Consider the following 57,671-nt stretch of genomic DNA (forward strand, 5'->3'; position numbering starts at 1 on the left):
GTCGCCCTGCCCGTCCTCACCGTGCCGGAACTGCCCAAGGACGTCACGCCGGTGCCGCCCGGCGCGCTGAACCGGATTTTCGGCCTCGTGCACAAGCTCAAGCTGGCGAAGGCCTACACGAAAACCATCGGGCTGGATTTGGGCGTGGAGACGCCGGGAAATTTCGCCGCGCATCCGGTCCCCACCCTGAAGCTCACCGTGGTGGCCGGCATCAAAAAACAAGCCGCCCGCCTCGCGTTCGTCAAGTTTGGCCATCAGGGGGTGTTGATCGAGTCCCGCACGAACGGCGGGCCGTGGCAAAAGCTGGGCACGTACACCCGTTCGCCGTTTCTGGATACACGCCCGCTGCTGGTCCCCGGCGTGGCGGAAGTCCGCGAGTATCGGATCCGGTTCATTGACATGGACGCACCCACCGGCGACTGGTCAGGGGTGGCCAAGATCGCCATTGGCCCCGGATAGGACGGCGCGGGGAATTTTGCAGGAAACCAGGCGGCAGGAAACTGAAGACCGTTGTTTGGGAAGCGCGGCGGCAAGGCGGGGGGACGAAGACCGCGCCGCCACTTTGATCAGCGGCTGTTACGCGCCGGTTGACGCGAACCGCGCCGGATTAAGAACCCGACCCCGGCAAACACGCCGATCAATAAGACTGGCCCCGGTTCAGGCACCAACTGGTAGCCGAGGACATCCATGGCCCGCAAATCGTTGGTGCTGATGTTCATGGTGTCTCCGTAATTGAGGGTGGGATTCATGATCCCCACTCCGGCATTGTTCTTCCAATGGCTAGCTTGATCCCCATCGCCATAGGTGATCCCGTTGGCGAACGCGGCGATGGCATTGGTGCCGCCATCCACGGAAAAATACTTGGGAAAATCATCCGCCGTGTAGTCTGTGATGCCCGGACCAAAGGACAGACTGCGGGTGGAATAACGAAACAGGTCAAGCAGGTTCGAACTAAACGTATCGCCGGAATAAGCGCCAGCCAAAGTATCTATATCATCCACGCCGCTGACAAATCCAAGGGAATGCCCGATTTCATGCGCGGCGGCTCCCACAAAATCCATCATCCCCGGCGTAATGGTCGAGCCGTGGTTGAAATCAAAGGCATACAAAGAATTAAACTGGATGACGGCATCCAGACTCGAACTGGGGGCCAGCAATCCAAGCGCCTTGGCGTTGACCGTGGTCATGCCCACCCGATTCATCGTGTCCAAGTAGGGCGTGGCACTGTTGAGGCCGTTTGGATTATTGCTGGTGTGATTAATCAAGCGACTGTAGCTGTCGCCCGGTTGCAGAGCGGCATACGCGGAAACATCATCCGCCGAGGTGCGATGCGCCATCAGCGCGCCCACCACATCCGAATACGCATATTCACGAAAATCCGAGCCGGAGGAACCGATAATGCGAGGGTCGCTAAAATCGGTAAAGCCGATCTGAATATTCACGGTAATATTGTCGGCGATTTGATCGGACCATAGCTTGCCGGCGGCGGTAAAGCCATCAATCGCCTGCTGGGAAGTACCGGCCTGGGGAATCAAGTTAAACACCAAATTGGCCCGGGTCGCACTGACCAGGCCAAAAAACAACACTGCCACCAATCCGTGCCGAACCTGCCGCAACAACTTTAATTGCATGGTGGAAAATCCATAGCACACAGATTAGGCCATGGCAAACATATCTTCAATGCTCGCGGCCACACGGGGACAGGCCGGAACTGGAAAAGAATTTCTGGACAACAAAATCGGCGGATGGCAGATTGTCAACCATGTCAGGACAACAGATTGACGGCACACAAGCACAACTTTCGGCGTTAGGACGCCGCGTATTAAACGGCGGGCAAATCAACCGCGCCGAAGCCTTGTTTTTAATCAACCTGGAATCCACAGCGGACATGATTGATTTGATGTCGTGGGCCAACCGGATTCGGGAACACTTCCGGGGCAACCAGATTCATTTATGCTCGATTGTGAATGCCAAAGCCGGCGGTTGCCCGGAAAACTGCAAATTCTGCGCGCAATCCGCCTTCTACCAGACGGAATCGCCGCGCCACGGCTTTGTGGAACCCGAACCCGTGGCGCAGGCAGCCAGCGAGGCGCACGAACACCAGGTAACCGCCTTGGGCCTGGTAGCCGCGTGGAAAGGTCTGACCGAGGGTGCGATGTTGGACGAAGTCTGCGACCGGGTACGCGAACTGGCCCAAGGCGGCAAGGTGCGCGCCGATGCTTCGCTGGGCATGATCAACAGCCAGCGTGTAGCGGATCGTTTAAAAGCGGCTGGTCTCGAATGTTACGGACATAACCTGGAGAGTTCGCGTCGCTTTTACCCCAACATCTGTACCACCCATACCTATGACGACCGGTTGACCACGCTCCGTCATTTGAAACAGGTGGGCATCAAACTTTGTTCGGGCGGCATCATCGGCATGGGCGAAACCCGGGAAGATCGCTGTGACATGGCGCTGGATCTGCGCGAGGCAGGCGTTGACTATATCCCGGTCAATATTTTGAATCCCATTCCCGGCACGCCATTTGAAAAACTACCGCCCATCACCCCCATGGAAGCACTGAAAACCATTGCGTGTTTCCGCTTTATTTTGCCGGACAAGGAAATCTCGGTGGCCGGCGGACGCACGGTCAATTTACGGGACCTGCAAAGCATGGTATTCATGGCTGGAGCCAGCGGTTTGATGGTGGGCAACTACCTGACGACACTGAACCAATCGGTGGAAAAAGATTTGCAGATGTTGAAAGACCTGGGATTGAAGCCTACGGGGTATCACACGAATGAAGCAGGGGACGCTGCCGAGACGACCATCAGCGGATGCACCTCGCAAACCGTGGCCACCACTCGTCCGTGACCTCCGTCCAACGGTCACCAGCGAAACAAACGGTTTCCAAGGTGAATCGGTCTATCGGAATGGATCGGGTATAAAATTTGATACGTAAACTCATCTAAAAACCTTGCGCTTTTAGCCGGACTAACGCACTCTTCGGCCATGGGCTTACCATGCCAGCCAGTAACATTGACGCCGGAACAGGTCGCCGACCTGAGCCAGAAGCTTTCCACGTTGCGTCATAACGTTAATAACAATCTATCCCTAATCGTCGCGGCCTCTGAACTGATTCGCTTCAAACCGGAGATGGCCCGACAGATGGCAGGCACATTAGGCGAGCAACCGCCCAAAATCATGGAGGAGCTGCGTGCCTTCTCTGCCACCTTGGAGAAGTCCTTGAACATCACTCGGGAATAGCCCTGCAACCGCTCCTTACCCATCCCCGCGTTCAAACTCGATTGCAACCCGCAATCGCCATTATGTTTTCGGATTCCATGCTCCCCGGTGCCACAAGACCTCCCCGGATTTTGTTTCATTGGCTTGACGATTGGGTTACAATAAGTTCCACTTAGCACAGACATGTGCTCGAAACAACCACTGCGGCAGGCAATCTTGCTGGTGCTGGGAGCCAGTTTGGCAGCGTCCGCCGGAGCGGAGAAACTGTTCAAGCTGGCGGAGTGCATTGACCTCGGCATCAAGCGCAACCTCGATGTTCAGATCGCCGCCTGCCAAAATGAGGTCACCCGTAGCTTGTTGCAGAGTTCCCAAGGCGCGTACAACCCGCAGTTGCGAGTCGGGTTCCTGAGTGAACTGGAGAATATTCCAGATGATTTTAGCCCACGCAAAGACGGCTCGCAGGCTGCTTATGAATGGCAATCACGCGGTGTGGATGCCGGTCTCGGCGGCTTGTTGCCAACCGGAACACGGTATGACTTGACCGCCAGCACGCGCCGGGTGGACGGGATTACTTGGTTTCCGTTCCTGACCACCTTTCCTGGCAATGTCCGCAACAGCAGCTATTATACGTCGGTGGCGGCACTTACTCTGCGGCAGCCGCTGCTCCGGAATTTCGCCATTGATCCAATCCGGCGCGCCATCCAAGTTAACCGCAAAACCTTGCAAATGAGCGAAACGGCCTTGCAGCAGCAGATCATGCGGTCGGTGGCCGAAGTGGAACGGTCGTTTGTCGAATTATTGTACCTGCATGAGCGGTTGCGAATCGCCGAGGAAAGTACCGAGCGAGCGCGCACCCTCGCCAAGCTGGCGCGCAGCCGCCTGGATGCCGGCAAGGCAACCATAAACGACGTGGAAATGGCCGAAGCACAAGCGGCCACGACCGAAGCCGAGGTGTTTCTGTTTCAGCAACGTGCCGTCACTAACAGTGAATCGTTTAAACTGTTGCTCACGGACGACTTATCCTCGATGGCAGGGATTCGAATAAAACCTGTGAACAGCATTCCCGAAGAAGCCCTGCCGCCGGATCGAGACGCAAGTTGGCAACGTGCCCTACGGTTGCGCCCCGATTTGCAGCATAGTTACTTGCGTGAGCAACGCCAGGACATTGAGGTGCGATACCGCCGGAATCAAACGTACCCGGACTTGGAATTATCCGGCGGTTTGGGCTCCCGCACGGTCGCGGATAAATTGGGCCAGAGTCTGGCAGACCATGCGCGCCATAATGAACCGACGTTTGGTTTCGGCGTTTCGCTTTCGCTCACCCTCGATAATCGTGCCGCAAAAAACCGCTACCATGAGAGCTTGGAACTTTCCGAGCAGGCCCGCCGGCAGAGCAAACGGTTGGAGCAGCAAATTCTAGCCCAAATCAGCGAAGATGCCGCCCGGGTGCAGCGGGAATGGCACCATATGGAAACGGTGCGGCAGGCGCGACAATACGCTGAAAGGGCGCTGAAAATGGAGCAATTCAAATACGAAAATGGAGCCAGCACCATGTTCTTTCTGATCCAGGCTGAACGGGACCTGGCTGCTGCCCAAGCCGCAGTGGCACGCTCCCGGCGCGAATATCGGGAATCGCAATCCCGGCTGGCTTATCATGAAGGCAGCATTCTGGAACGCCATTCCCTGAAGATAGACCTTAAATGAAACTGCTTATGAAATATTCACCACTGTTTTTCTTTGGCTGGTTTCTGGGCGTGTTATCCGCGCTCGCGTCGCCACCCGCGCCACGCGCCATCACGATGGCCGAGTGTCTGAAAATGGCCTTGCAAAATAATTGGGATGTGCGCATTCAACGGCTGGCCCCCAGTATCGCTTACTGGCAATCCGAGGCCGCGCTGGGAGCGTATGATCCAGTGCTCGGATTTAAAGCCGGTCAGAATCATGTTACCATGCCTCAGGAAACGGACCCTAATAAAATCGGGCCGAATGAAGAATACAAACAAACGAGCGATTCGCTCGCGCTGGGGCTGACTGGAGCTTTGCCGTATGGCACACGCTATGAACTGGCGCACGTTTTCAGTCATTATCGGTACCAAACCGATTTCACCCCCCCTTCCCGTTTCCCGAACAACCAGCGCACCACAAATGACTATGAGAGTACCTTAAGCTTGAACCTGACCCAACCCCTGCTGCGCAATTTTCTCATGGACCAGGCGCGCCAAGTCATTCTGGTCAGCCGAAAGAACTTAAAAATCTCGGAACTCGCGCTGCAAATGCAATTACTCAACACCGCCACCCAAGTGGAATTGGCGTATTATGATCTGGCCGGAGCGCAGGACTTGGCCCGGGTGCAGGAACACGCCCTGGCCTTGGCCAAAACCATGCTGGACCTTGGCCGGAAACAACTGGACGCCGGCAAGGCGACGCCACTGGATGTGGCCCGGGCGGAAGCGCATGTGGCCACCATCGAGGGCGACTTGATCTTGGCGCAACAAACCTTGGCAAGCGCGCAAAACCGGCTCAAGACGTTGATCACCGACGACTTTAAATCGCTGGCAGATGTGGCGCTGACTGCTGCGGATTCCATGCTGGTGGTGCCGCACCAGTACGACCGGGAATTTAGCTGGCAACAGGCGATGACCACGCGTCCTGACCTATTGCAACTACGGTTGGAGTCCGAAAAAAAAGATATTCTGGTACGCTTCCAAAAGAATCAACTCTTGCCGGCAGCCGATCTGATTGGTGGAGTCGGCGCGCGCGGCAAAACTTCCGAAGCCGATCGCGCATATGGCGATTTGTGGGAGATTAAATACCCCGCGTACCATTACGGGCTCGTGGTCAGCCTGCCGATTGGAAACCGAGCCGGGCGCGGTAATTATCAGGCGGCCCAAGCCGCGCGGAAGCTGGCGGCACTGGAAATCAAGAAAGCCGAACAAGTCATCCTCGCCGAAGTGGACATTGCCGGCAGCTTGATACAAACCACGCTCAAACGCATTCCCGCGACCCGCAAGGCGCGCGAATACGCGCAATCCGCCTTGGAAATGGAGAACAAGAAACTCGAAGTCGGCGCCTCCACCCAATATGTCATCCAGAAATTGCAACAAGACCTGACGCTGGCGCGCCAGGTGGAAGTCCAAACCGCCACCGACTACAATAAAGCCCTGGTGCAATTAGCCTACGGTGAAGGTTCTCTGCTGACAAAAAATGGGCTGGGCCTGATGTTCAAGTAATCCACACTCCAGTCGCCAGCGCACTTCACGGTTTGCTTTGCAATACCTGCCAGGCTAGACGCGAAAATGGTCCGTTTACCCCCGTGACAAAATGTTCCAGTTTGCGGCGCGCCAATCCATCCTGATCACCACAACGGTAAAGGGCGCACACGGCCATCAACTCGCCGGTATCTCCGGAGTTATTGCGGGATTTCACCATACTCGCAAGCGTTGGCGCAGCGGCTGGATCGCCGATCTTCCCCAACGAAACGGCAATTGCCCGGAACCGCGGGAAACTCATCCGGGCCGCCTCTTTTGAGAAGGCAGCAAGCACAGGGATGCTCCGCCGATCACCGGTTCCGCCCAACGCCCACAGCAACTGGACCACAGGTTCCAGATTATCCTTGGCCCCGTGCTTGGAAAAGTCCCTCTCGGTAAGACAGCGGTTTGCCTCCTTGAGCAGTGTTTCCACGCCATACGCGTCACCCATCACTCCCAGAGTTTGGGCATACGTCAACTTGTCCGCACCTAACGCCGTGTCATGAGCCCGCCGTAACTGGGGGAGCGACTCCTGTGGCTGGGCCATGAGGATTTCAAGGCCTTGATAATCCTTGGTCACCAGTTTGACCGCCTCAGCAATTTCTCGGGCGGGAATCGGAAAAGAATCATGTTCATTGAGAACACTAGCAGAAAGATTGCCCACCTCCACCAGATGCCGTTGCAAGGCTTTCACATCCACCAAACGGGGCGTGATATTCTTTCTGGCAGCCATGGCGGCGGCCACCCCGGCAGCGTAACCGAGATTTTGCTGGTCCGGTTGCATTCGCACAATGGGCAGGGCATCCCGATGCACACTCAGGGCAATCCCCACCACCAGCATTCCCTCCACCCCTTTTGGCAACAGACACCGGTACGGCACATAGCTGTGATACTGATAGCGGCTATCACCCGGCGGACGGGCGGGGCGAAGCATGAAAAACGGATGAATCTGGTAACCATGACTGTCGTAATCGCTTTGCGCATAAACAATGCTGTCCGGAAACGTACGCTGATTAATTTGATCCACCCAATCCAGCGTGAAGTCACCCACAATGCGACGGCGCTCGCGTGAATCCACCAGTTGCCCACGATCAAAAAAGTTCTCCTTGCGCTGCGCCAAGGCCTGCCGCACATCAAGCGGATCGGCCACATCCACCGGCAACAGTTCACCATTAATGTAATAAGCACCGACTTCCCGCGGTGGCATATGGGAATTCTGCAAAGCAAAGTGATCTTCCACAAAGCGGGTTTGCGCACCCGCCGGAGCAGCAATGTCGGCATTACCGGTACCGTCAATCACGGTTTTGGCAAGTACCAACCCACGCCCATACGGTGTCACCACCGCCACACCCGTAACGCGGTTCCCCTCCACCAACGCGCCTTCGCCCATTGTGCCAAACCAGATATCCGCCCCGGCTTTGCGTAATTCCTGGCGGAGGAATTCCATGCGGATCTCCGTGGGGTATTGCGGTACACTAGCGGTGAAACCGACGCGGTTGCCATACCAGAATTTTCCAATCATGCCCAAGGTGCCCACCCCGCCCAAGCCGTGCAGATACTCGACAACCAGCGTCTTGGCGCCTTGCCGTGCCGCGCCAATCCCGGCGGCTGCCCCAGCCGTGCCGCCACCAATAACCACCACGTCATACCGTCCAAACACAGGTAATGACCGAGCCGCTTCGAACACATGCGGGACTAATGGTAACGGGCGCAACCCATCCAACACCTCTTTGACATCGCCTCCATCATGGTCGGGACTGGCAGCCGTTAGTACTTTCACGTCAGTTGGCGCAGCCAGATTTTTAGCCTCGTGCGCCGCCGCCACGCCCACGCGCGCGCCCAGTTCCATCATGGCCGCCGGGCGCAACAGTTTCGTCACGACACTCCGGGCAGCATCCAGGCACCCACCCAGCACCCATACCCGTTCCACATTTGCAGGCCGGCACGCTTCCAACGGCACGGTGCCCGCCACCGCATTATCCAGAGCCGCTTTCACGGATTTAATTCCACAAGACGGCACCAGAAACGGCACGTCAGCAGCGTAGAGTTGAGTTGAATCAAAGGTTTGATCACGGACGAGTTGTTCCAGCCTGGCACGACTGTTCCAGGTTTCATCAGGCAAATCCAAGTGCAGGGTATATTCAATCCAAGCGGCTGTCCCCCCCGTATTTTTATCCCCCTTCATGTCTCGAATCGTCACCGGGAAAGGCATCCGGCGCGCTGCTATTCCTTTGTGCAAGTTGGTTTTATCAGCGATGACGACCCATTGGAGCGTTTGTTTTCCGGGGGTAAATTCGCCGAACGCGCTTCCGGCCATTCGCGCCACCATCGCCTGTTCCGAAGCATCAATGATCACCTTGGCGAGCACCGCTTGACGTCCGGCGCGATTAGCCATGACGATGCCAGCCGGTTTATTATCCTTATCCACGATTAAATCCGTGGCAAAACAGCCGTACAGATAATCCACCTTGGCGTCGCGCAGCGCATTTTCGAGCGTTTTTTTCACGTGCATGGGAGCAAGCACCCCATTGGTATCGCCTGCCACAGGGGCTGGTTGGGCTGACAAAAAACGAATCGCGCCAATCAAGAGGCGCTCCGCGCTGGGCGCGCGTTTGATGTTGAAACGAACATAGCGGGCTTTGGCATGGATGGGGATAGGAACAGAAACCAAGTCACCCAAATTATGCGGACGCACCAACTCCAGTTCTTTCCATTGTTTGCCGTCGTCGCTGATTGCCGTGGCAATGCTGAACGCCTGAAAAACCATTGCCCGGTTAAAAATCAAAACCTCCGCCGCCTTGATCTCCACGGCGTTTTTCAGATCAGCAGTAATGACGACGTTAGTATCATACTGCACACAATCGGTGACGGCACTTTGAACCGGGCACCCGCTGTTTAGTTTTGAGGGTGGCGAGGTATCCTTGTGCCTGCTATTGAAGGGTTGATCGGCCTGATAGGTGAACGGCAAGCTCGGTTTGGCGGCTAAATCCGGATTGGCATAAATTTCCCGTGCCAAATCCGTGGCAGGTATTTCTCCAGGTTCCAACCACAAACGCATGGTGCCTGCCATGTCTTCACCCAAGTAGGTTCTGGGCGCAACCAGGAAAACGGATGCCCCGTTGCGGCTCGCCTCAACTGCGGCAGACACTGCCCCAACGCCCCCGCCCACAATGACTATATCTTTCTGAACAGCCACGGGAATTTGCCGAGCCGTGGCGGCATGGACCTGTATTCCCAGAAGTGCGATCATCGCCAGGAGGCATAACCTAAAACACCGCGACAACATGTTATTGGCCATGCCAATTATGGGACACGAAAACCGCGTGTCATCAAGGTTATTCTAGCCAAAAAGACGCGCCCTCGGGGAAAATCAATATTAGGGCAGTGTGCCGCGCATTGTTGAGAAAAATGCAAAATGGCTAGCATTCACACAGTCAAAAATTTCGTTTGATCTTTGTGCGAACCAGCCCCACAGTTAGTCCATTCAGCTTATGAAAACGAATACCTTGTTCTCGCGCCGGAGTTTTCTGAAAACCACTTCCGTGGTCGCCACCATGTCTGCGCTGTCGCCACGTTCCTGGGCCCAGGTGAATGGCGCCAATGAGGATGTCCGCGTGGCGGTCATCGGCGTGCATGGCCGCGGGGTGGGCCATATCAGCGAATATAAAAAACTCAAAGGGGTGCGCTTGGCCGCGTTGTGCGATGTGGACCTCGATGTGTTGGCGGGACGGGCCAAAACCTTGCCGGGTGTGCAGCAGTTCCAGGATTACCGGAAATTGCTGGAAAGCAAGGAGGTGGATGCCGTGTCCATCGCCACCACGAATCACACCCATTCGCTGATCACCATCAACGCCTGCCAGGCCGGCAAGGATGTGTATGTCGAGAAACCGTGCAGCCATAATGTGTTTGAGGGCCGCAAATGCGTCGAGGCCGCCCGCAAATACAATCGCATCGTCCAGCACGGAACCCAGAAACGCGCCAGCAGCGCCAGCCAACTGGCGGTGATTGTTAAGAGCGGCAAGTACGGGCGTCTGCTCGTCTCCAAAGGATATTGCTGCAAGCCCCGCTGGTCCATCGGTTTCAAGCCGATTGAAGAACCCCCGGCCAGCCTGGACTTTGACCTGTGGCTGGGCCCGGCTCCGAAACAGCCGTTCCATAAAAACATCGTCCATTATAATTGGCATTGGTTCTGGGACTTTGGCTGCGGCGACATCGGCAACCAGGGCGTGCATGAGATGGATGTGGCCCGCTGGGCGGCCGGCGTGACGCTGCCGAAGAGCGTCGTCAGCCTGGGCGGGCGCTATGTGAACACGCCTGATTTCAAGGACCAGGGCCAGACGCCGAACATGCTCGTTTCCATCCATGATTTTGGCGGCGTGCTGGTGTTGTTCGAGACCCGCGGCCTCGTCGGCAAGGCGCCCAAGGGCGAGTCGGAAGCCAAGGCGCCCGACATCGGCGGTGACGCGCAAGCGAAGGACGTCACCTATAAGGCCACCGTAAAGAACGAGCTCTACTTCGAGGAAGGTGTGCTCAAGGACGGCAAGTTCTTCCTGAAGGGGAAGGGCGAAGGCGAGAAACTCGACAAGGTTGATTCCGATGAAGGCTCGGAGGACGGCATCTTTGGCAACTTCCTGAAATGCATCCGCAGCCGCAAACGCGAGGAGCAGGTGGCGGACATCCTGCAAGGCCACCTCTCGAGCGCGCTCTGCCACCTGGGCAATATTTCCTATCGCCTGGCCAAAGAGCGTCCGTTTGAAAAGCCGAAAGATTTCAGCGATAACGCCATCGTGGGCGACAGCGTCATGACCCTGCTGGAAAACACCAAAGCCATCGGCGTGGATCCGGAAAAAGCAACTCTCTGGGTGGGCCCCAAACTGGCCTTCGACGCGGAGAAAGAAAAGTTTGTGAATAATCCGGACGCCGACCGCCTGCTCACGCGGGAATATCGCAAACCGTTTGTGGTGCCGGAAAACGTGTGATCCCAACCGCCACGCTGAATTTCACCCTATGAAACGACAGCAGATACTGGACCTCTACTTCCTGGAGGCCCGCAGTAAATTGATTGATCTGGCCGCGTTCCTCGATCGCGTGGATCGTGCGGAAGGCACGGCAGACTTCCGGCTGCGTTCCCTGCAACGCGCCATGAAGATTCTCCATGAACGAAAACCGCAACGGGCCAAACGCGTGTTGCTGGCCTTGAGCGATCCCACGGCTGCCCCCAATCCCAAGGCGACCATCAAGTCGGCCTGCGGTGCATACGACAGAAAATCACGCGTATGAAATACATCGAACCACACGCCCACATGGTCAGCCGGACCACGGATGATTATCGTGATCTTGCCGCCGCCGGATGCGTCGCTGTGTGCGAACCGGCGTTCTGGGCCGGTTTTGACCGCAGTTCGGCACAAGGATTTTATGATTACTTTTGTCAGTTGACCGATTACGAGCCGAAGCGCGCCGCCAAGTTTGGTCTGACGCATTATTCCTGGCTCTGCATCAACCCCAAGGAATCCGAGGATACGAAACTGGCGGAGGAAGTGCTGGGCATCATTCCACAGTTTCTCGACCGCCCCAATGTGTTGGGCATTGGCGAGATCGGACTCAACAAGAATTCCCGTAATGAACTCAAGGTGCTGGAACAGCATGTGGACTTGGCCGCCCGCCATCAGCAACTGATCCTCGTGCATACCCCCCATCTGGAGGATAAACTCAAAGGCACCCGACTCATTCTGGATGTCCTCAAGAACGACCGCCGCATTCAACCGGAACGGGTCATCATTGACCACGTGGAAGAGCATACGGTGCAATTGGTTTTGGACGTCGGATTCTGGGCTGGCATGACCTTGTACCCGGAGTCGAAATGCACAGCCGCGCGCGCCGCCGACATTATAGAGATGCACGGCACGGAACGTCTGTGGATGAATAGTGCCTGCGACTGGGGCGTGAGCGTCCCGCTGGCGGTACCCTATGCCGCCTTGGAAATGCGCCGGCGCGGTCACTCATCCGAATTGATCGAACAAATCCTCTACAAAAATCCAAAGCAGTTCTTGGGACAATGCAAGAAATTCAAGGCAGACGCCTGATTGTGGGAAACTGATGCCTATGGTAGGCAGGAACGAATGGCCAGATAGCTCAAGCCGTCGTGTAAATGTGGCCAGCAGATTCACGGTAAATCTGCTGGCGGTCTATACAAATCTACAAAAAAGCCGCCCCGTTTCCAGGGCGGCTTTTGAATTCAGATAAACGCGTCAGTAGCGCTTACTTCTTTTTGGCCGGTTTGGCGGCATTCTTGCGCTTCTCTTCGATCGCGGCTTGCGCAGCAGCCAAACGGGCCACCGGCACACGGTAGGGTGAGCAACTCACATAGGTAAGGCCGACCTTGTGGCAGAACTTGACAGAGTCAGGGTCGCCACCGTGTTCGCCGCAGATGCCCAGCTTGATGCCAGGGCGGGTCGCATTGCCCTTGGCAATGGCAATCTGGACGAGTTGTCCCACACCGGTCTGATCGAGCGTGGCAAACGGGTTCTTTTTGAAGATCTCGTTTTCCGTGTACGCTCCGAGGAACGAGCCCATGTCGTCACGGCTGATGCCGAGCGTGGTCTGGGTGAGGTCGTTCGTGCCGAAGCTGAAGAACTCGGCGGTCTGGGCGATTTCATCGGCGGTCAGCGCGCCGCGCGGAATCTCAATCATCGTGCCCACCATGTAGCTGAATTTTGTCTTCTTCTCAGCCATGACTTCCTTGGCGACGCGATGAACAATTTCGACCTGAAGGTCGAGTTCCTTCTTGAATCCGACCAGCGGAATCATGACTTCGGGTTTCACCTTGATGCCGGCCTTCTGCACATCCGCAGCGGCCTCGAATACGGCACGCGCCTGCATTTCGGTGATTTCCGGATACGCGATACCAAGGCGGCAACCGCGATGTCCGAGCATGGGATTAAACTCATGCAACTGGGAGACGCGCTTGGCGATCTTCTCAGGGGAGACCCCGAGCTTGGCAGCGAGATCGGCCTGCGCCTTTTCTTCGTGCGGCACGAACTCATGCAAGGGCGGGTCGAGGAAACGGATGGTCGCCGGGAAGCCTTTGAGGGCTTTGAAGATGCCGGTGAAGTCATCGCGCTGATACGGGAGCAGCTTGGCCAGGGCCTTCTTGCGGTCGGCCAGATTTTCCGCGAGGATCATCTCGCGCATGGCGTCGATGCGATCCCCTTCAAAGAACATGTGCTCCGTGCGGGTGAGGCCGATGCCCGTCGCGCCGAACGCGATGGCGTTGGCAGTTTGTTCCGGGGTATCGGCGTTGGTACGAACCTGGAGGCGCGTGGCCTTGTCACACCACTTCATCAACTGGAGGAAGTTCTTGAACTTCTCCGTGGCCTGCGCGACTTTGTCGCCATGCAACAGACCGGTGATGATTTCGGATGGCGCGGTCTTGATGGCCCCGCCATAAACAATACCGCTGGTGCCGTCAATGGAGAGGAAGTCCCCTTCGTTGAAGGTCTGACCAGAGGCTTTGATGGTCTTGGCTGCGTAATCAATTTCCAGCGCGCTGGCGCCACAGATGCAGACTTTGCCCATTTGGCGGGCCACAAGGGCCGCGTGTGAACTGACACCGCCTTTAGCGGTCAGAATGCCTTCGGCAGCAATCATGCCACGAAGATCTTCCGGAGAGGTTTCGCTGCGCACGAGCAGAACTTTCTCGCCCTTTTCCGCAGCCGCAACCGCGCGATCGGCATTGAGATAAACTTTGCCGGAGGCGGCGCCGGGGCCAGCCGGAAGACCGGTGGCAATTTGGGTGGCCTTCTTGACTTCCGCGAGGTCAAACACGGGCGCGAGCAACTGATCGAGCTGATCGGCCGGGTTGCGCAGGATTGCGGTTTCCCAATCAATGAGCTTCTCCTTGACCATGTCCATGGAGAACTTGAGCGCAGCCATGGCGGTGCGCTTGCCGTTGCGCGTCTGGAGCATGAACAGCTTGCCTTCCTGAATGGTGAATTCCACGTCCTGGACGTCCTTGAAATGCTTTTCAAGGATGGCGCGGACCTTCATCAATTCAGCGAATGACTTCGGCATCTCAGCCTTCAGCTTGGCCACTGGTTCCGGGGTGCGCACGCCGGCGACGACGTCTTCGCCCTGGGCGTTGATCAGGAACTCGCCATAAAATTCATTGGCGCCGTTAGCCGGGTTGCGGGTGAACGCCACGCCGGAGCCAGAGGTTTCACCGGTGTTACCGAACACCATCGCCTGCACGTTGACAGCAGTTCCCCATTCAGCGGGGATGTTATATTTGCGGCGATAAACAATCGCGCGGTCATTCATCCAGGAACTGAACACCGCACCGGCGGCACCGCGGAGTTGATCCCACGGATTGTTCGGGAAGCTCTTGCCCGTGCGTTCCTTGACCAAAGCCTTGAAGCGCTTCACCAGCTCCTGCTGGTCTTCCGCCGTCAGCTTGGCGTCTTCAACGTCAGCATGATAGCGTTCGTGCTTGAGAGTGTGAATGGCCACTTCAAAGGGTTCGTGATCTTCGCCTTCGCGCTTCTGCACGCCCATGACGACGTCGCCGTACATCTGGACAAAGCGGCGATAGCAATCCCACGCAAAACGCTCGTTGTTGGTGGCCTTGGCCAAGGCGACGACGGCTTCGTCGTTCAAACCGAGGTTCAAGATGGTATCCATCATGCCGGGCATGGAATCGCGCGCGCCGGAGCGGACGGCAACCAGCAACGGCATGCCGCTGGTGGCGCCGAACTTCGTGCCCATGATCTTCTCCATGTTGACAATGCCGGCTTCCATTTGGACCTGCAGTTCCTTGGGATAAGTCCGCTTGTTCGCATAATAATAGGTACAGACCTCGGTGGTGATGGTGAAGCCGGGAGGCACAGGCAAACCAATGCGGGTCATTTCGGCCAGATTGGCGCCTTTGCCACCGAGGAGAGGCTTCATCGAGCCATCGCCATCGGCCTTCTTGTTACCAAAAAGGTAAACGTATTTAGGTGTTTTTGCCATAAGCTAATTCGATTATTCCATGGTTAAAAGTTAGTCAAACCCAAGTGGGAAGCATCTTAAAAAAACGGCGGGGTGTCAATCGTGGAATCAAATATTTTTGCCCCCCTGAGGCGCAGGGCTGAAATGGCAAACCCTAATGCCGATACTCGAACTCAGCGCTGTTAACCAACGCCCAAGCCACGTCAATCGCGACCTCACGTTGGGTGGCATGGCCCATCTGGCTATACTCGGCAATGGATCGAGACTCCGCCTCGGTCGGCCACCGGGAAAGAATCATCAGATAAAGCCCGTTGGCAATATCCCGAATGGAATTCTTGGATTGCAACAGGTATTGCAGGTTTTTCCCCTGCTCAATCTTGCGCTGCACATGGCTGGAATTGAGCATGTGCAGGTTTTGTCCCGTCGTTGACTTGTTATTGCGTTCGTTCTCCAAACCGGTATCGCGGGGCGGACGGCCAAACATTTCCATAAACGGGCTGGTGATGCTGGCATCCGACAAGGCGATAGAGCGTTGATCATCGGGAATAAACGTGAATGGCTCAGGAATGGGACTGAAATACTTTTCGGTGGTGCCCGTGACCTGGTTCAGGGCGTCAATCATCACCTCCGCCTCCAATCGGCGCAACGTGTAGCAGGCAAAATACGCTTCAACGTCCGGATTCTTGGTCTTGGGCAGGCAGGTGCGCTGGTAGGTTTGCGAGTTAACAATAACGCGGAACAATTGCTTGATATCATAGTTGGCGGCAATGAGTTCCTTCTCCAGGTAATCAAGCAACTCCGGGTTGACCGGCGGATTATCTGAACGAACATCATCCGGCTCGTGAATGATGCCACGTCCCAAGAGCCACGACCAGGCGCGATTGGCGATATTACGGGTGAACCATGGATTTTTGGGATTGATCAGCCAGTCGGCAAATATCGCACGCGGGTCCCGCCCCGCTGGGAATTTTACTTGGGTGCCATCCGGAAACACGCCCGTCATTACCGCATTGGTGTTACTGGCATCATAATAAACAATTTCCTCCTTCCATTCGGTGGTGGATTTGAAGGTAATTTGCGAAAAGAAGGCCGCCATGCCCTTGAGTTTGTCTTTGGGCCAGTTTTCGGCGCGCGTACCCATAAAGGTTAACGCCACCACTTGCGCCACACCTTGGGGATTCTTGTTTTGCGTGGCCCGGAAAAAATTCACCTGGGGAACACGAAAATTGCTACCGTTGCCGGTCAGCAGTTCCCGCGCAAACTTATCATAAGTCATGTTCTGCCTCAGGCTGGCGCGAATCCAATAGTGATAGGCCTGCACCGCGTTGGGCCACAAATTGATGGGGAACTCAGCCTTGACCCGCAAGAGGTCACACCACTTCATTGACCAGTAATCCGCATACTCATCCCGTTGCAACAAGCGGTCCACCAACAGACGCCGCTTGTCCGGGTTGCCATCCAAAAGATAATCTGCCGCTTCCTTGCCGGTCGGTACGGTGCCAATGAGGTCCAGATAAACCCGCCGGAGAAAGACCGCTTCCGAACAAGGGGCGGATGGCTGGATGCCCTTCTGCTGCAACTTTTTCATCACCAATTCGTCCAGTCGGCTTTGCCGGGTGGGACTGGCGCTTACTTCATAAGGGTTTGCTTTTACCAGCCCGCCTTGCGGCTTGTAATACACTCCCATGGACGGCGTTACGTTTTTATTCTCCGAGAGCGTTCCCGGTGCCGCCGCACTCGCAGGGGCGGCATCCCCCCTCATGGCGGCCAGCACCAGTAGCGATAAAATCAAATACGTCTTCATGGTGTTCTTTCGTGGCACATATACCTTAGACTGCGCCAACCGCAAAGAATATTCAGCAAGATTTTTCAAACAAGCGTCTGCCACCCCTGACAAGATCAGCACAGGCTTATTGATAGCGATACTCCAACGGGATCGGCGAAGCAATCAGGCCAACATTGAATTGTTTTCTTTTTCCCGCCAAACAGGTTCCTGTCGGCAGGAACCTGTCTTATTCCCATTCAATCGTCGCCGGGGGTTTGGAGGAGATATCGAACACCACGCGGTTTACCCCTTTGACTTCGTTGATGATGCGGGTGGACAACGTCTCCAGCAGGTCATACGGCAGCTTCACCCAATCGGCGGTCATGCCGTCCTGGGAATCCACCGCGCGCACCGCCACGGTGTAATCATAGGTGCGCTCGTCGCCCATGACACCCACGCTGCGGATCGGCAGCAACACGGCGAAGCTCTGCCAGATTTTATAATACCAACCAGTCTTTTTCATTTCTTCGATGACGATGTAATCCGCCTCGCGCAGCATCTTCAAACGATCGGCGCTGACCGCGCCCAGGATGCGCACCGCCAGGCCGGGCCCCGGGAATGGCTGGCGATAGACGATCTCCTTCGGCAAACCGAGTTCCAAGCCAAGCTGGCGCACCTCGTCCTTGAATAGGCAGCGCAACGGTTCCACGAGCTGGAACTTCATCTTCTTGGGCAGCCCGCCCACGTTATGATGGCTCTTGATGAGCGCCGCCGGGTTACCGGCGATTGGCACGGATTCAATGACGTCCGGATACAGTGTGCCTTGGGCCAAGAACTTGGCCTTGCCCGCCCGTTTGGTGGCCGCTTGGAACACGTCAATGAACGTACCGCCAATGATCTTGCGTTTGCGCTCGGGATCAGTGACCCCTTTGAGCTTGCGCAGAAACAGAGCGGTGGTTTCCTCATACTGCAATTTAATGTGGAAGTTGCGGGCAAATACTTCCTGCACGGTTTCCGCCTCTTTGGCGCGCAACATGCCGTTGTTGACGAAGATGCAGGTCAACTGGTCACCAATGGCTTTGTGCAGCAAGGCCGCCGCCACGCTGGAATCCACACCGCCGCTCAGCCCGAGAATCACGCGTTCCTTGCCCACTTGGGCGCGGATTTCCTCGACCGCCTGGTCCAGGTAACTGCGCATGGTCCAATTCTTGCCGCAACCGCAGACGCCATGCACATAGTTGCTGATCACTTCTTTGCCCAGCGGGGTGTGCACGACCTCGGGATGGAATTGCAGCCCAAACATCTTGCGCGCCCGGTTTTCAATCGCGGCGTAATTGGAGTTCTCCGTGACGGCGACGCTGCTGAAGCCCTTGGGCAGCCGCGTCAGTTTGTCGCCGTGCGAGTTCCAGACCTGCAACTCGGCCGGCAAGCCGGTAAACAACGCGCAGTCGCTGTCCTTCACCGTCAATGTGCCCTTGCCGTATTCGCGCTTCTGGCCTGGCTCGACCTTGCCATCGAGGAAGTGGGCCATCAACTGGATGCCGTAGCAGATGCCCAGTACGGGGATGCACATGTCGAAGATGGCCGGGTCCGGCAGCGGCGCCTTCTTGGCATAGACGCTGGAGGGCCCGCCGGAGAGGATCAACCCCGACGGCTTCAGCGCGGCGAGTTTGGCAACCGGCGTGGAAAACGGCAGGATGGTACAATAGACGCTGCATTCCCGAATCCGCCGGGCGATGACCTGCGTGTACTGCGATCCAAAATCCAGAATGACAATTTGTTCGTTCATTATAAAAGAGGCTCTTGAATTAGCTTGAAAAGCGCCTGCCTGTCAAAGTTAAACCGAACCGTTTTGCAGAAATATGCCCGCTCACGGGAGGATCACCACGCGGTAGTAGCGCTCCTTGCGACCGCCAATGGCATCGGTGACGGAGACATCCCCGCCATAGGAACGGTTGGTGGCATAGGGAATCCAGACGTTGGTGCCCAGATTATTCCGGTATTCCACCCGGTAAGCGCGCCCCAATATGGCCGGCAGGCCGAAGGAAAAAGCGCCATTGGTCAACGTGATGGTGGTGGCAATATTGGGCGACGGCGGCGCGCCCAGGCGATTCGTGGCGTTCGGCGACCAATTCGTCATGAAATAATAGGTGTTGGTATTACCGTCCGGGTAAAGCCCCTGGCTGACGTTTTGATACTGTTGGCCAAAGGTGACCACATGCTGGAGCGTGCCATTGGTGGAAAACATGGCGATCACTTCACCGCTATTATTCAGCTTAAAGTTGGCGTGCAAATCCCGGTTGGTCCCCTGCCCGTTCTGGGTGGTGTCATTATCGGCCCATACCACCAGAAAACTGCGGGGGCCAATGACCGTGTTGGTGGGTATGGTCCACTTGGCTGGTTCCGTGAGCGTATCGGTGAGCGTGAAGCCGGACAGGTCCACCGACTGATAGTTGGGATTGAACAATTCAAACCAATCCTGAAACGCGCCATCCAACGGATCCGGGTAACCGCCTGGTCCGCCGTTATCAGCCATCCATTCGTTAATGACCACCGGGCGGGGAGCGAGCAGACCGAGGTTGGTAACCGTAATCGAGGCCGTGGCGTTGGTCAGCCGGTTGCCGTACGCATCCACCCCTTGCGCGGTGAGGCGGTTGGTGACCTCCACCAAGGGAACCAAAATGCTCCAGTTGGTCAGGTTGGTCCAGGAAAGCGGATAGCGGATGCCGTTTATCTCGATGAATTTTACCGTGAGCGACGCATTGCCCGAAAGGAGCGCATAGTTATTGGTGGTGGAAAAATTAAGGCCAGCGTTATTGGTGATGCCAAACGTCGTGTTCAAAGGCATGGTACTGCGCACATAGGTGGCACGTTGATCCAGGTAATTGACCAGGCTGGTCCAGTTTTGCCCCAGCAACCCCGCATAGCGCCCCCCCCAGGAACTCAAATACGCACTGTTCATCGTGCTGGTCGTAATATCCAATAGGTGCTCGTAATAGCAGCGGTAATTGTTGGGCAACATGTTGATTTTATAGGTATTGGCGGAGCTGTTACCCGGAAAGGCGTAGTTATAGGCTTTTACCTCGCCATAATCCATGTCGAAGGGGAACGCCAACGCCTTGCCGTCCTCCGGACGAAAGTAGATAAGGAAATTATGGTTGTTACCATAAGAGAAGATGTCACCCGCTCCAACCAATGCCAGGTACGCCAAGGTGCGCATCCACTGGTCCACGTCCATAAGTTGGCGCGTCTGCGTATCCAACGCGGTGCCGGTCAGGCTGAACGCCTTGTTCAGCGCGACTATCTGACTGTAGTCATCCACATCCGCATGGTTATCCTGCAGAAATACCCACCGATAATTCTCCACATCATCGCCCCAGTCCTTGATTTCCACGCCCAGCACGCCATCCGGTTGGGGCAGTTTGGGCGCTTGCGGATCACCGGTGGCCGAATTGGAAGGATAGTAGATCAGCTCCATTTTATACAGCGCCCCGTCCGCACCATTCTTATACTGCGTGCCCAGAAACTCCGGACCATAGCTGGCCATACGCAACATGGCTGTGCCATCCTCGGAGGTGCGCGGCGCAAACACCTGAGCCAGGTCGTTGTACATGCCGGGAATATTCCCCGCATGATTGATCGCGTGCCAAAGGATAATTTCATCATGCTTGCCACCGAGCCCTGAATAACCACCAGATCGGTCCATGGAAAAACCGTCATGAACACCACGAAAAAGATGATCCAGAGGAAACTGCACGGTATAGCCAACCCGCGTGGTGACATCCCGTCCACGTTCGCTGCTCTGAAGATGCAAACCCACATTATAAAACACCTCCCGCTCGTCATAGACCACAGTCAACTTCACCCGGTCATTGCTCATCACGTTGGTATGGGCATGCAACAGATCGGCCTCCGCTGGCAGCATCAACAATCGGAACCGGTGCAGTTGCGACATCAGAGACTTCCCCTCATCCACACGGAACAGTGCACGGGAATTGGTTCCTTCCGCTGGGAAGGTGGCCGTTGCGCCAAGCGCATCGGTGGCCTGAATATAGAATTGTACCAGGGTACCGGTGGTCATGCCGCTCAGGGTGGCCGCATAATTCGTATACCCCCACTCCGTGCTGCCCGTTGCGGGTGACATCACCGAACTTTGCCACGCCCCGCCATTGGTAGCCCACCAGAGTTTCATCTGGCTGATTCCCTGTGGATCACTGGCGGTCGCCGAGATGGTCACCGCCTCCCCGGGTTGCGGCACCACCGGACTATGACTGAAAGAACCGAAAGTCGGCCCCAGATTTGAAACATATGTGGAATTGCGCGCCCCGGGTGTCCCATGTTGGGCGGCCATCGGAAGTACCGTTGTTTTTGCTGCACGGTTAAAATACAGGCGCGTATTCAAGCGGTTGTTTCCCGCCAGCCATTTGGCGCGGAAAGAAATTCGAAAAACGCGCCCATTGGTGACCGCTCGAGTATTGGCCAACGTGGTTTCCAAATGATTATGCATGTGCCCGGTGGGCCCGGTGGCAACCAGGTGCAAGACATGATTGGCGGCATTATCCGGGTCCGTCTCCACGGTGGAATGACTATGAGTACCCAGGATGCGCCACGCGGACAACCCGGTTTCAAAATCACCATTCTGAAGCAATTCCACCGGGCTGGTATCGGGCGATTCCACAACATGCAAGTCATCCAGCAGGCATTCGCCCGTATCCAACAAACCCAGAACAAACTCATTCCAGTTCGTTGGCCCCAACACATTAGTGGCCATCGCACTATAGGTGTAATTACTCCAACTGGAATGGCCGGATTCAATGCTGGAAGCCCAGACTTCCGGTTTGGTGTTGTCCGCCCAGGGGTCTTTGAGTTCGAGGCTGGCTCCCCCGCCATCGGCGTAAGATGGCCAGCGTCCACCATCGAAATAACGCACTTCATTGACTGGATTGTCGTTCGCATCCTTGAGCGTGAGGGTGTCGCCATGCCCCGAAAGCTTGCCGGAATACGGACCCACCACCGTAATCCCGGGATAATTGGAGCGCATGAGTACCGGATCATTGGCCACCACGAGATAGCCACCTGCTGGAATCAATGTCCCCACGTCAAAAGCATAGCTGACTCCGGAATCCAACCGCCAGCCCGTCAGATCCACAGCGTTATTGCTGCGATTGTATAACTCCACCCAGGCTTCAGACGACGCTCCGGGAGCGTGATACATGATTTCATTGATGACGATCTCTTTATGAAACTGGAATACATTGGAAGAACCCGGCGTCAGCAGGGATGGATGCCGCCACTGCCCGGCGCCATCCGGCCAGCGTGCGCGATCCGCATGTTTGGCCACCACGGCATCCAAAACATTGGTGCGTCCTGGCCGGTACAAAAATAGCTGATCCCCCGGATCAGCGGCAAAGCCAAGTGTATCCCGGGTAACCTGCAAAGCGGTTCCTGGCGCCAAAACCTGGGAGGGAAACACATATTCCCGATTCGTTTGACTGCCTTGCCGCAGCAAGGTGCAGCCGCCCAGATTCAGATTGGTCGTGCCATAATTAATCAGTTCAACCCAAAAATTGGTATTGGTAGCTGACGTAATCTCATTAAAGGCCAAAGCAAAAGGCGGCAGCGCCAGTGAGTTGGTTTGGATTATAGCAAGCGAAGCGCCAAACCAGACATCATTGGTTACGCCCGACGCCGAATGCACTTCCACGGCCAGCACATTGGTGCCGCTCGCCAAATAAGCGGACGGCAGAGTGAGCGGCCCCTGCATGGTTGGACTGGGCACATTAGATGAGGCATAGGTGGAGGATGTCACTGTGTCGGCGGGAAGATTCAGCCGCAACACCTCAGTGCCATTCAGATAAAATATGGCGCCATCCGCAAGCGCCGTGCTCAATTTCAACGAGGCCAGTTCCGGACTGCCACTGAAAGCAAACTGGGTGCGAAAATAATACGTGGTGCGACCACTGGCGAGTTGGGTTGCATTGGTCAGGCGCGCATATCCTGCCAGTTTGGCCCGAAAACCGCCAGGATTGGCAGAAGTACCATCATTGATGGTTAAGAAATCCAACGTATTCGTCCCGGCCACAAAACCATTGGTCACCACAAAATTTGTGCCCAGGACCGCAGCGGAAAATCCTGCGTTGCTAATGCCCAGCAGTGCCCCGTTAAGGACCACATTGGTAATGCGATTATCCACCGCCATATTCAGAAAAAGGGTCATGGAAGCCGGATTATAACCATCCAAGCTAAACAATGTTCGGTAATTATAGCGCCCTGCTGCCACCGAAGTTGATCCCGGATTCACCGGCCCCAACCAGGACGAGGTCGCATCATTGGTCAACCAACTGGGATGATTCGAAATCACGGTTGCCGAAATATCCGGCGGTGGCGGGGTGGACTGGGCGGAAATGGTCAACCAATAATGCGGATCTGCCGTTCCTGGTGACATTACTACACCATTTGTCCCCAGCCCGCTGCTGAATACCGATGCCACTGCTTGCGTACCCGGTACCGGGCCAGCTTGAAAAAACGCCGCACCGGAAGTCCAATCCGTATCATTAAAACCTGCGGAACGCCAATTGGTGCCTAAATCGTTACCAGCATCATTGTACTTCCACGCACCGTAAAGGATAAGCGGTGTGTTATTCGTCAATACATAGGTTTGGCGGGGAAAGTTTTGGCGTCCCGGACTCCCCCCCACCTCATTGCTGGCAACCCAATTCGCAGCCAGAGCACTGCCCAAATCCTGGTCGCGTTTGGCCAGGGATACCCCCGATCCGTCCGGGGCCACCGGCCAATCGCCATCTGTGCCATAAGACACCGTATCCATGAGCCGATCGCTATTGTTCCTAAGCTCAAGGGTCTGACCACCATTGCCCAACCGGCCGGTAAATGGCCCGCAGAGATTGGTGATTCCTGAGAGTGCCGCCAAATCCAAGGGCGAGGCGGCTATCACCAAATACCCACCCCCGGGAATGATTGTACCCGCCGGAAACTGATATTGAACCGCCCCTTGAATGCTCCAGCTACCAATCTCCACATCCACCGCCATTTGGTTATACAACTCCACCCATTCAAGTGCGGCCTCATTGGTCGCCGGGTGGTACATGATTTCATTAAAGACCACCACGCTATCCGCACGGGCTACATTCAATACGGGAAATAGGGAGCACAAACTGATCGTAAACAATACGGCCAGTCTACGCATCCATCTCCCGGGCGCACTCCAGCCAATGCCCCCGCAAAACATAGCGTGAATGTTGCAAGCCATGAACATAACCTGTCAGCGGCTTTCGGTCCGGTCAAGGCACGGGATTGTTGGTTCGTTTGGAATCGTCGGTAAATGCTTTGAGGCGCAGTGCCGGAGTTACTTTTGCTGGTACACGCGCACGTAATCCACTTCCATGCGCTGCGGGAAGATGGTGGCGTCCACACCCTTGGCCCCGCCCCACGCCCCACCCACCGCCACGTTCAGAATGATGTAGAACGGTTTATCAAACGGCCACGCCGCGTCGCCGGTGCCATCATTCGCAAACGTATAATACTTTTTGTCGTCCACGAAGAAGCTGATTTCCTTGGGCGTCCACTCGATGGCGTACAGGTGGAAGGCGTCTTCCAACCCCGGCACTTTCACGGTGGAGCCTTTCTGGGTTTTCTTGATGTGGTTAAACTTCTCGGTATGCACCGTGCCATGGGCGACGGCAGGTTCGTGGCCGACATATTCCATGATGTCAATCTCGCCACATGCGGGCCAGCCTTTGCCGTCAGATTTATCGCCCAGCATCCAGATGGCGGGCCACATGCCGCGCCCTTTCGGGATTTTCGCCATTGCTTCAATGCGTCCGTATTGCCAGGTCACCTTGCCTTTGGTGGTGATGCTGCCGCTGGTATATTCCGCAAATTCGCGCGACCGTTTGGAATCCTCTTTCCTGCCGTCCGCCTTGTACGCGGGGTTGGGATATTTTTCCTTGATCGCCTCCAGGATCAGGTGGCCGTTTTCAATGCGCACGTTCTCCTTGCGGGCGCGGGTGTAATACTGGAGTTCCCCATTGCGCACAAACCCGGTCTCATAATCCCAACGGCTGGGGTCAGGCAATCCGGGCTGATTGAACTCTTCAGCCCAAACCAGTTTCCATTCCGGACCAGCCGCCAGCAGCGTGGTGGTCAACCCGCACAAAGCAGCCAATAGACATAGTTTTTTCATTGGTGCCGCATATTGTCACTGATACGGCTGCAAGGTAAAGCAAATATGGAGAAAGTTCCGGCTGGCCGGGCCGCACCGGCAATCCGTTGGGGGCGACCACCAGGAACCCGGCAGCATCCGCCTTCTACGCCCAACCGGCTTTATCAAGGTACAAATTAAGCCGTTGCCACCCGCACCATGCAAAATCAGGATCAAGGGCAGCGGGCCCTGGCCCGCCCATTGTGGCGGCCAATGAACCCATTGATATTTCACTTGCGGTGGGGAGATGGGCGTTGGATGCTGAGCTTATGTCAATTTTGTCATTACAACAACGCGGGCTCATGGCGGCGGCCATGGTAATGCTGATGGCGGCGGGGGGTGGAACGGCGGCAGAGGCAACGGTGCGGATTTGCCCGGCGCCCGCTGGGGAACCGTTGGCGACCAATTTTATGGTGATGCTCGGCCAGCAGCGTGCGCCGATGTATATCGCCCGGGTGGCCTCCGGTGATCCCGCCCGGCGCTTCAAGGCCATGGATGATAAGACCAACTCCGCCGCCTATTATGAACACGCCTGCTTCACGTATTTCGACCTGCAAGGCCCAACCGAGGTGACCGTGACCAGCGCCGACCCCATCAAGACGGTGAAGCTGCTGCCCACCTCGTATGGCATCAACCCGAGCGTGTCTGGTAATCGCATTGTATTCACGCTGAACTGCCCGGGGCACGTGACATTGGAAGTGAACGATAACTGGGTCAATTCGCTCCATCTCTTCGCCAACCCGCCAGAGACGAACGCGCCGCACCAAGGCGATCCCAACGTCATCTATTACGGGCCGGGCATTCACGAGGTGGATAACGTGCGCGTCACCTCCGGTCAAACCGTGTACGTGGCGGGCGGCGCGGTGGTACGCGGGGTTCCCAAACCCGGCGGGCGATCCCTGTTCAGTTTGGAGGGCGAGAACATCACGCTGCGAGGCCGGGGCATCATTGACGGCACACTTTGCCCCACGCATTCGCGGCACATGGTTTCGGTGCGCGGCACGAACATTCTGCTGGAAGGGGTCATTTTGCGCGACTCGAGTGTCTGGACCGTGCCGATCCGACGATCCGAGCAGGTCAAGGTCAACAACCTCAAACTCCTGGGTTACCGCGCCAACTCGGATGGCATTGATATCTGTAACAGCCGTAACGTGGAGGTGATCGGCTGCTTCATTCGCACCCTTGACGACCTGGTGGTGATCAAAGCCGACAAGGGGCAAGGGCCGGTGCGGAATATTTTCGTGCATGATTGCGTGCTCTGGAACGAAGTCGCGCACGCGCTAAGCGTGGGGGCGGAATTGCGCGAGGACGTGGATCAGGTCCGCTTCGCCAACTGCGATGTCATCCACGACAAGGGCCGCGAATGGACCTTGCGCGTGTATCATTGCGATGCCGCGCGAATCAGCAATGTAACCTTTGAAAACCTGCGCATCGAAGAAACCAAAAGGCTCATTTCCGTCTGGATTGGCAAGCAGGTGTGGTCGCGAGACCCGGAGCGTGGGCATATTGACGGCGTGACGTTCCGCGATATCCGCGCCACCGGCACCCAACCCCGCGTGGAACTCAAAGGATTTGACGCGAGCCATGGGGTCACCGACGTTAAATTCGAGCGGGTGTCCGTGAATGGCCAGCCGCTGCAAGCGGCGGAAGTGAAACAAAACGAGTTTGTGCAACGGGTCAGCGTCAAGCCGTAGCTCAGGCCGATGGCGCATTTCATGGCTGGATTGTGCGCCATCGGCACCCGGCTGCTTTCCTTTAGTCGCACCGCGCGATGAAAAATCGGTGTAAAATTCTATTGTCAATCGTGTCAATGCTGGTAAACTTGGTTTGTTGACATTAATAAATATGTTGTGCGTCGTTATGCCAGGAGATACCAAAGACGGTGTTGCTGCGAGCGATCTGATAAAGAATTCGACTCTCTATCGTGAATTTTTAGCGGAGCGGGAGGAAATCCTGAAACACAAGTGGATTGAATCGGAGAAGGCGGGACATGATATTGGATTCGAGCGAGCCTTGACTGATTGGATTGTTAAACATCGCTCCAAGTGGAGAAAAAGTCGTCAGCAGCACCAACAACGGCCTGAGGAATAACCCCTCGGGCAATGGAATAGATGATGTAAAGGGTTCCTTTAACGCGATCCCGCGAGGTCGCCAAGGAAACTATGAAAATTGTATCTTTATAGCCAAGCCGATCCGCTGACGCGGAACGGCTTATTTTTTATGAGCGAAGCCATCCAACTTCTAAATGCCGATGCATTGGGCCGCACCTTGGCACGCATGGCGCACGAAATCATCGAACGCAACCCTGACCATTCCGGCTTGGTGCTGATCGGCATTCAACGAACCGGCGTATTTCTGGCGCAACGCCTGTCCACCGCGCTACAAGGCATCCTTGGGAAATCGCTACCGGTTGGCGCGGTGGACATTTCCATGCATCGCGACGATCTGGACGTCAAGGCGGTGCCCACCGTGTATCCCACCCACATTCCGTTCGACATCACGGGCAAGACAGTGGTGCTGGTGGATGATGTGCTCTTTAGCGGACGCACCATCCGCGCTGCTCTGGATGCTATGAACGATTTTGGCCGTCCCCGGCGCGTTCAACTGGCGGTGCTAATTGATCGCGGACACCGGGATTTGCCCATTAAGGCGGACTTTGTTGGGAAAAATGTTCCCACCGCCGCCACCGAGCACATTGAAGCACGCCTCAAAGAGGACGGTGGCGACGATAGCGTCGTGTTACTGAAAGATTAACCCCAACCATCAACCCCACCCCAAACTATGAGTTGGAATCGCAAACACCTGCTCGATATTGAAACTCTTTCGGCTGACGAAATCATTACCGTGCTAGACACCGCCCGGGCGTTCAAGGCGGTGGGGGCGCGGGCAATCAAGAAAGTCCCGGCGCTCCGGGGCAAGACGGTGATCAACCTTTTTGTAGAACCATCCACCCGCACCCGTAGCAGTTTTGAATTGGCGGCTCAGCGGCTCAGCGCGGATGTGGTGAATTTTTCCGCCGAGGCATCCTCCCTGAAAAAGGGTGAAACGTTAAAAGACACCGTCCGCAACCTGGAAGCCTTGAACGCCGATATTTTCATTATCCGGCATAGTGCCGCCGGTGCGCCTCACTTTATCGCACGCTTCCTCAAGGCCAGTGTCGTCAACGCCGGAGACGGCGCGCACGAGCATCCCACGCAGGCGCTGCTGGATGTTTTTACCATCCGTGAACGGAAAGGGGGCGTGGCCGGATTGAACGTGACCATTCTGGGCGACATCCTATACAGCCGGGTGGCGCGCTCCAACATTTGGGCACTGACCAAACTTGGCGCCAAGGTGACCCTGTGCGGACCCAGCACGCTGGTTCCAAAAGTGTTTGAGCAAATGGGATGCAAGGTCACCTATGATATGGAAGAAGCGATCGTTTCCGCCGATGTCATCAACCTGCTGCGGATTCAGCATGAACGGCAGCGCAAGAGCATGTTCCCCAGTTTGGGTGAATACACCAGTCTGTTTGGCCTCAACAAGAGCCGCTTTGCCCGCACCAAGCCGGATGTCATGATCATGCATCCCGGCCCCATCAACCGTGGCGTGGAGATTGACAGCGAAATTGCGGATTGCGAACGCTCGGTCATCCTGGAACAGGTCAACAACGGTCTGGCGGTGCGTATGGCAGCACTGTTCCTGGTCAATGGCGGCAAAGGTCCGCAAGAAATCGGCGGCTAACCCCGTCAGCCACGTCATGCAATACTTTTTGGTAGCCGCAGGCAGCGCAGTGGGCGGACTGGCGCGCTTTTGGATATCCGGCGCCATTGCCAATCGCGTGGGACAGACGTTTCCCTGGGGCACCATCCTCGTCAACATCAGCGGATCGTTTTTGATTGGATTCCTGGCCGCGTTGATCAGCACGGAAGGACGCTTGGGCCCCAAGCATCACCAGTTCATTAATCAATTCCTGATGATCGGTGTTTGCGGCGGGTACACCACGTTTTCGTCGTTCAGCCTGCAAACCTTAACCTTGGTGCAGGGCGGAGAATGGTTGCAGGCTGGCGCAAACGTGGGTGTATCCGTAGTCGCCTGCCTGATTGGCGTGTGGCTAGGGCATGTGGCGGGACAACTCGTAAACCGATAGGTGACCCATGAAAATTCCTGAAAACGGCAAATTGCTGCGGATATTTATGCTGATGTATTGAGCCAATGACACCCCTCGAATCTTATCTCACGGAACTGCGCGTCATCCATAGTAGCGGAGCGTCCGTCAAGGAAGCCTCCGGCTACGGCCCGCTGGCCACGCTGTTGAACGAAATTGGCAAGACGCTCAAACCAAAGGTTCATTGCATTATTCAACTCCAGAACAGCGGTGCGGGCATGCCTGATGGCGGCCTTTTCACTCCCGACCAACTCAAAAATTGCGATGAAGGCGCGCCACTTCGAGGGCAAAAACCCGCACGAGGCGTCATTGAAGTTAAAGGCCCGGGGGAGGACCTCGCGCAACTGGCCCAAACCTCGCAGGTGCTTGGTTACCTGAACAACTACGGGCAGGTCTTAATCACCAACTACCGCGATTTCCGCCTGCTCAAACGCGGGCCGGGTGGTGACATGGAACTGCTCGAAGCCTTCCGACTCGCCGAAGACGAACCCGCCTTCTGGACCGCCGCTTCGCATCCCCGAAAAACCGCCGATACTTTTGGCGAACGCTTTTCAGAATACCTTAAGCGAGTTCTGCTGCACGCCGCCCCGCTGGATAATCCCAAGGATGTCGCCTTTTTCCTGGCCTCATACGCCCGTGACGCCCGCGCCCGCGTCGAACACGCCGGGGATCTGCCTGCACTCACCGCCGTCCGCACCGCGCTGGAGGAAGCCTTGGGCATGAAGTTCGAGGCCGCACAAGGGGAACACTTCTTTCGCTCCACGCTGGTGCAAACGCTCTTTTACGGTGTGTTCTCCGCGTGGGTCCTCTGGCATAAGGAAAAGCCGCAACGCCGCGATGCCTTTGATTGGAAGGCAGCCGCATGGACGCTTCATGTCCCGATGATCAAGGCCCTGTTTGAACAGGTCGCCACCCCCACCAAACTTGGTCCACTCGGTCTGGTGGAAGTGCTGGACTGGACCGCCGCTGCGCTCAACCGGATAGACCGGCTCGCGTTCTTCGAAAAATTCCTGGAAACTTACGCCGTCCAATACTTTTACGAACCATTCCTCGAAGCCTTCGATCCCAAACTCCGCAAGGAACTCGGGGTGTGGTACACGCCCCCGGAAATTGTGCAATACCAGGTCGCCCGCGTGGATACCGTGTTGCGCGAGGAACTAGATATACCCGACGGCCTCGCTGACCCCCGCGTCTTTGTCCTTGATCCCTGCTGCGGCACCGGTGCGTATCTGGTTGAAGTGCTGCGGAAAATCGTTCACACGATAAAAGTTGAGAAAAGCGAAGGCGCACTCGCCGAATTGGCGGCAAAGGAAGCGGCACAAAATCGTGTTTTGGGGTTTGAAATCATGCCCGCGCCCTTCGTGGTAGCACATCTGCAAATCGGATTATTGCTGCAAACTTTTGCCGTGCCGCTGGACGATTCAAAACACGAGCGGGCCGGCATCTTTTTGACCAATTCCCTCACCGGTTGGGATTTTTCTGGAGCAAACCCAAAGCTTGCCAACTGGCCGGAACTGGAATCGGAACGCAAAGGCGCTGGCAAGGTGAAGCAGGAGAAACCAATTCTCGTCATCCTCGGCAATCCTCCGTACAATGCTTATGCGGGCATCAGCCCGGATGAAGAACAAGGCATGGTTGAACCATATAAAGCGGGCTTGGTAAAGGATTGGGGCATCAAAAAATTCAACCTCGATGATCTTTATGTCCGGTTTTTCCGTCTGGCAGAGAGACGCATCGCAGAGAAAACCGGCAAGGGGGTTGTCTGTTATATTTCCAATCATTCGTGGATCAGCGACCCTTCATTTGTCGTGCTACGTCAACACCTTCTCAATTCATTTGATCGTCTTTGGATTGAAAACATGCACGGGAATCGAAAAATTTCAGAATACGCGCCTGATGGTCGGACAAGTGAAACAATTTTCGCCTTGGCAGGATCTTCGCCCGGCATTCAGCAAGGCGTAGCCATTTCGCTATGGGTCAAAACCGGTAAGAATCGGAAACCAACGGTCTTCTTCCGTGATGATTTGAATGATGCAAAAGCGGCAGATAGACGCGCCAAGCTGCTCGATAGCTTGGAAGTTAAGAACTTCAACGCACAATATGAGAAGAGCCAGCCAAAAAAAGAAAACCGTTTCAGTCTTCGACCATCAGATATAGCGGAGTATTATCTTGATTGGGCTGCCCTTGTTGACCTTTGCGCTGAGCCGCCCATAAACGGTCTCATGGAAAAGCGCGGCGGCGCGCTAATAGATATTGATCGGGCCGCTTTAGAAAAGCGGATGAAGTTGTATTATGACCCAACCACAAGTTGGGATTCGCTCGTAAACGTTAATACTGGATTAACCCAAGATGCCGCCAGATTTAACGCTAAAAGTGCGCGTGAAAAAGTTTTGAAAGCAGAAGGGTATCAACCCAACCATCTCCAACGCTATGCGCTTCGCCCGTTTGATACTCGTTGGTGTTATTATAGTTCTGAACGCCCGCTCTGGAATGAACCTCGCCCAAAACTTTGGGCGCAAAACTGGAATGGTAACGCTTTCTTGATGTGCCGTCCCGCTGGGGTAGCCAGTCCCGAGGGCTTCCCGTTGTTCTACACGACATTGTTAGGCGATAACGACTTCCTGCGTGGGCACGCTTATTACTTTCCCCTTGGTCTGCGCTCCGAAGCAAAAAACAAAACAAAGGAACCAGACGATGGCAACGGCGAGTTAAGCTACATTCTTCAAGAGGCGGCATCGGCCGATTCCGTGGAAATCAAAACCACCGCAAATCTTTCAACCGCCGCGCGCGGTTATCTCGCGAATCTTGGCATCAAGAATCCCGATGCGGATACGGATGTGGCATCGCTACTTTGGATGCATGCGCTTGCCATCGGATTCTCCCCCTCGTACCTCACCGAGAACACGGACGGCATTCGACAGGATTGGCCGCGCATCCCATTGCCGAATTCTAAAGCCGCACTGATTGCTTCTGCCAGATTGGGCAGGCAAATTGCCGCATTACTCGATGCTGAAACTACGGTTGAAGGCGTCAATGCCGGTAAACTACGCAACGAATTGAAGTCCATCGCGGTGTTATCATCCAGCGAAAATCTCTCGCTCAGCGCCGGCTGGGGGCATGCTGGGAAAGAGGGCGTCACTATGCCTGGCAAAGGCAAGCGGTTGACGCGTGATTATCGGATGGACGAGAACAACGGTAAAACCTTCCTGCTTGGCGCTACCACGCACGATATTTACCTCAATGACACGGCGTATTGGCGTAATGTGCCGGCGAAGGTTTGGGATTACACCATTGGCGGCTATCAGGTCATGAAAAAATGGCTCAGTTACCGGGAGTTTGCGTTATTGAAACGCCCACTCACGGTGGATGAAGCCCGCGAGGTCACTCACATAGCCCGGCGCCTCGCCGCGCTCCTCCTGCTGCAACCGGCGCTGGACACGAATTATCAGACGGTGAAAGCGGCTTCGATGCCCTTGCCGAAATAATAAGTCCTAAAAGCGGGCATAGCCGATCAGGTGTTTTCCAAGGCGGGTTTATGCGGGCATCACGTCCACGGTCTGTTTGGCATTAAGGAAATGTAGCCACAGATGGCCCAGCGGACGTTGGAAAATCCGGCTGAGTGCGATTCCGTAAAGTTGGAGTTGGGGCGCATAGTCGCGGATTTTCTGTTCAAGCTGACCTTTGCGCAACCCATCGGTCTTGAAATCCACCACCCAAAGTTCATGAGGCAGCGTCACCACCAAATCCGCAATACCCTGCACCACCATGAATTCGTCTTTTAACGCTTGCAGCGGGAGGGCCAGACCAGCAGCAAACATATCATCAGCCGTCAATCGCGCGATGAATGGCAATTCGCGATGCACCTGTGCTGGATGACAACGGATTTGCGTGCCTGCCTCGGACTGCCAAAACTGGGCCAGTGCTGAAAAATCCAACGCGTCAAATTCAGCCACGGCCAGCAACCCGTTATCCCGCAACTGTTCCGCTGCAAACTTGAGTTCGCCCACGCTGCCAGTCAGGGTCAGCGGCACATATTGGAGAAAGAGATGATGCGCCCGCCCCCGTTCGGCGGCACTCAACGTTCCCGGACGACTGGCTTCAAATCCTGGGCGACCACCAAAAGACACCACGCGCGATTCACCTTCTTCCACGGCCAATTGCCGACGCCGCAAGGCGGTGACCGTGGTTTTGGCCGATTCCATGGTGGCTGAAGTCTGCGGATATTGCCAAAGCAGCCGTTTCTGTAACTCTTCCGGCATGGTAATGTCCGCGAACTCCGCTGGCACCTGCGTTTCAGATCGGACGTCCACTTCCTCTGGCAGCGCGGGGGCATGGACAACACATTCAAAGTGCGTGGCCTTACCCGAAATCGGCGTATCGTCCTGGTGTTCCAGCGCGCGTAAAATCAAGGGGGCAATCCAATCAAGCGGTGTGCTGGCCTTAAGTAGTCGCACTGGAGAAACGGGTTTGGCAGCATCTGCGGACCATCGCTCGTTGAGCGTTGTTTCATCCGCTGTCCCAAAAAGGAGCAACCGTTCAATGGCCCGGGTGCCGGCCACATAGAGCAACCGCAATTCCTCGCCCAAACTTTCCCGTCGCTGGCGTAACGCGGCCAGATGATGAACAATGCTGGGATAGCGCTGGCCAGTCTGGGGCGGTTTAACCCGAGGACATACCCCATAGGTTTCATCGAGAATAATATCGGCAGTGATGTCCTGGAGGTTGAAACGCCCCCCCAAGCCAGTAACCACCACCACCGGGAATTCAAGTCCCTTGCTTTGGTGGATGCTCATCAACCGCACTGCATCCGTTGCCTTGATGGACGCAGGTTCGGTGTTTACCTCCGCCTCCGACAACGCTTGTACGTGCTCCAGAAAACGAAACAAGCCCTGACGCTGCAAGGGATCAAACTGCCGGATCAGCGCCAGCAACCGTTGCACATTGGCGTGACGCTGTTCGCCACGATCCTGCGCGCGGCACCAATCCGCGTAATGCGTTTCATCCAGCACCGTTTCGAGGCAATCCGACAACGCGCCCTGTCTGGCCAGCACTCGCCAGCGTTCATAATTCTCCAGGAAGCGGCGCACTTTGGTTAAGGCGGGAGACCCTGCGGCATCGGTTGGACTTTGCCGACACCACTTATTCATCGCAGTCCACAGCCGCGCCTTGCGTTCTGCAAGACGAATCGTCGCTAATTCGTCCAGCGACAGCCCCACGAGCGGAGAACGCAACACCGTCAGCAGCGGCAAATCCTGCAATGGATTATCCAGCAAACGCATCAAATCCAGCAGGTCCGCCACTTCCTGACTCTCAAAAAATCCACTCCGCGACGCCACCAGGGGAATTTGGGCACGATCAAATTCCTTGGCATACGCATCCACCCGCGTACGGGGGGAACGCAACAGAATCACCACGTCGCTCCATTTCAAGGCCCGGTATATTTTCTCATGGCTGTCCCAGACGTTCGTTTTCTCCTGAATAAACCGCTGTAACCGTTCGGTGATCAATCGTGCTTCCCGGGCATCCTTTGCCAATTCTTCCATCGGCGCGAGACCGTCGGATTCTGATTCCTCCGGAGGTGCCATGGGTTTCGTCTTGGACGTCACGCAAAAATGCATTTCGACCCGGCGGCAATCCACTGGATCAGAATCCATGCGCAGCATCGGACGCCCCTCGGGCGCACCGTAGCGCAGGGCGGCATCCTCGTCATAAACCACTCCGCCCATCTCACTCCGCATCAAGGGCCTGAAAAGCTCGTTGATGAAATGTAAAATGGCTTCATGGCTGCGAAAGTTTTCCGTCAGCGCGATAACCCGCCCGCCGCCATCCGTTTGACGCCAACGCGACATGTAACTTTGGAAAATGTGCGGATTGGCCAACCGGAAACGGTAGATGCCTTGTTTTACATCGCCGACCAGAAACCGGTTGGCCCCCAGTCCCTCGCGGGACAACGCCAGCAGGATGGCATCCTGTGCCTCATTGATATCCTGGTATTCATCCACAAAAACAAGCCTGAACCGCTCGCGCCAAACCTCGGCCACGGGACTGGGACGCCCCGTCTCGGAGTTCCATAGCAGGCGCAACGCGAATTGCTCGAGGTCGGAAAAATCAAGCACTGCCTGCTGGCGTTTGCGCTCAGCGTACCGCCCGCTGAATTGCCGGGTAAGCCGAAGGAGCGCGAGCATCTGTGGCCGGCACCAATCCCAATCCTCTTGGAGTGGATCGGGACCTGGTTTGCCGGGCAGCAGGGCACCATAAAACTTCGCTTCCTGAAAAAGCTTCTCGATGGGTTTGTGATATTTGGTTTTGGTCTTCTTGGCGAAACTCCAATCCTTGTCGTAATCCTGCACGGTTTGCAGCACCTCCGCCATCTGTTCATCCGACGAGGTTTCGGCCAGCGTGGCCAGTATCCCGGCGCAGCGGGCGGCATTCAGATTCTCAGCGGGTTCCTGCTGCAATATCGGCATCCACTCGCCACTCCATGCCAACACCCGTTCCCGCAACCAATCCCGCCACTGCAACGGTTTCTCCTGCTCGACACATTTAATCTGTCCCGCCAACCAACCGTTTGCATCTCGCAAGGATTGGGCATAGCGATGCAAGCGAAGCGTCAGGCTGCGAATATCCCGGTCGTTACCGTGGCCGCGTTCGAGAATAAGACGCTGCACCTCCCCGGCCTCCGGATGCTTGCCGGCATAAATTTCTCCCAGCAGATCATCCAGCACCTCCGCCGCCAGCAATTGGTCCTGCCCGTCTTTCAATACCACCATTTGCGGATCGAGCGACAATTCATAAAAATGACGTCTCACCAGCTCGTAGCAAAAGCTATGCAATGTTTGAATGTGCGCGGTGTCCAGCAGGGCGATTTGTTCGACAAGATGGACATTTTCAGGGGTGTCGCGCTGACGCTTCTCCAGCGACTCCCGGATGCGTTTGCGCATTTCCGCCGCCGCCGCCTCGGTAAATGTCACCATCAGCAAACGATCCATCGTCCCCTGCTCTGCCGGGTCCATTAACCAAGCCAAACAACGTTCCACCAAGGTGCTCGTCTTGCCCGCGCCTGCTCCCGCCATCACCAGCACATTGCCACGCTGGCGGATGGCTTCCTGTTGACTTGGAGTGTGGGAGGCCATGCAGGGTCTAACCGGCAGCATCCAACGGGACCATGGCCGCGCGCCCAGCGGTGAAGCGCCGCCATTCGCGGTAGCCCACTGATTTGGCCAGTGCCATCGCCTCGGCAAAATTTGCGCCCACTTCCTCCGGCAAATGGGCATCCGAGCCAAACGTGATCACCACGCCGTGTGCAAAGGCCATCTCCAGAATCTTCCGGCTGGGATAAATTTCCCGGCATTCTTTGCGCAACCCCGCCGTATTCAACTCGATGGCCACATTCTGGCGGGCCGCGGCGTTTAGAAAGGTTTCAAACAACGTCGTGCAATCCGCCGCCGGGCGAAACCCAAATTTCTTTGGCAGATCGCAATGGCCAATGATATGGAACAAGCCAGACTCGACCGCTTGGGTAAGCCGTTCGTAATACTCGTGCCAAACCGCAAACGTATCCCGTTTCTTCCATTCGGCCAGGCGATTCGGATTATCCACATCCCACCCCCCGGATATGTAATGCACCGAACCAATAAAATAATCCCAAGGATGACGCGCCCAAAGCTGGTGAATCCACGGTTCCTGTCCGGGCAGATAATCCACTTCCAATGCCAGTTTGATGACTAGATCCGGGTGTTCTTGTTTGGCATGGTGCACTTTGGCGACGTACTCATCCAACTGTGACATCCGCATCCGCCAGTCGTCAAAATCATCCTGGGGCATGGGGGAATGATCGGAAAAACCAATCTCCGCCAGTCCCAGCGCCTTGGCGCGCGCCGCATACGCCACCGGTTCACCAGTGGCATGACGGCATAACGGAGTGTGCATGTGATAATCAGCAGGCCATCGCATGGGTCTAGTAAGCCGAAATTAGGGCGCAAGCGAAAGCAAATTCCTTAATTCAATACGGGCCGCACCGGTTACGGAATATCGCGCATGTGATGATTGCGAAAATGGGTTGATGATCCACGAAAAATACGTCAATATTTGCCGTGGCAATGCTAGAACGACTAACTCAGCCCGGACTAGACGGACAAGCGCGGAACAAGGAATCCGCGCAAGCCAGGGCTTTAACCACACTTTGAAGCCATGCCTGTTGCTGAACTTAATCCCCTTGCCAGCGCCGCCCCAGTTGCCTCCGCTGAAACGGTAGTGACGGTACGGAGTTTAACTAAAATTTTCAAAGATTTCTGGGGCCGCCCTAAAGCCCGCGCGGTGGATGACGTCAGTTTTGAGGTCCGCAAGGGGGAGGTTTTCGGCCTGCTCGGCCCAAACGGGTCTGGCAAATCCACTACGGTCAAAATGATCCTCGGGCTGTTGTACCCAACCAAAGGACACATCGAAGTCTTCGGTCATTCGCCGCGCCATGTCGCCACGAAAGCGCGCATTGGGTATCTCCCGGAGGAGTCGTACCTGTACCGCTACCTGGATTCGCGTGAAACGCTGGAATTCTTTGGCAACTTATTTGAACTGCCCGCTGGCGAGCGCAAGCAACGCACCGAACAACTGCTGGACATGGTGGGGTTAAGCAATGTGCGTTCCCGAGCAGTAGGCGAATTTTCCAAAGGCATGCAACGGCGTATCGGGATGGCCCAGGCCCTGATCAATGATCCGGACTTGGTCATTTTGGACGAGCCGACCTCGGGCCTTGATCCCATTGGTTGCCGCGAGGTGAAGGACTTGATCGTGGCGCTGGCGCGCCGGGGGAAGACGGTAATCCTCAGCAGCCACTTACTGGCCGATGTCGAGGATGTGTGCGACCGGGTGGTGATTTACTATGGCGGTAAAATCCAGGCGATGGGGCCATTGAAGGATCTGCTGGCCAACCGTGATGCCATGCGCATTACCACGCCCCCATTGTCGCGTGAAACCATGGAACGAGTGATGGCGCTGATCCACGCGGATGTCGCCGCCGATAAGGTGCGAATTGACAACCCGTCGCAAAACCTGGAAAGCTATTTCCTGGAGGTGGTGCGCAAGGCACGGGAAAGTGCGGCGGAAACCTCCGGCGCGACCTCGCATAACCGCGTGGCTGATTATCTGCGCGGCGATGCCTCGCTGGCGCAACCGACCGCGCCGGACAAGATGTTGGACCGCTTTACGCACCCGCTCAGCACACCGGCCCCTGCCCCGCCTCAACCGGAATCGAAACCCCTGGTAATACCCGGCATGGATGCGACCAAATTAACGGCCTTGACCAAAGGCACGGAGGAACCCGTGACCACGCTGCCAACACAATCACCGTCGGCATCAACGCCAACCCAACCAGTCCCGGCCAAGCCAGCGGACCTGGCCAAGGCGAATGAAAAACTTTCCGGGCTGCTGGGCAAAAAGACTTCCTGAGAACAACCACCATGCAGCGCATTCTGGCCATTGTCTGGTTAAGTTGGAAAGCCGCTTTCCGGTATCGCCTGATCTGGGTTCTCAGCGCGCTGCTGCTGGGGGCGGTCATCGGCCTGCCGCTATTATTGAAGGACGACGAGACGGCCCGTGGGTTTATCCAGATTGTACTGACATACACGCTAGGGAGCATCACCGCGCTGCTGGGCATCGCCACCCTATGGCTGGCCTGCGGCACTTTGGCCCGCGATATTGAGGATTGCCAGATGCAGGTCGTCGCCGTCAAACCCATCGCCCGATGGGAAATCTGGCTGGGGAAATGGTTGGGGTTGGTGTCATTGAACGCGTTTCTGTTGGCCTTGGCGGGGGTCTGCGTGTACGGCCTCATTTACTGGCGGGCCGGTTCCCTGCCGGCTGATCAGCAGGCCATCCTGAAAAATGAAGTGCTGGTGGCACGCGGTTCTCTCAAATCTCCGCCCATTAACCTCCGCCCCATGGTGGACCAACTTTTTGCAGCACGTCTGAAAGAGACGCCGATAGCGCCAGCCGACCAACCGTTTGTCAGGCAACAAATCGAGGAACAAGTCAAAGCTCGCCATCAACTGGTCATGCCCGGGTATATCCGCACTTGGAAACTGGACGCCCGTGAGGTGCGCAAATCACCCGACCAGCCCTTGTATCTCCGGATCAAGTTTTATTCCTCACAAGCTGCGCCGAATGCCACCTTTGCAGCGATGTGGCGCTTTGGCAAGCTGGACGCCCCGGCCCGGCACACTCATGAAATAAAAAGCATGGCCGCCGAAACATTTCACGAATTTTCCGTCCCCTCCAACGCGATCAGCGATGACGGTTCGTTGGTAATCAGTTTGGCGAACATCAACCAGACGGCGCTGCTATTCCCGCTGGAGGACGGCTTGGAAGTATTGTATCACGAAGGTGGATTTGCGCTCAATTTTGCGCGCGGGTTGGGCATCATTCTCTGTTGGCTGAGTCTGCTGGCCGCCGTCGGCTTGGCGGCGGCGAGTTTTCTGTCATTCCCGGTCGCTGCTTTTGCGTCCGCCGCACTGCTTGCGATGATGCTGGGCAGCAGTAATATCGCCTCTTCTGTCGAGGAAGGCACGGTCGGCGGCAAAGATCATGAAACCGGGCAACCCATGCATCCCGTAGTGGATCGGCTCATGCTCCCGGTGTTTAAGGTGGTTTTAACGGTAATCAACCTGGCGCAATCATTTGCTCCCGTGGACCTATTAAGCAATGGCCGCAGCATTTCCTGGACCACCTTATCGCTCGCGGTGAGCCAGATTGTCCTGTTGCTGGGCGGCCTCTTTGGCTTGTTTGGTGCAATTGTATTTACGCGGCGGGAGTTGGCCACCGCCCAAGGGACGTCGTGAAATGCAAACTCGTTTCCATAAACACTTATTTCTGGTGACCGCCATTCTGTTTCTGGTGGCTGCGGGATTCGTGCAACGCTCCATGGACGCGCATCGCCAACGCCTGGGCATCCTGACCACCGCTCCCGGGTTGGACGGCGCTCCGCCAATGCTGGCTTTCACCACGATGGCGCTGGGCGGTTTTCGCGGCTTGATCGCCAACGCGCTTTGGCTCCGTGCCAACCAGATGCAGGAGGAGGATAAGTTCTTTGAAATGGTGCAGTTGTCCGATTGGATCACCAAACTCCAACCCCGCATGAAGCAGGTCTGGCTCATGCAAGCCTGGAACATGGCGTACAATATCTCAGTCAAGTTCAGCGATCCGGAAGACCGCTGGCGCTGGGTTCAGCGCGGCTTCTCGCTGCTGCGCGATGAAGGTCTGCGCTACAATCCTGACGAAGCGCTGATCTATCGCGAACTGGGCTGGATTTTCCAGCACAAGATGGGCGCGAGCCTCGATGACGCGCATTACACCTATAAGCGACATTGGATTGACGAGATGACCCAGGTGCTGGGACCGCAGCGAGACGGCTACCGGGAGTTGCTCTCGCCCAAGACCGACGACGCCCGCGCCCGCGCCAAACTGCTGCGCGAAAAATACAAGATGGACCCGCGCCGCATGGCCAAGGCCGACGAAGAATACGGACCTTTGGACTGGCGTCTGCCAGAAGCGCACGCCGTTTACTGGGCCATGCTGGGTCTGGAAAAATGCCGGCCGAGTGAATTAATGCCGGTGCGGCGCGTGATCTACCAATCCATGCAGACGTCGTTCCAACGTGGTCGGCTGATCATGAACCGCGTGAACCTGCCGCCCATGTTCGGCCCAAACCTCGACATTATTCCCCAAGTCAACAAAGCCTACGAACAAATGATGGCGGAGGACAAAGAAAACGCGCCCAACATCATTAACGGCCATAAGAACTTCCTGCGCCAGGCGGTCTTCCACCTGTATGTCCACAACCGGATGCGCGAAGCGGCGGCTTGGTTCAAAGTGCTTTGCGATAAGTACCCCAATGACATGTGGGTGACGTTCTGCAATCGCGATCTCGAAACCTACGCGCTCCAGCGCATCGCCGAAGGTGCGGGCGAGACGGATGACAAAAAGACCACCTCTTTCATTGAGGGCTACCTGCGCAACGCATACATGGACCTGGCGCTGGACTACGATGACCGTGCCGATGGGTTCCTATTGATGGCCCGGAAAATCTATAACAATTACATGGCAAAAATGACCGATACTTCCCAAAAGGTGCGAGTCAGCCTGCCGGACTACGCGGTGATCAACAAAACCGTGCTGGATAATCTGTTGGCTCCGAATACCAACGTCCAGGCCCAGGCATTCCAAGCCGTCTTGCGCGTCAAACTAGGCCTCCCAGCAGCTACCAATGCGCCACCGGTCACACCCAAGTAATCAGCTCTCTCAATCGGCGTCCGGCAAAATGCAGCTAGCCCGGTGAACCAAAGCGGCTCACCGCTATCCCCTGAGTGCCAAGCGTGCCGGGCTTGAGTAAGTGTTGCCGGTCACCGCGCACAATCTGGTAATCAATGGCCTGGCGGATTTGTTTATCGTCCACCAACCGCCGCACGTGATGGCATAGATGCGCGTGAATGCATTCCATCGTAAAATTCAGGTCGTCCAAATCGTACTCGGACAGAGGGTGGGTTCCCTGGATGGCCAGGGTGATGCTGGTAGGACACCCATTCCCGCAATCAATGCCCCGGGCGATTTCCACCTCTTGCCACTGGCCTTCGTTCAAGTACCCATTCCACCCCACGTAGAGGTCGTTCTGGTACTGGTAAATATGGCAAAACACCATGGTCCGCCCCATGGCCACAACCAGTTGCTCGCGCTCCTCTAGGTCATCCACCCCCTGGTAAGACACGACCTCCTGCCAGCAACGCAGCTTGGCCTGGGTGGCGTGCTGCAACTCCTCGATGAATCGCGCCTTGAAATCCCGCGCGTCAGCACCCTGCCTGAACAATGTCTGATGCCAGCCATCCACTAAACGTAATTGCCGGGGTTCACCCTCCGGCTTGCCAGAACTGCGGATCAGGCGCGGACGCCTCAGAAAATCCAAGCAATCCCATCGTAACCCTCGTGCCTGATTTTTCGGGTGCCACAATTGAAACCAATGCCGCCGCAGCGCATGTTCGTTGAGCGTCGGCAGATCCCCCCGTCGCAGCAGGTAATTCACCAGCGACTCCAGATGCTCCTCGGTCAGCCGCCACAAACGCGGATAACACTGTGCTCGCCCGCGCGCCTTCACCCGCACGTCGTATTCGATCTCGTATTGAAAAAATGGCGCGGGATGGATGGTGACGACCAGGCTGGACCGCTCCGTGACCAGGATATGGCCGCGCGGCACCCAAAGACTCACCGCCACCGTCGCGGGAAACTCGTACGGGGCGGAGCGCAACACTTGGCACCGCACCTTCTGCTTTTCACAAATGCCTTCCAGCATCGCATAAACTGCGTCCCGATGCTCGGCCACCTTTTCCCAGATACCCTCGTCCTCGTGCCGCAGGATTGGCCGGCAATCCAGCGTGCTGGTGCCGGGAATAAAGGTCCCGGCTTTGGCCTGGGGATCTTCCGCGAACGAATTCCCGGTTTTATCTAATTTGCCAACAATCGCCATAACATGTCATCAACGTGGTTCCAACTACCCCGAATCGTTAAGGAATTATGCCGCGTGGTGCAAACTCTAAATTGGGGGAACATGGAAAGTCAAAGCTGCCGGAACCATTAACCTCGTCCTTATCTCGACCTGCTCGCGCCGCAAATCGGCATTGCAATTTTCCGGGGAATCGCGAACATCTTCGCCGGTCATGGGACATCAAGACACTTATTATCAGCATAACGAAGCCTACGCCGAGTTCCTCGCGGGGTGGGACGCCACCTTTTACGCCAAGTACACGGACACCCTGAAGCCCGAGCAAGCCGGTGGCCGGGCGCTGGATGTCGGTTGCGGGGTTGGCCAGGTTGTTGCCAAATTGACGGAGGCGGGCTTCGAGGCGCATGGGGTGGATGTATCACAACCGAACATTGAGCGGGCCAAGACGTTTTCCCAACGCTGTCAGCTCTATAATGGCAAGCGTCTGCCGTTTCCCGACGCGCATTTTGCCAGCGCGGGCGCGTTGAATGTGCTGGAGCATGTGGATGATCCAGAGTCATTCATCACGGAGTTGGTCCGCGTCGTGGCGGTCGGCGGCAAGATCGTTCTGTCTAGTCCCAACTTTTTCCGCGTGTTTGGGTTTCGGGATTATCATCCCCGGATGCGCGGGCTGGGCAGCAAGTGGCGCAATTGGCAACGGTTGTGCGCGAAGCGCCGGCAGATGCGCGACCAGCCCGAGGCGGTGCGCTTCGACCACATGCAGCCAATCGTCAAGCAGCCGTTCACGCCGGATGACGATGCGATTATCGCCACGAATGCGCTGGAGATGGAGTTTTTTCTCACCCGCGCCGGTTGCCGGGTGGAACGTGTGGAATGCACGGATCGTTACGTGGCCAAACCAATTGAGCTGGCGTTAAACCTCACACCGCTGCGGTATATGATGTTTAACTCGTTCCTGGTTGCGCGACGGGAACGAGCGTAGGGCTACCGCACCAGCCTACGGCGATTTCTTTTTCCCAAACCCCTTTTCCTGGTAGTATTCGTACCGTTCCATGGTGGTACGCACGTAGGCTTTGGTGCTGGGAAAACCGATCTGCTCAATGAAGACCGCGCTATTGGTAGCCGCCGCGCCCTTCATCCATTTCAACACATTACCGCGTCCAGCATTATAATCCGCCAGGGCGTAGGGCAGGCAATTATCGGTGGTCCCCAGGTAACGCAGCAGCACTTTGCGCAAATACCAGGCGCCACATTGGGTGTTCAAGGCGGGGTTGTAGAGTTCAGTGTGAAACGCCATCGTGCGCCGCTCAGTCTTCGCCCAATCGGCAGCGGTATCCTTCATGATCTGCATCAAGCCCACCTCGCCTTTGGCACCTTTGGCATGGGGATCAAAGCGGCTTTCGCGCCACACCACCGCTTTGACCAGCGCGGGATCCACCCCGTAGCGCGCCGCGCCGGCGAGGATATGGGCGTCCTGACTATTTTCGCGCCAGGTGTAGTAATAGTCAAAAATCCAAAAGGGAATGGCGATGGCAATCAAGATTAGAAGCCATCGTTGCCACCGCGCCAATTTAAAAGGCAAACGCAACATGCGACGCCGGATATTGTTGGCCGCGCCACGGACGCTGGCAAGCAAATGAAGGCATATTTTTCGCTCGACTCCGCCGTGGCATGTCCCAACCTGATGCCGAAACATGGTTGCACGGGTCACACTTGAAATCGCGCTCCGCAAGGAGTTTGATTATGCCATCCCGCCCGAACTGGCCGCCCAGGTGGAAGTCGGCACGCGGGTGCGCATTCCCTTTGGTTCACGCGAGGTGGCGGGCTGCGTCACGGCGGTCATCGAGGAATCCACGCACACCAATCTGCGTTCCATCGTCAAAATTCTCGGGCGTCCCAGCCTCATCACCCCGCGGGTGTTGGAATTGTCGCGCTGGATCGCGGAGTATTACTGTTGCGCTCCGGAAGTCGCGTTGAAGAGCGTGCTGCCCGAGGCCGTCCGGCAGGAAGCGGATGGCTGGCGCGAGCGTCTCTTTGTGCGCGTGATACCGCGTACGGGCGAACTGCCCAAGCTCACGAAGCGTCAGCAGGAAATTTGGAACATCATTGAGGAATGGCGTGAATTGCCGCTGCAACAGTTGTTGGAGCTATCCAAAGCCACGCCGGAAACCGTGCGCCGGCTGGAGGACAAAGGGCTGGTCCTGATCTCCGCCCAGATTTCCGAGCGCGACCCGTATGCCCACGAAGTCATCCTGGCCACCCAACCGCTCCCGCTCAATGCTGAGCAGCAAACCGCGCTGGATGAGATTATCAAGACCATGGACCGGGGGAAACTCCCCGCCGCCGAAGGGCCGGGCGTCAACACCTCCACCTTTCTGCTGTACGGCGTGACGGGCAGCGGCAAGACAGAGGTCTATCTCCAGGCGCTGGCGCATTGCCTCGCGCAGGGCAAGGGCGCGATTGTGCTCGTGCCGGAAATTTCGCTTACCCCGCAAACGGTGGAGCGCTTCAAAGCCCGGTTCAGCGCGGGGCCGTTGCGCACGCTGGTGGCGGTGTTGCACAGCCATCTCTCCGGCGGCGAGCGTCATGATGAATGGCACAAGATCCGCCAGGGACGCGCCCGCATCGTCATCGGGGCGCGCTCGGCGATCTTCGCGCCGGTGGAACCGCTCGGCCTGATCATCGTGGATGAGGAACACGAGCACTCCTATAAGCAGGAGGAAGCGCCACGCTACCATGCGCGCGATGTTGCGGTCGTGCGCGCCCAACGCGAGGGAGCGGTGGTGGTCCTCGGCTCGGCCACGCCTTCGTTGGAGAGTTATTACAACGTCCAGCGCGGCAAGTATCGCCTGTTGCAATTGCCGCATCGGGCCGACCACAAGAAGATGCCGGTCGTACGGGTCGTGGATATGCGGACCGAATCGCACAAGGGCATGGGACCGCCCGTTTTCTCCGTGCAACTGAAGGAAGCGATTACCCAACGGTTGGAGAAGAAAGAACAGGTGATGCTCTTTCTCAACCGGCGCGGCTACTCCACGTCCCTGCAATGCCCGCAGTGCGGCTACGTCGCCGAATGCCCCAATTGCAGCGTCTCGCTGACGTATCATCGCGCCGCGCAGAAAATCCGCTGCCACATCTGCAGTTACGAAGCGCCCGCCCCGAAAGTGTGCCCGGCGCCAGCGTGTCACAGCGCCGCCATTCGTTATTCCGGGCTGGGCACCGAGCGCGTCGAGGAAACGCTCGGCAAACTGTTCCCGCACGCCATCGTCCGCCGGATGGATTCAGACACCTTGAAGCGCAAGGAAGATTACCGCCGCATTCTCGGCGACTTTAAAACCGGCAAGATAGATATTCTGGTCGGCACCCAGATGATCGCCAAGGGATTGCACTTTGAAAACGTGACGCTCGTCGGCGTCATCTATGCCGACTTGGGCCTGCACATGCCGGACTTCCGCGCCGGCGAACGCACCTTCCAACTCCTCACGCAAGTCGCGGGCCGGGCGGGACGCGGCGAGGTGGAGGGCGAAGTGTTCGTGCAAGCCTTCACCCCGTTTCATTCCGCCATCCAATACGCCCGCAAGCATGACTTCGAGGGGTTCTACGAAGAGGAAATTGAATTCCGCAAGCAACTCCAATATCCGCCGTGGAGCCGCGTCGCGCTGCTGACGCTCAAAGGGCGCAACGAGGAAAAGGTGCAATTCCACATCGCCCATCTGCGCAAGAACGTGGAGCAACGGACCGCGGGTTGGAAAGACCTGATCATTGCCGGTCCCGCCGCCGCGCCGCTGGCGCGCGCGGAGACGTTCTATCGTTACCAACTCATGCTGCGCACGCCCCGAATGCCGCAGTTGAGCAAGGAACTTGCCCGGTTGCTCCAGGAAACCAATCTCCCGGAGGATGTCACCCTGGCGGTGGATATTGACCCGGTGAACCTGATGTAAGGCCTACTGCGGCAGCGGCGGCGGCGCGGCGGAAACCGGCTCCACAAACACCGCCGTCCCGTAGCACAACACTTCCGTGATGCCCGCGCCAATTTCCGTGCCGTCATAGCGCACGCCCACCACGGCATTGGCGCCCAACTCCCCCGCGTGCGTCAACATTTGGCTGAAGGCGTCCGCCCGCGTCTGTTCGCACAGCGTCGTGTAGATGGAAATATTCCCGCCGAAGATGGTTTGCAGGCTCGCGACAAAGTTCCCCACCACGGAGCGGGAGCGGACCACGATGCCGCGCACGACGCCGAATGATTTGGTGACCCGGTAACCGGGCAGTTCGAACGTGGTCGTCGTCAATGGATGTGTTTGGCTCAAGCTCATGGCCGTGGATTAAACGCCAATCTCCGGCGGATTGAAAGCACAAATGATCCATGGTGAAGCAGCGCACGTCATCGTCCGATTAAGGTGATACCGCGAACTTCTCACTGCGTCTTCTTCAACGCAAACGTCAGCCGCACTTCGCCGAGCAGCTTGCGGATTTGCTCGAACGTCCGCCAATCCAGCAAATCGCGCTCCTCCAGCCGGGTGATCAAGTCCATTAGTGGCGGATTATCCAGCACCGGGCTCAGCGTGAGGGGCGCGTATCCCGGCACTTCCGCGCGCAAGCGCAGCGTCCCGGCGATCTTCAAAACACCTTCGCCGGTGGGCAGCGCATGGCTCTGCTCCGGGCGCGGCACGGGGCCGAGATAAGCGAGTTCAGTCACCGCACCGGGCAACAAATGCTTATCCCCGGCATCCTCCAGGCGCAGCGTAATCCGCGCCGGAACGGGAGCCGGAGGTGCATAATCGGCGGCCTCGAAGTAAAACGCGCCCGAAACGGCCCGCTGCCGCGGGTCGCGCCCCGTCAACCGCACGCAATACCACGCGGTCTCGGCCTCCTGCACCATCCAATTGGTGCGAAACGAACTGGTCCCCGGCGCGAACTGGCAGAGCTGGTGCGGTTGCCCGTTGCGCAAGAGTTCGAGCTGCCGCAGCCCGTTCGTATCCGCCCCCGAGGCCCAGACCTCGATTTGCAACGCATGCGCCTTGCCATCGGCGGGGCGGGCAGTGCCGGGCGGCTGGCCATCCAGCAGCGGGATCATCAACGGCCCCGTGGTCACCAGGTTCTGCCCCGCCGCCAACCCTTTGGCCAGCGCGGCCAACGTGAACTTCCCCTCCAGAAACGTATACGTGCGCGCCGATCCGGGAGTCGCGCCACCGGAACGGTCGAAGCACGAATCCGACGAACCCGTCGGGGCCACGCGATAACCATGGTTCAGCAACAGCCCCCACAACTCAAACGCTTTCGCATTGAACTCAAGTTCCCCCGCCGAAGTCATCACATCCAACCCGTCATACGTGGGCCCCAACAACGTATCCAGCGGCAATTCCACCGCCATGTTCGAAACGCGCATCGCCTTCACGGCGGGATACCCACCCTGCCCGCCCCACGGCCCCATCCACCAGCGGAGCGGGTGTGAATACGCCACCACGCCGCCCTGCGCGTGAATCAACCGGTGCGATTCAAAATTCGCATACGTCGGTTTATCCGACTCATAATCCGCAGCGCTCGCCGCCAACAACAGCTCGATGACATTCGCGCCATCCGGCCGGCGTCCGCCCGTATTCACCGACCAGCAATGCCCCAGACAACGCCCCGCGTCCCCGCGATAATAATTCTTCGGCGCCTCGACATTCCAGGTCAACACACAATCCGGCTGCGAGCGCGGCGTCAACTCGGCAGCCAATCGTTCCGGCGTGGGATGATCCAGCGTCCACGTATGCGCCAGACTGAAGTAATGCAGATCCGCCGCCCGCACCGCCAGCGCCACCTCCTCGAACGTGACGGGCAGCGTGCGTTCACCATGAATCATGTGCGAGTGGCTATCCCCCGCAAACCAACCGCGCTGGCGCATATCCACCACCCGTTCCAGCGTGAGGCCAATCTCCCGTTGCTCGTCCGGCGCGAGTTCCAACTCCTGCTCCACCGCCCGGTATTCATGCCCCCGGCTGATCCGCAACCGCACCCGGCCCGCCGGCAGCTCCCGCGTAAACTTCCCCGCGCAGAAAAAACCGGTCTTGCACGCCGCCTGCTCCAGAGCCAGCTTCCCCTGGGCATCCCACAACGCCACCACACACGCGACCGGTTCGCCGCTCTGCGCCTCCCGGATCACCGCCCGCAACGTCGCTGAATCCGCGGCGCGCGCCGACCCCAGCGCCCCGACCAGCAGCAACATCCACGCCCCGGACCATGCATTCGTCCGGTTCCACGAAACACCATCGCTATCCATGCCAGAGTTCACAAGAAATGAATTTAAACGCATTCCCTCGCGCTGCACAGATTAATTGCGGCATTCACCGGCTTCAACACGCGCCAGGCAACTCATCATCCGCACAGGATGCCAGATAGCTAGCCGGAGCGTCATGAGGGGAACGGGGCATGACCTCCGGAACACCGTCCCATAAAACCTAACGCATCCCTCCAGGATGCTTCGGCGCGACAACGTTTACCGGTGGTCAGGCGCCCTCGTACCGCAGACTTCCAAGTCTGCTGTGTCGCGGATTTCCAATCCGCAGACCTTCATGCCTTCCCCACGGTTGGCGATTTCCCAGCGTCTGCCGACTGGGAAGTCGGCGATACAGCAGGTTGGAAACCTGCGGCACGTTTCGCGGCATGATTTCCCTACGGCTACTTTGTTCTTCCGCCTTCTGGCGGCGGTCTTTCCCGTTACACCCGCCGCATCAGCAGGATCATTTGATTGATGGTGTTCAGGATGGTGCCGACTTCCCATTGGGTCGGGGGATCGCTCACCACAAAGTCCAAGGTCGCCACAGAATTGGTGTTGGCGATGAGGTTGGCGATGAGGTTGGCGATGGCATCGGCCAAATTCTGCGCGCTAATCTCGCCCATCGGGCCTTGTTGGCCGGGCTGGCCGTCCGCTCCGGGCGGGCCTTGCGGCCCCGGCGGTCCGGCGGGGATGGCATCAATGCGGGCGCTGAGCAGATCAATCAGGGCCTTGAGGGCGTTGAGTTGGGCGCGCAGTTCCGCCGCCGTGGCGTACGACGCATTGGCGGGTTTGGTGGGGTCAAAAGCCATAAAACAAAGTATTAAGTATTAAGGATTAAGGATAAAAAACAGCACCGGAGGCGCGGGAGATTGTTTCACCAGCCGTCATGGCCATGGGCGGGGGGCTTTAAGTAAGCAATCCGTGGCCCATGGGCATGGGGTGGCGTTTATTTCCCGCGTGTCCGGCGGCGGGCGTCATAGGACGTTGGTCAGGGCGGGGTCGCTCCACGCGCCCTCGTAATCGCCCTTGATGCCGCGCACGCGCACCCAGAGTTTGGGCGTGGCGGACAGGCCTTTGATGAGGTTGCGGGATTTGGTGGAGGTGAGGCGATGCGTCCAGCTCGTCTCGGTGATGGGGTCGGGGCTGGTGTCGAATTCGTAGCTCGCGGCGTTCGTGTCACGTTTGTGGGTGACGCGGACTTCGCCCGCTTTCTTGGTGGCCTCGGCATAGACATCAATGATCTGCTCGGGCATGGGCTTGTTGGTGGGGGCGCTGACAATTTCAAAGGTGGTGCTGGCGATTTTCGCCGCGTCCCCGCCGGTGACATCCTCGACTTTGGTGCCCAGCAATTTCCAGACGAGCAGCATTTCCTTCAGCAACCGGTCGCGCTCGATGCGCGCCTCCTTGAGTTGACTTTCGAGCGCCATTACATGGTCCACGCTGTCCTTGGCCAAGTCGTACGCCGTCTGCACCGCGGTCACCTGGGTGGTGACACCGGGGACGTTGGGGTTGTTCGTGCAGCCATCAATGGTGCCTTTGACCTTGGTGAGCTGTTCACCGGGTTTGAGCCCGCGCGTATTGTATTTAATTTGAGCCATAATGATGTTGGTTAGGTCTGTCACAGCACCATCCGCGTAGCGCAGATATGGGGTGTCCCACCGCTGATAATTATCCAGTTTAAGTATCATCATAGTGCCATTCAGATTACAAAAACCACACTACTACAATTCAGATTACAAAAACCACACTACTACAATATGGTTTTTTTGTCAACGCATGTATGTACGATTTTAGTTGCATTAATAATGTTCATTAAAGGACGGAATATTCCTCTTACAAAATGACTAAACCGATAAGAAAAGTAGGATATGTGGTTCGCATGGCTCTTTTTGCGCGTTGCACAACGCGATTTGTCCTTTGCATAACGCGTTATGCGCAGAACATAAAGCTCTGTGCGCTTAGCATAACGCCTTATGCGCATGACATAACGCTCTTTGCAACGCGCATAACGCGATATGCGCCGAACATAAGGCTCTATGCGCTTAACATAACGCCTTATGCGCATGACATAAGACCTTTTGCAACGCGCATAACGCGTTATGCGGGCTGCAAATTGCGTTATGCAACGCGCAAAATCGCTTTTGCAACGGACAAATCGGGCCATGCGCGGCGCAAAACCGGCTGTTTAACAGGCAGTTAGCGATGTGCCGTGCGCAAACCGGGCATTTCTGGTGGCAGAAAGCGATTTGTCCCAGGCAGGCGGCGGCGGGTGAACCGCAAGATTGGGCGCAACCCCCGCAATGTTGCTGAATCTTACACCCGGAACAAATTGACGCGGATGTTTTACGGGTTGGTGACGAAGGTGTGGACGCAGGCGGTCTGAAAAAAACAATCGGGCAATCCGACAATGATTTTGGTAACTGGCCATGGGGGAATCGGGATTTCCAAAACAGGCATTGGGCAATCCAATTTGGATTGAGTAACTCAAATAGCCGAGAAGACACGATACATCCAACGATAATTGAGAAAGACAAGCAGTGCCACGCCGGCGAGCAAGAGTATTAGCCATAACGCAGAACTTCGCGATGGTCCGCAGTCCAGCCAAAGAAAGAACAGCAAGCCGGATAGGAGTACAGGTGTGGCTAATAAAACAGAGGCGGCGAGACCGGCGTCACCCGGAAGTACACCTTTCTCGGCAAGGATGATGAACATCAAACTGAATACGCTGTATAACCCGATAATTATGCTGCCGAGCTTTGCGAAAGTGCGGGGTGTTCTGGATGGTTCTGGGTTCATTCTGTTCAGTCAGTTTCCAATCAACAATACCGGGAGCCATGACATTGGATACACTCTGGGTGAACGATTAAAACATCGGCATAATCGCACACTTTCCCTTTTCCCCAACGCCCCGCACGTTATTTCCAGATTCTCGGCGAACATGGGATGAGCCTATCCCACTTTGGGAAATGCATCAAGGATTTTGGGGCTGGCCATGGGGGAATCGGGTTCCGGCACCTCGCCACCACACCCGAAAAGTTTGCAGAGGTAGCCGATTTAATCATTCTAGCCCACAAAAAAGAAAAGTAGCATCCGAATATTCACAAGAACGACAAGCAAGGAAGCGACCCACAATACAGGCCTGACCAAAATCATGGCCGCAGAGGTCTTATGCTCTAGCTGCAAACGAGACAGGGCGTAAAAACCGGCCCCCACTGCCGCGAAGAAAAACGACATAAGCGGAGCGATCAGAAAGTCTACGTTATCGAACGTGTCCCGACCGTACCCCACTACTAAATTGAGTATCACGGTTCCGCTTACGCATACGGCACTGTAGCAGACCCACCGTAATGCTACTGAAAGCGTGAAGGTCATAAAAATGTGATGCTGCCCAATTGTATGTTATTCCCAACCCGAACGGCCAGTGGTCTCGACACTTTCCCTTTTCCCCAACGCCCCGCACGTTATTTCCAAATTCTCGGCGAACATGGGGTGAGCCTATCCCACTTTGGGGAATGCATCAAGGATTTTGGGGCCTGGCGGCGCTCCACGGCGGCGGCGAGGCCGAACGGAATGGGTGGCGGGCGGATAGGTGTGCGGCGCAAATATCGTGGTGCGTGGGATTTTGACGGTGGGGAGATTCCCAGAGTTTCATACCCCCTCACCTCTTTCCTCTCCCTTGGGGAGAGGAGGTCCGTTCTGCGGCTGAGGGAGCGAATGATGGGCTGTTTGCAGGTCTTCGGCGTCTGGCGCAGAATTCGTCCGCGGCGGGAGCGCACGAATGACATTGGGAATATCAAAACGCGGCGAGCGTCATTCCCTCTCCCCGAGGGAGAGGGTTAGGGTGAGGGGGTACGGAACCGTATGCCGTCACCGACGGTTAAGATTGCGCGGCGGAACTTCGGCGAGGCAATGGGTTTTGGCGGTGGAGAAATTCCCAGAGTTTCATACCCCCTCACCTCGTTCCTCTCCCTTGGGGAGAGGAGGTCCGTTCTGCGGCTGAGGGAGCGAATGATGGGCTGTTTGCAGGTCTTTGACGTCTGGCGCAGAATTCGTCCGCGGCGGGAGCGCATGAATGACATTGGAAATATCAAAACGCGGAGAGCGTCATTCCCTCTCCCAGAGGGGGTACGGAACTCTCAAATTCGGAATGCGGATTGCGGAATGCGGAATGGAGGTCCGCCGACTGTTAGGGCGGTAAATTATGGCTGGCGGGTTGAAATCCAAAACGGCGTCGCGGCCCCTTTGCCCCACCTTGCCGCCGTACTCCAAAAGTGTCGGCGCGTGCATTTGCTCTGCGCCGCAGGCCGGGTGAGGGGTGGTTCCCCGGTGATCCTCCGCAACCCTTAACGCGACGCCGGCAAGGGAAACGGCGGCAATTCCGCAATCCGAAATCCGCATTCCGCATTCCAAAGCGGCGTCGCGGCCCCCATCACCCCGCCTTGCCGCCGCACTCCAAAAGGAGGCGGTTGCTGCGTTTCCCTTGGGCGCGGGATTCATGCCACGCGTTGCACCGAGGGCATGGACAGGCGCGCCGGGTTGACTTATAGTCGGCGCGTGTCGGGCGCCAATCCATCAGAGTTTGCGTTGAGCACGCCGTTGAATAGGCTGTATGGCGTGGGCGCGGAGCGTTGCGCGCAATTGGCCCGGCTGGGACTTCTCACGTTGGAGGATTTGTTTTTGCACGCTCCCCGGCGGTATGAGGATCGCCGGCATTGCACGCCGATCGCGGATTTGCAGGCGGATGAATGCGCGGTGGTGCGCGGCACGATTGTCGCGTGCGGGGTGAAGTATTGGAGCAAACGCACGCGTTCGCTGTTTGAATTGGTGCTGGAGGATGGCACGCGGCGGCTGCATTGCCAGTGGTATAATTGTGATTTCCTGGAACGGGTGTACGCGCGGGGGCAGGAGCTGGCGGTGTACGGCAAAGTCTCCGGGGTGCGCCCGTTCACGATGCGGCATCCGGAGGTGGAAATCCTTGATCCGGGGGAAGAGCCGTCGCTGCACATGAACCGGATTGTTCCGGTGTATCCACTGACGGAGGGTTTGCCGCAACGCTGGCTGCGGTCCCTGGTCTGGCGCAATTTGCAGGCGTTTGGGCGGCTAATTGTGGAGCCGCATCCCGGCAGTCTGCCCGAAGGTTTTGTTTCGCGCCTGGAAGCGGTGCGGCGGCTGCAGTTCCCGGACACGTTGGCGGAGCCGGATACCGCGCGGCGCCGGCTGGCGTTCGATGAGTTCCTGGAACTGCAACTGCGGATGTTGACGCGCCGGAGGAATTTGCAGGCGAACGCGCCCGGCCTGGTGTGCCGCGGGGATAATCGGTGGATCAAGCCGTTCCTGGGCGGGTTGAGTTTCAAGCTGACGGAGGCGCAGACGCGGGTGCTGCGGGAAATCCGGGCGGATCTGGGCGGACCGCATCCCATGCGCCGGTTATTGCAGGGGGATGTGGGTTCCGGCAAAACCGTGGTGGCCGCCTGCGCGGCGTTGATGGCGTTGGAAAGCGGTTGCAGCGTCGCGTTGATGGCGCCGACGGAGATTCTCGCGGAACAGCATTGGCGCAATTTCCAACGGTGGTTCGACGCGCTGGGGATCACGGTGCATTTGCGCACCGGCAGCCGGAAAACGGAAACGGAATGCGGGCCAACGGCGCGGTCGGCGGCACCCGCGTTGTATGTGGGCACGCACGCGCTCATTACCGAGGGGGTTGAGCTGGAGAATCTCGGGCTGGTGATCATTGATGAGCAGCACAAGTTCGGCGTCACGCAGCGGGAGGCGCTGGTGCGCAAGGGAATTTACCCGCATCTGCTGGTCATGACCGCCACGCCCATCCCGCGCACGCTGGGGCTGACGTTATACGGCGATTTGGATGTGTCAGTAATTGACGAATTGCCCATGGGCCGCGGTGTGATCAAGACATTTGTGCGCACGCCCGACACCTTGCCGAAAGTGTGGGAGTTCATCCGGCAAAAGCTCGCCACCGGACGCCAGGCTTACGTGGTGTATCCCAGGGTGGAGGAAGGGGATTTGAAATCGGGCGCCAAAGCGGTGCGGGAAGAGTACGAAACGTTGGTGCGGGTGCTGGCACCGTGGAAGGTGGGGCTGCTATACGGGCGGCTGCGGCCCGAAGAGAAGGAAAAGGTGATGGCCGACTTCCGCGCCAACCAGGTGCAGGTGCTGTTGGCCACCAGCGTGATCGAAGTGGGGGTGGACGTGCCCAATGCCACGATGATGCTTGTCGAAAACGCCGAGCAATTCGGGCTGGCGCAATTGCATCAGTTGCGCGGGCGCATCGGACGCGGCGCGCACGATTCGTATTGTATCCTCGTGGCCTCCCGCGCGACGGATGCCGCCCTGGCCCGGCTGCGTGTGCTGGCGGATACCACCGATGGCTTCCGCATAGCCGAGGCTGATCTGGCGTTACGCGGCCCCGGCGAGCTGCTCGGACAGGAACAAAGCGGCGTGCCCACGTTTAAATTCGGCGATCTCCGACGGGATCTGCCGCTGATTGAACTTGCGCGCGAAACTGCGAAACGAATCCTCACCGCCTGAGCGGCGGTTTACAGCGTAATTTGCTCCGCCAACTCTTCCGCCGGGTAGGTCCAGATTTCAGCCAGGGTGGGATGATAATGCGGCACGGCTGTCAACTCATGCACCGTCATGCGTTTGTACATCGCGACAACAATTTCGTGGATGAGTTCGCCCCCCTGCGGCCCCACGCAGGTGCCGCCGAGGATTTCGCCGGTGGTCGGATTGGCAAGCAACTTCACAAAGCCATCCTTGGCCTCCATGAGCAGTGACTTGCCGTGATCGTTGAACGGATACTTGGCCGCCAGATACGGCACCCTCTGCGCCTGGGCGGCTTTCTCCGTTAAACCCACCTGGGCGACTTGTGGTTCGGTGAACACCACGCTGACGAGCAACCGGTAGTCGCTTTGGCGCGGCTTGGCCGGTTGAATGATATTGTGTACCGCGATTTCGCCCTGCTGAATGGCAATATGCACAATCTCATGGGGACCCGTGCAATCCCCGGCGGCAAAAATATGGGGTGCACTGGTGCGCATCTGCGCATCAGTCACGATCCTGCCGCCCGCAACGGACACTCCGGCAGCGGCCAAGTTCAAGCCGGCGATGTTCGGCGCCCGGCCTTGCGCGAACAGGATTTCCTCGGCCGCAACGCGCACCGTTTGCCCGCGATGCTGAAAGAGAATCTCCTTGAGATTTCCGCAACGCCGCGCCCCGGTGAGTTGGGTGCCGGTGTACAACTCGATCCCCTCACGCCGGAAAACCGTTTCCAAATCCGTGGCGGCATCAGTGTCGAATTCCTTGAGCAGATGCTCGCTGCGCTGCACCAGCGTCACCTTCACATCGAACCGGGATAAGAACTGCGCCATCTCGACGGCCACCGCACCGCCACCCAAAACAATGAGCGAGCGGGGAAGCTGTTTGAGCGCCAGCACATCATCGCTGGTCAGGTACCCGAGATTGTTCAACGCCGGCAACGCGGGCGGCGCAACCACCGAACCGGTGGCGATCACAAAGTGCCTGGCTTTGATGGTTTGCCCGTCCTTGAGTTCCAACGTGTGCGGATCGGTGAACCGGGCCTGAGCGCGGAGAAACGTGAATTTGCCCGAAGCCAATTGTTGCCGCCGATACTCGGCGAACTCCTGGATCATCGCGTCTTTGCGCGCCATCACCCGGGCAAAATTGAAGCTGGCATCCTCGACGCGCAGCCCCCACGTGGCGGCGTTCCGGCAAAGGTGAAGCACTTCCGACGCGTACAGCAACGCCTTGCTGGGCATGCACCCGCGCAGGATACAGAGCCCACCCACTTCGGCCCCACCCTCCAAAATCACGGTGCGCAACCCGGCCGCCACACCGGTGCGGGTGGCAGCATAACCCGCGCTGCCGCCCCCAATCACTGCCAGATCATACATTTCATTCGGTTCACTCATGAGTCAAAGCATGCGCAACGATGACGATAATGACAAGTGAGTTTGTGAATGGGCACAGGCATGGAATTCGTCCATTCCAACTCTTTGGCAAAATATGAATGGCCGGACAAATTTACTGGCCATTTCCCGTAATGGACCATACCTTTGCCCAAGTAATGAATGCTGTAGCCGTCGAATTTGCAGAAGTATATGCCGGTCTGGCTCAAGCGCATGGTTTGGTCCGCGACGAGGGCGATTGCTTATGTGTGGAATACCAGGTTCAGGATGGCTTCGTGGGAGCGATCAAGAGCCGCGTCAAGCAAGTGCGCATTCCGTTGAGCGAGTTGGCTCACGTGCGCCTGCATCAATCGGCCTTTGCCCGCTGGTTCAGGCTGGGCGGTAACTTGATCGT

38 protein-coding genes (1 of these 38 running past the window's edge) are annotated in these 57,671 nt (G+C 57.0%); 21 read left to right on the forward strand and 17 right to left on the reverse strand.

Annotated elements, in window-relative coordinates; translation table 11 throughout:
- The coding region (locus WCO56_02460; GenBank protein MEI7728399.1) for a hypothetical protein at positions 1 to 459 on the forward strand (459 nt) is incomplete at its 5' end.
- Between the two features lie 107 nt (positions 460 to 566).
- On the opposite strand, the gene WCO56_02465 is transcribed toward WCO56_02460, so the two are convergent.
- Positions 567 to 1,631, reverse strand: coding sequence for an NF038122 family metalloprotease (locus tag WCO56_02465; protein ID MEI7728400.1), 1,065 nt, complete (start codon positions 1,629 to 1,631; stop codon positions 567 to 569).
- A gap of 131 nt (positions 1,632 to 1,762) precedes the next feature.
- On the opposite strand from WCO56_02465, the gene bioB reads away from it, so the two are divergent.
- The 4 genes from bioB (at position 1,763) to WCO56_02485 (ending at position 6,456) form a co-directional block, all read left to right on the forward strand.
- On the forward strand, positions 1,763 to 2,854 hold the full coding sequence (gene bioB, locus WCO56_02470) for a biotin synthase BioB (GenBank protein MEI7728401.1): 1,092 nt from the start codon (positions 1,763 to 1,765) through the stop codon (positions 2,852 to 2,854).
- A 138-nt stretch (positions 2,855 to 2,992) separates the two neighbouring features.
- On the forward strand, positions 2,993 to 3,247 hold the full coding sequence (locus WCO56_02475; GenBank protein ID MEI7728402.1) for a hypothetical protein: 255 nt from the start codon (positions 2,993 to 2,995) through the stop codon (positions 3,245 to 3,247).
- A 162-nt stretch (positions 3,248 to 3,409) separates the two neighbouring features.
- Entirely contained in the window at positions 3,410 to 4,930 is a 1,521-nt protein-coding gene (locus WCO56_02480) for a TolC family protein (protein MEI7728403.1), read from the forward strand.
- 8 nt (positions 4,931 to 4,938) lie between these two features.
- Positions 4,939 to 6,456 carry a TolC family protein gene (locus WCO56_02485; GenBank protein MEI7728404.1) on the forward strand — a complete coding sequence of 506 codons (1,518 nt, stop codon included), beginning with the start codon at positions 4,939 to 4,941 and terminating at the stop codon, positions 6,454 to 6,456.
- A 25-nt stretch (positions 6,457 to 6,481) separates the two neighbouring features.
- On the opposite strand, the gene WCO56_02490 is transcribed toward WCO56_02485, so the two are convergent.
- On the reverse strand, positions 6,482 to 9,670 hold the full coding sequence (locus tag WCO56_02490; protein MEI7728405.1) for an FAD-dependent oxidoreductase: 3,189 nt from the start codon (positions 9,668 to 9,670) through the stop codon (positions 6,482 to 6,484).
- Positions 9,671 to 9,965: 295 nt separating this feature from the next.
- Between WCO56_02490 and WCO56_02495 the strand changes: the two genes are divergently transcribed.
- From WCO56_02495 to WCO56_02505, 3 genes are read left to right on the forward strand one after another with little or no spacing between them, the layout of a single operon-like run.
- Positions 9,966 to 11,453 (forward strand): Gfo/Idh/MocA family oxidoreductase, encoded by a 1,488-nt coding sequence (locus WCO56_02495; protein MEI7728406.1) that lies wholly within the window; start codon positions 9,966 to 9,968, stop codon positions 11,451 to 11,453.
- 28 nt (positions 11,454 to 11,481) lie between these two features.
- Positions 11,482 to 11,754, forward strand: a complete 273-nt coding sequence (locus tag WCO56_02500; protein MEI7728407.1) for a hypothetical protein — start codon at positions 11,482 to 11,484, stop codon at positions 11,752 to 11,754.
- A complete protein-coding gene (locus WCO56_02505; GenBank protein ID MEI7728408.1) occupies positions 11,751 to 12,557 on the forward strand; it encodes a TatD family hydrolase in 807 nt (268 codons plus the stop codon). Before WCO56_02500 ends, WCO56_02505 begins: the two co-directional genes overlap by 4 nt.
- A 175-nt stretch (positions 12,558 to 12,732) precedes the next feature.
- Here the strand turns inward: WCO56_02505 and ppdK are convergent, their stop codons facing one another.
- The 5 genes from ppdK to WCO56_02530 form a co-directional block, all read right to left on the reverse strand.
- The gene (ppdK, locus tag WCO56_02510) at positions 12,733 to 15,480 is read right to left on the reverse strand and encodes a pyruvate, phosphate dikinase (protein ID MEI7728409.1); all 2,748 of its coding nucleotides are present in this window, start codon (positions 15,478 to 15,480) and stop codon (positions 12,733 to 12,735) included.
- Between the two features lie 133 nt (positions 15,481 to 15,613).
- On the reverse strand, positions 15,614 to 17,263 hold the full coding sequence (locus WCO56_02515) for a DUF1553 domain-containing protein (GenBank protein ID MEI7728410.1): 1,650 nt from the start codon (positions 17,261 to 17,263) through the stop codon (positions 15,614 to 15,616).
- Positions 17,264 to 17,471: 208 nt separating this feature from the next.
- Positions 17,472 to 19,013, reverse strand: a complete 1,542-nt coding sequence (guaA, locus tag WCO56_02520; protein ID MEI7728411.1) for a glutamine-hydrolyzing GMP synthase — start codon at positions 19,011 to 19,013, stop codon at positions 17,472 to 17,474.
- A gap of 81 nt (positions 19,014 to 19,094) precedes the next feature.
- On the reverse strand, positions 19,095 to 24,428 hold the full coding sequence (locus tag WCO56_02525; protein MEI7728412.1) for a lamin tail domain-containing protein: 5,334 nt from the start codon (positions 24,426 to 24,428) through the stop codon (positions 19,095 to 19,097).
- Between the two features lie 159 nt (positions 24,429 to 24,587).
- A complete protein-coding gene (locus WCO56_02530) occupies positions 24,588 to 25,424 on the reverse strand; it encodes a glycoside hydrolase family 16 protein (protein ID MEI7728413.1) in 837 nt (278 codons plus the stop codon).
- A 296-nt stretch (positions 25,425 to 25,720) separates the two neighbouring features.
- On the opposite strand from WCO56_02530, the gene WCO56_02535 reads away from it, so the two are divergent.
- The 6 genes from WCO56_02535 (at position 25,721) to WCO56_02560 (ending at position 33,074) form a co-directional block, all read left to right on the forward strand.
- The gene (locus WCO56_02535; GenBank protein ID MEI7728414.1) at positions 25,721 to 27,136 is read left to right on the forward strand and encodes a glycosyl hydrolase family 28 protein; all 1,416 of its coding nucleotides are present in this window, start codon (positions 25,721 to 25,723) and stop codon (positions 27,134 to 27,136) included.
- 166 nt (positions 27,137 to 27,302) lie between these two features.
- Positions 27,303 to 27,533, forward strand: a complete 231-nt coding sequence (locus WCO56_02540; GenBank protein MEI7728415.1) for a DUF4032 domain-containing protein — start codon at positions 27,303 to 27,305, stop codon at positions 27,531 to 27,533.
- Positions 27,534 to 27,662: 129 nt separating this feature from the next.
- Positions 27,663 to 28,196, forward strand: coding sequence for a bifunctional pyr operon transcriptional regulator/uracil phosphoribosyltransferase PyrR (gene pyrR / locus WCO56_02545; protein MEI7728416.1), 534 nt, complete (start codon positions 27,663 to 27,665; stop codon positions 28,194 to 28,196).
- A gap of 27 nt (positions 28,197 to 28,223) precedes the next feature.
- Positions 28,224 to 29,165 (forward strand): aspartate carbamoyltransferase catalytic subunit, encoded by a 942-nt coding sequence (locus WCO56_02550; GenBank protein MEI7728417.1) that lies wholly within the window; start codon positions 28,224 to 28,226, stop codon positions 29,163 to 29,165.
- 16 nt (positions 29,166 to 29,181) lie between these two features.
- Positions 29,182 to 29,571, forward strand: a complete 390-nt coding sequence (gene crcB, locus WCO56_02555) for a fluoride efflux transporter CrcB (protein ID MEI7728418.1) — start codon at positions 29,182 to 29,184, stop codon at positions 29,569 to 29,571.
- Between the two features lie 65 nt (positions 29,572 to 29,636).
- The gene (locus WCO56_02560) at positions 29,637 to 33,074 is read left to right on the forward strand and encodes a type ISP restriction/modification enzyme (GenBank protein ID MEI7728419.1); all 3,438 of its coding nucleotides are present in this window, start codon (positions 29,637 to 29,639) and stop codon (positions 33,072 to 33,074) included.
- 48 nt (positions 33,075 to 33,122) lie between these two features.
- Here WCO56_02560 and addA read toward each other — a convergent pair whose 3' ends face one another.
- Both addA and WCO56_02570 read right to left on the reverse strand, forming a co-directional pair.
- A complete protein-coding gene (addA, locus tag WCO56_02565) occupies positions 33,123 to 36,722 on the reverse strand; it encodes a helicase-exonuclease AddAB subunit AddA (GenBank protein MEI7728420.1) in 3,600 nt (1,199 codons plus the stop codon).
- A 7-nt stretch (positions 36,723 to 36,729) separates the two neighbouring features.
- The gene (locus WCO56_02570) at positions 36,730 to 37,542 is read right to left on the reverse strand and encodes a histidinol-phosphatase HisJ family protein (GenBank protein MEI7728421.1); all 813 of its coding nucleotides are present in this window, start codon (positions 37,540 to 37,542) and stop codon (positions 36,730 to 36,732) included.
- Between the two features lie 237 nt (positions 37,543 to 37,779).
- On the opposite strand from WCO56_02570, the gene WCO56_02575 reads away from it, so the two are divergent.
- Genes WCO56_02575 through WCO56_02585 form a run of 3 tightly spaced genes read left to right on the forward strand, consistent with a single transcriptional unit; the run spans position 37,780 to position 41,871 of the window.
- The gene (locus tag WCO56_02575) at positions 37,780 to 39,033 is read left to right on the forward strand and encodes an ABC transporter ATP-binding protein (protein MEI7728422.1); all 1,254 of its coding nucleotides are present in this window, start codon (positions 37,780 to 37,782) and stop codon (positions 39,031 to 39,033) included.
- Positions 39,034 to 39,044: 11 nt separating this feature from the next.
- Positions 39,045 to 40,421: an ABC transporter permease gene (locus tag WCO56_02580; GenBank protein ID MEI7728423.1), complete on the forward strand. Its 1,377-nt coding sequence runs from the start codon at positions 39,045 to 39,047 to the stop codon at positions 40,419 to 40,421.
- A 1-nt stretch (position 40,422) separates the two neighbouring features.
- Complete coding sequence (locus WCO56_02585) at positions 40,423 to 41,871, forward strand: hypothetical protein (GenBank protein MEI7728424.1); 1,449 nt, start codon at positions 40,423 to 40,425, stop codon at positions 41,869 to 41,871.
- Between the two features lie 34 nt (positions 41,872 to 41,905).
- Here the strand turns inward: WCO56_02585 and WCO56_02590 are convergent, their stop codons facing one another.
- Entirely contained in the window at positions 41,906 to 43,096 is a 1,191-nt protein-coding gene (locus WCO56_02590) for a hypothetical protein (protein ID MEI7728425.1), read from the reverse strand.
- A 190-nt stretch (positions 43,097 to 43,286) separates the two neighbouring features.
- On the opposite strand from WCO56_02590, the gene WCO56_02595 reads away from it, so the two are divergent.
- A complete protein-coding gene (locus WCO56_02595) occupies positions 43,287 to 44,054 on the forward strand; it encodes a class I SAM-dependent methyltransferase (GenBank protein ID MEI7728426.1) in 768 nt (255 codons plus the stop codon).
- A 15-nt stretch (positions 44,055 to 44,069) separates the two neighbouring features.
- Here the strand turns inward: WCO56_02595 and WCO56_02600 are convergent, their stop codons facing one another.
- The gene (locus tag WCO56_02600) at positions 44,070 to 44,663 is read right to left on the reverse strand and encodes a lytic transglycosylase domain-containing protein (protein MEI7728427.1); all 594 of its coding nucleotides are present in this window, start codon (positions 44,661 to 44,663) and stop codon (positions 44,070 to 44,072) included.
- 103 nt (positions 44,664 to 44,766) lie between these two features.
- Here WCO56_02600 and priA point away from each other — a divergent pair, with 103 nt between their 5' ends.
- Complete coding sequence (gene priA / locus WCO56_02605; GenBank protein MEI7728428.1) at positions 44,767 to 47,013, forward strand: primosomal protein N'; 2,247 nt, start codon at positions 44,767 to 44,769, stop codon at positions 47,011 to 47,013.
- Positions 47,014 to 47,016: 3 nt separating this feature from the next.
- On the opposite strand, the gene WCO56_02610 is transcribed toward priA, so the two are convergent.
- From WCO56_02610 to WCO56_02630, 5 genes are all read right to left on the reverse strand, one after another.
- Positions 47,017 to 47,385: a YbjQ family protein gene (locus WCO56_02610; protein ID MEI7728429.1), complete on the reverse strand. Its 369-nt coding sequence runs from the start codon at positions 47,383 to 47,385 to the stop codon at positions 47,017 to 47,019.
- A gap of 101 nt (positions 47,386 to 47,486) precedes the next feature.
- A complete protein-coding gene (locus WCO56_02615; protein ID MEI7728430.1) occupies positions 47,487 to 49,346 on the reverse strand; it encodes a CehA/McbA family metallohydrolase in 1,860 nt (619 codons plus the stop codon).
- 425 nt (positions 49,347 to 49,771) lie between these two features.
- Positions 49,772 to 50,140, reverse strand: a complete 369-nt coding sequence (locus WCO56_02620) for a hypothetical protein (protein MEI7728431.1) — start codon at positions 50,138 to 50,140, stop codon at positions 49,772 to 49,774.
- Positions 50,141 to 50,305: 165 nt separating this feature from the next.
- Complete coding sequence (locus tag WCO56_02625) at positions 50,306 to 51,022, reverse strand: hypothetical protein (GenBank protein ID MEI7728432.1); 717 nt, start codon at positions 51,020 to 51,022, stop codon at positions 50,306 to 50,308.
- 793 nt (positions 51,023 to 51,815) lie between these two features.
- Positions 51,816 to 52,127: a hypothetical protein gene (locus tag WCO56_02630; protein MEI7728433.1), complete on the reverse strand. Its 312-nt coding sequence runs from the start codon at positions 52,125 to 52,127 to the stop codon at positions 51,816 to 51,818.
- 1,722 nt (positions 52,128 to 53,849) lie between these two features.
- Between WCO56_02630 and recG the strand changes: the two genes are divergently transcribed.
- Positions 53,850 to 55,877 (forward strand): ATP-dependent DNA helicase RecG, encoded by a 2,028-nt coding sequence (gene recG, locus WCO56_02635; GenBank protein MEI7728434.1) that lies wholly within the window; start codon positions 53,850 to 53,852, stop codon positions 55,875 to 55,877.
- Between the two features lie 8 nt (positions 55,878 to 55,885).
- On the opposite strand, the gene WCO56_02640 is transcribed toward recG, so the two are convergent.
- A complete protein-coding gene (locus WCO56_02640; protein MEI7728435.1) occupies positions 55,886 to 57,280 on the reverse strand; it encodes an NAD(P)/FAD-dependent oxidoreductase in 1,395 nt (464 codons plus the stop codon).
- Between the two features lie 98 nt (positions 57,281 to 57,378).
- Between WCO56_02640 and WCO56_02645 the strand changes: the two genes are divergently transcribed.
- Positions 57,379 to 57,671 carry the 5' portion of a PH domain-containing protein gene (locus WCO56_02645; GenBank protein ID MEI7728436.1) on the forward strand. The gene runs 163 nt beyond the window's last position, so 293 of the gene's 456 nt are visible here — the first part of the coding sequence; it begins with the start codon at positions 57,379 to 57,381; its stop codon lies beyond the right edge, outside the window.

Source organism: Verrucomicrobiota bacterium, from assembly GCA_037139415.1.
Taxonomy (GTDB): domain Bacteria; phylum Verrucomicrobiota; class Verrucomicrobiia; order Limisphaerales; family Fontisphaeraceae; genus JBAXGN01.

What these genes read in the sequence shown, in the direction of transcription:
- WCO56_02590 (MEI7728425.1), bottom strand. Translation starts at nt 43,096, where the DNA reads ATGGCGATTGTTGGCAAATTAGATAAAACCGGGAATTCGTTCGCGGAA.
- guaA (MEI7728411.1), bottom strand. Translation starts at nt 19,013, where the DNA reads ATGAACGAACAAATTGTCATTCTGGATTTTGGATCGCAGTACACGCAG.
- WCO56_02495 (MEI7728406.1), top strand. Translation starts at nt 9,966, where the DNA reads ATGAAAACGAATACCTTGTTCTCGCGCCGGAGTTTTCTGAAAACCACT.
- WCO56_02620 (MEI7728431.1), bottom strand. Translation starts at nt 50,140, where the DNA reads ATGGCTTTTGACCCCACCAAACCCGCCAATGCGTCGTACGCCACGGCG.
- WCO56_02525 (MEI7728412.1), bottom strand. Translation starts at nt 24,428, where the DNA reads ATGCGTAGACTGGCCGTATTGTTTACGATCAGTTTGTGCTCCCTATTT.
- pyrR (MEI7728416.1), top strand. Translation starts at nt 27,663, where the DNA reads ATGAGCGAAGCCATCCAACTTCTAAATGCCGATGCATTGGGCCGCACC.
- WCO56_02585 (MEI7728424.1), top strand. Translation starts at nt 40,423, where the DNA reads ATGCAAACTCGTTTCCATAAACACTTATTTCTGGTGACCGCCATTCTG.
- WCO56_02480 (MEI7728403.1), top strand. Translation starts at nt 3,410, where the DNA reads ATGTGCTCGAAACAACCACTGCGGCAGGCAATCTTGCTGGTGCTGGGA.
- WCO56_02515 (MEI7728410.1), bottom strand. Translation starts at nt 17,263, where the DNA reads ATGAAGACGTATTTGATTTTATCGCTACTGGTGCTGGCCGCCATGAGG.
- WCO56_02560 (MEI7728419.1), top strand. Translation starts at nt 29,637, where the DNA reads ATGACACCCCTCGAATCTTATCTCACGGAACTGCGCGTCATCCATAGT.
- WCO56_02580 (MEI7728423.1), top strand. Translation starts at nt 39,045, where the DNA reads ATGCAGCGCATTCTGGCCATTGTCTGGTTAAGTTGGAAAGCCGCTTTC.
- WCO56_02625 (MEI7728432.1), bottom strand. Translation starts at nt 51,022, where the DNA reads ATGATGATACTTAAACTGGATAATTATCAGCGGTGGGACACCCCATAT.
- WCO56_02570 (MEI7728421.1), bottom strand. Translation starts at nt 37,542, where the DNA reads ATGCGATGGCCTGCTGATTATCACATGCACACTCCGTTATGCCGTCAT.
- WCO56_02595 (MEI7728426.1), top strand. Translation starts at nt 43,287, where the DNA reads ATGGGACATCAAGACACTTATTATCAGCATAACGAAGCCTACGCCGAG.
- WCO56_02500 (MEI7728407.1), top strand. Translation starts at nt 11,482, where the DNA reads ATGAAACGACAGCAGATACTGGACCTCTACTTCCTGGAGGCCCGCAGT.
- WCO56_02505 (MEI7728408.1), top strand. Translation starts at nt 11,751, where the DNA reads ATGAAATACATCGAACCACACGCCCACATGGTCAGCCGGACCACGGAT.
- addA (MEI7728420.1), bottom strand. Translation starts at nt 36,722, where the DNA reads ATGGCCTCCCACACTCCAAGTCAACAGGAAGCCATCCGCCAGCGTGGC.
- WCO56_02475 (MEI7728402.1), top strand. Translation starts at nt 2,993, where the DNA reads ATGGGCTTACCATGCCAGCCAGTAACATTGACGCCGGAACAGGTCGCC.
- crcB (MEI7728418.1), top strand. Translation starts at nt 29,182, where the DNA reads ATGCAATACTTTTTGGTAGCCGCAGGCAGCGCAGTGGGCGGACTGGCG.
- ppdK (MEI7728409.1), bottom strand. Translation starts at nt 15,480, where the DNA reads ATGGCAAAAACACCTAAATACGTTTACCTTTTTGGTAACAAGAAGGCC.
- priA (MEI7728428.1), top strand. Translation starts at nt 44,767, where the DNA reads ATGGTTGCACGGGTCACACTTGAAATCGCGCTCCGCAAGGAGTTTGAT.
- WCO56_02575 (MEI7728422.1), top strand. Translation starts at nt 37,780, where the DNA reads ATGCCTGTTGCTGAACTTAATCCCCTTGCCAGCGCCGCCCCAGTTGCC.
- WCO56_02610 (MEI7728429.1), bottom strand. Translation starts at nt 47,385, where the DNA reads ATGAGCTTGAGCCAAACACATCCATTGACGACGACCACGTTCGAACTG.
- bioB (MEI7728401.1), top strand. Translation starts at nt 1,763, where the DNA reads ATGTCAGGACAACAGATTGACGGCACACAAGCACAACTTTCGGCGTTA.
- WCO56_02600 (MEI7728427.1), bottom strand. Translation starts at nt 44,663, where the DNA reads ATGTTGCGTTTGCCTTTTAAATTGGCGCGGTGGCAACGATGGCTTCTA.
- WCO56_02485 (MEI7728404.1), top strand. Translation starts at nt 4,939, where the DNA reads ATGAAATATTCACCACTGTTTTTCTTTGGCTGGTTTCTGGGCGTGTTA.
- WCO56_02630 (MEI7728433.1), bottom strand. Translation starts at nt 52,127, where the DNA reads ATGAACCCAGAACCATCCAGAACACCCCGCACTTTCGCAAAGCTCGGC.
- WCO56_02465 (MEI7728400.1), bottom strand. Translation starts at nt 1,631, where the DNA reads ATGCAATTAAAGTTGTTGCGGCAGGTTCGGCACGGATTGGTGGCAGTG.
- recG (MEI7728434.1), top strand. Translation starts at nt 53,850, where the DNA reads ATGGACAGGCGCGCCGGGTTGACTTATAGTCGGCGCGTGTCGGGCGCC.
- WCO56_02550 (MEI7728417.1), top strand. Translation starts at nt 28,224, where the DNA reads ATGAGTTGGAATCGCAAACACCTGCTCGATATTGAAACTCTTTCGGCT.
- WCO56_02530 (MEI7728413.1), bottom strand. Translation starts at nt 25,424, where the DNA reads ATGAAAAAACTATGTCTATTGGCTGCTTTGTGCGGGTTGACCACCACG.
- WCO56_02640 (MEI7728435.1), bottom strand. Translation starts at nt 57,280, where the DNA reads ATGAGTGAACCGAATGAAATGTATGATCTGGCAGTGATTGGGGGCGGC.
- WCO56_02540 (MEI7728415.1), top strand. Translation starts at nt 27,303, where the DNA reads ATGCCAGGAGATACCAAAGACGGTGTTGCTGCGAGCGATCTGATAAAG.